Origin of the sequence: Ferrovibrio sp., from assembly GCF_017994015.1 — a bacterium.
Taxonomy (GTDB): domain Bacteria; phylum Pseudomonadota; class Alphaproteobacteria; order Ferrovibrionales; family Ferrovibrionaceae; genus Ferrovibrio.
Genome location: NZ_JAGOLP010000012.1, coordinates 1 through 55,163 on the forward strand (window position 1 = coordinate 1; position 55,163 = coordinate 55,163).

Annotated in this window: 59 protein-coding genes (1 of these 59 running past the window's edge); 39 read left to right on the plus strand and 20 right to left on the minus strand. The window is 63.0% G+C overall.

The window, feature by feature from the left end; translation table 11 throughout:
• From KBB36_RS08520 to rplQ, 10 genes are all read left to right on the plus strand, one after another.
• Window positions 1-142: 50S ribosomal protein L18 (locus KBB36_RS08520; protein ID WP_290979024.1), on the plus strand; the 142-nt coding region annotated here is incomplete at its 5' end.
• Between the two features lie 15 nt (window positions 143-157).
• Window positions 158-727 carry a 30S ribosomal protein S5 gene (gene rpsE / locus KBB36_RS08525; protein WP_290978752.1) on the plus strand — a complete coding sequence of 190 codons (570 nt, stop codon included), beginning with the start codon at window positions 158-160 and terminating at the stop codon, window positions 725-727.
• A 6-nt stretch (window positions 728-733) separates the two neighbouring features.
• Window positions 734-916 (plus strand): 50S ribosomal protein L30, encoded by a 183-nt coding sequence (gene rpmD, locus KBB36_RS08530; RefSeq protein ID WP_290978755.1) that lies wholly within the window; start codon window positions 734-736, stop codon window positions 914-916.
• A gap of 32 nt (window positions 917-948) precedes the next feature.
• The gene (gene rplO / locus KBB36_RS08535; RefSeq protein WP_290978758.1) at window positions 949-1,482 is read left to right on the plus strand and encodes a 50S ribosomal protein L15; all 534 of its coding nucleotides are present in this window, start codon (window positions 949-951) and stop codon (window positions 1,480-1,482) included.
• A gap of 84 nt (window positions 1,483-1,566) precedes the next feature.
• Entirely contained in the window at window positions 1,567-2,913 is a 1,347-nt protein-coding gene (gene secY, locus KBB36_RS08540) for a preprotein translocase subunit SecY (protein ID WP_290978761.1), read from the plus strand.
• Window positions 2,910-3,560: an adenylate kinase gene (locus KBB36_RS08545; RefSeq protein ID WP_290978764.1), complete on the plus strand. Its 651-nt coding sequence runs from the start codon at window positions 2,910-2,912 to the stop codon at window positions 3,558-3,560. Before secY ends, KBB36_RS08545 begins: the two co-directional genes overlap by 4 nt.
• Window positions 3,561-3,753: 193 nt before the next feature.
• Window positions 3,754-4,131 carry a 30S ribosomal protein S13 gene (rpsM, locus tag KBB36_RS08550; protein ID WP_290978766.1) on the plus strand — a complete coding sequence of 126 codons (378 nt, stop codon included), beginning with the start codon at window positions 3,754-3,756 and terminating at the stop codon, window positions 4,129-4,131.
• Between the two features lie 94 nt (window positions 4,132-4,225).
• Window positions 4,226-4,618 carry a 30S ribosomal protein S11 gene (gene rpsK, locus KBB36_RS08555; protein WP_290978769.1) on the plus strand — a complete coding sequence of 131 codons (393 nt, stop codon included), beginning with the start codon at window positions 4,226-4,228 and terminating at the stop codon, window positions 4,616-4,618.
• A 116-nt stretch (window positions 4,619-4,734) separates the two neighbouring features.
• On the plus strand, window positions 4,735-5,751 hold the full coding sequence (locus KBB36_RS08560) for a DNA-directed RNA polymerase subunit alpha (protein ID WP_290978772.1): 1,017 nt from the start codon (window positions 4,735-4,737) through the stop codon (window positions 5,749-5,751).
• A gap of 35 nt (window positions 5,752-5,786) precedes the next feature.
• Complete coding sequence (gene rplQ / locus KBB36_RS08565) at window positions 5,787-6,206, plus strand: 50S ribosomal protein L17 (RefSeq protein WP_290978775.1); 420 nt, start codon at window positions 5,787-5,789, stop codon at window positions 6,204-6,206.
• An 80-nt stretch (window positions 6,207-6,286) separates the two neighbouring features.
• On the opposite strand, the gene KBB36_RS08570 is transcribed toward rplQ, so the two are convergent.
• On the minus strand, window positions 6,287-6,757 hold the full coding sequence (locus KBB36_RS08570) for a PAS domain-containing protein (protein ID WP_290978778.1): 471 nt from the start codon (window positions 6,755-6,757) through the stop codon (window positions 6,287-6,289).
• A 104-nt stretch (window positions 6,758-6,861) separates the two neighbouring features.
• On the opposite strand from KBB36_RS08570, the gene KBB36_RS08575 reads away from it, so the two are divergent.
• The 6 genes from KBB36_RS08575 to KBB36_RS08600 all read left to right on the plus strand — a co-directional run bounded on the left by KBB36_RS08575 (window position 6,862) and on the right by KBB36_RS08600 (window position 13,205).
• Complete coding sequence (locus KBB36_RS08575) at window positions 6,862-8,304, plus strand: DegQ family serine endoprotease (protein ID WP_290978781.1); 1,443 nt, start codon at window positions 6,862-6,864, stop codon at window positions 8,302-8,304.
• A 29-nt stretch (window positions 8,305-8,333) separates the two neighbouring features.
• Entirely contained in the window at window positions 8,334-9,617 is a 1,284-nt protein-coding gene (locus KBB36_RS08580) for a replication-associated recombination protein A (protein WP_290979027.1), read from the plus strand.
• 68 nt (window positions 9,618-9,685) lie between these two features.
• A complete protein-coding gene (locus KBB36_RS08585; RefSeq protein WP_290978784.1) occupies window positions 9,686-10,087 on the plus strand; it encodes a hypothetical protein in 402 nt (133 codons plus the stop codon).
• Window positions 10,088-10,100: 13 nt separating this feature from the next.
• A complete protein-coding gene (locus KBB36_RS08590; protein WP_290978787.1) occupies window positions 10,101-11,081 on the plus strand; it encodes an RluA family pseudouridine synthase in 981 nt (326 codons plus the stop codon).
• Window positions 11,069-12,367, plus strand: a complete 1,299-nt coding sequence (locus tag KBB36_RS08595; protein ID WP_290978790.1) for a DUF3422 family protein — start codon at window positions 11,069-11,071, stop codon at window positions 12,365-12,367. Before KBB36_RS08590 ends, KBB36_RS08595 begins: the two co-directional genes overlap by 13 nt.
• Window positions 12,368-12,449: 82 nt before the next feature.
• Window positions 12,450-13,205, plus strand: coding sequence for a hypothetical protein (locus tag KBB36_RS08600; protein WP_290978793.1), 756 nt, complete (start codon window positions 12,450-12,452; stop codon window positions 13,203-13,205).
• 210 nt (window positions 13,206-13,415) lie between these two features.
• On the opposite strand, the gene KBB36_RS08605 is transcribed toward KBB36_RS08600, so the two are convergent.
• Window positions 13,416-14,291 (minus strand): LysR family transcriptional regulator, encoded by an 876-nt coding sequence (locus KBB36_RS08605; protein ID WP_290978796.1) that lies wholly within the window; start codon window positions 14,289-14,291, stop codon window positions 13,416-13,418.
• A gap of 79 nt (window positions 14,292-14,370) precedes the next feature.
• Here KBB36_RS08605 and KBB36_RS08610 point away from each other — a divergent pair, with 79 nt between their 5' ends.
• A complete protein-coding gene (locus KBB36_RS08610) occupies window positions 14,371-14,967 on the plus strand; it encodes a cysteine hydrolase family protein (protein ID WP_290978799.1) in 597 nt (198 codons plus the stop codon).
• Window positions 14,968-15,022: 55 nt separating this feature from the next.
• Window positions 15,023-15,568: a histidine phosphatase family protein gene (locus KBB36_RS08615; RefSeq protein WP_290978802.1), complete on the plus strand. Its 546-nt coding sequence runs from the start codon at window positions 15,023-15,025 to the stop codon at window positions 15,566-15,568.
• 6 nt (window positions 15,569-15,574) lie between these two features.
• Here the strand turns inward: KBB36_RS08615 and KBB36_RS08620 are convergent, their stop codons facing one another.
• Both KBB36_RS08620 and queF read right to left on the minus strand, forming a co-directional pair.
• Entirely contained in the window at window positions 15,575-16,318 is a 744-nt protein-coding gene (locus tag KBB36_RS08620; protein ID WP_290978805.1) for a hypothetical protein, read from the minus strand.
• Window positions 16,319-16,325: 7 nt separating this feature from the next.
• The gene (gene queF / locus KBB36_RS08625; RefSeq protein ID WP_290978808.1) at window positions 16,326-16,775 is read right to left on the minus strand and encodes a preQ(1) synthase; all 450 of its coding nucleotides are present in this window, start codon (window positions 16,773-16,775) and stop codon (window positions 16,326-16,328) included.
• 243 nt (window positions 16,776-17,018) lie between these two features.
• Between queF and KBB36_RS08630 the strand changes: the two genes are divergently transcribed.
• From KBB36_RS08630 to KBB36_RS08645, 4 genes are all read left to right on the plus strand, one after another.
• On the plus strand, window positions 17,019-17,300 hold the full coding sequence (locus KBB36_RS08630; RefSeq protein ID WP_290978811.1) for a hypothetical protein: 282 nt from the start codon (window positions 17,019-17,021) through the stop codon (window positions 17,298-17,300).
• A 137-nt stretch (window positions 17,301-17,437) separates the two neighbouring features.
• The gene (locus tag KBB36_RS08635) at window positions 17,438-18,103 is read left to right on the plus strand and encodes an HAD-IA family hydrolase (RefSeq protein ID WP_290978814.1); all 666 of its coding nucleotides are present in this window, start codon (window positions 17,438-17,440) and stop codon (window positions 18,101-18,103) included.
• A complete protein-coding gene (locus tag KBB36_RS08640) occupies window positions 18,091-20,367 on the plus strand; it encodes an AsmA family protein (protein WP_290978817.1) in 2,277 nt (758 codons plus the stop codon). Before KBB36_RS08635 ends, KBB36_RS08640 begins: the two co-directional genes overlap by 13 nt.
• Before the next feature lie 7 nt (window positions 20,368-20,374).
• Window positions 20,375-21,067, plus strand: coding sequence for an ATP12 family chaperone protein (locus tag KBB36_RS08645; protein WP_290978820.1), 693 nt, complete (start codon window positions 20,375-20,377; stop codon window positions 21,065-21,067).
• On the opposite strand, the gene corA is transcribed toward KBB36_RS08645, so the two are convergent.
• From corA to KBB36_RS08660, 3 genes are all read right to left on the minus strand, one after another.
• Complete coding sequence (corA, locus tag KBB36_RS08650) at window positions 21,062-22,030, minus strand: magnesium/cobalt transporter CorA (RefSeq protein WP_290978823.1); 969 nt, start codon at window positions 22,028-22,030, stop codon at window positions 21,062-21,064. The genes KBB36_RS08645 and corA overlap by 6 nt on opposite strands.
• Window positions 22,031-22,099: 69 nt before the next feature.
• Window positions 22,100-22,750: a uracil-DNA glycosylase gene (locus KBB36_RS08655; RefSeq protein ID WP_290978826.1), complete on the minus strand. Its 651-nt coding sequence runs from the start codon at window positions 22,748-22,750 to the stop codon at window positions 22,100-22,102.
• A gap of 17 nt (window positions 22,751-22,767) precedes the next feature.
• Window positions 22,768-23,433 (minus strand): NYN domain-containing protein, encoded by a 666-nt coding sequence (locus KBB36_RS08660; RefSeq protein ID WP_290978830.1) that lies wholly within the window; start codon window positions 23,431-23,433, stop codon window positions 22,768-22,770.
• Window positions 23,434-23,521: 88 nt separating this feature from the next.
• Between KBB36_RS08660 and folK the strand changes: the two genes are divergently transcribed.
• From folK to KBB36_RS08710, 10 genes are all read left to right on the plus strand, one after another.
• Window positions 23,522-24,070, plus strand: coding sequence for a 2-amino-4-hydroxy-6-hydroxymethyldihydropteridine diphosphokinase (gene folK / locus KBB36_RS08665; protein WP_290978832.1), 549 nt, complete (start codon window positions 23,522-23,524; stop codon window positions 24,068-24,070).
• Window positions 24,071-24,138: 68 nt separating this feature from the next.
• Window positions 24,139-24,522, plus strand: a complete 384-nt coding sequence (rpoZ, locus tag KBB36_RS08670) for a DNA-directed RNA polymerase subunit omega (RefSeq protein WP_290978835.1) — start codon at window positions 24,139-24,141, stop codon at window positions 24,520-24,522.
• A 124-nt stretch (window positions 24,523-24,646) separates the two neighbouring features.
• The gene (locus KBB36_RS08675; protein WP_290979030.1) at window positions 24,647-26,818 is read left to right on the plus strand and encodes a bifunctional (p)ppGpp synthetase/guanosine-3',5'-bis(diphosphate) 3'-pyrophosphohydrolase; all 2,172 of its coding nucleotides are present in this window, start codon (window positions 24,647-24,649) and stop codon (window positions 26,816-26,818) included.
• A 25-nt stretch (window positions 26,819-26,843) separates the two neighbouring features.
• Complete coding sequence (pyrE, locus tag KBB36_RS08680; protein WP_290978838.1) at window positions 26,844-27,431, plus strand: orotate phosphoribosyltransferase; 588 nt, start codon at window positions 26,844-26,846, stop codon at window positions 27,429-27,431.
• A 9-nt stretch (window positions 27,432-27,440) separates the two neighbouring features.
• A complete protein-coding gene (locus KBB36_RS08685; RefSeq protein WP_290978840.1) occupies window positions 27,441-28,187 on the plus strand; it encodes a pyridoxine 5'-phosphate synthase in 747 nt (248 codons plus the stop codon).
• A 5-nt stretch (window positions 28,188-28,192) separates the two neighbouring features.
• Window positions 28,193-28,606 carry a holo-ACP synthase gene (acpS, locus tag KBB36_RS08690; protein ID WP_290978844.1) on the plus strand — a complete coding sequence of 138 codons (414 nt, stop codon included), beginning with the start codon at window positions 28,193-28,195 and terminating at the stop codon, window positions 28,604-28,606.
• Window positions 28,607-28,704: 98 nt separating this feature from the next.
• On the plus strand, window positions 28,705-29,472 hold the full coding sequence (gene lepB / locus KBB36_RS08695) for a signal peptidase I (RefSeq protein WP_290979033.1): 768 nt from the start codon (window positions 28,705-28,707) through the stop codon (window positions 29,470-29,472).
• Between the two features lie 3 nt (window positions 29,473-29,475).
• Window positions 29,476-30,225 carry a ribonuclease III gene (gene rnc / locus KBB36_RS08700; protein ID WP_290978847.1) on the plus strand — a complete coding sequence of 250 codons (750 nt, stop codon included), beginning with the start codon at window positions 29,476-29,478 and terminating at the stop codon, window positions 30,223-30,225.
• Window positions 30,222-31,130 (plus strand): GTPase Era, encoded by a 909-nt coding sequence (gene era / locus KBB36_RS08705; protein WP_290978850.1) that lies wholly within the window; start codon window positions 30,222-30,224, stop codon window positions 31,128-31,130. Before rnc ends, era begins: the two co-directional genes overlap by 4 nt.
• Window positions 31,131-31,163: 33 nt before the next feature.
• On the plus strand, window positions 31,164-32,876 hold the full coding sequence (locus tag KBB36_RS08710; protein WP_290978853.1) for an adenylate/guanylate cyclase domain-containing protein: 1,713 nt from the start codon (window positions 31,164-31,166) through the stop codon (window positions 32,874-32,876).
• Between the two features lie 3 nt (window positions 32,877-32,879).
• Here KBB36_RS08710 and KBB36_RS08715 read toward each other — a convergent pair whose 3' ends face one another.
• The 5 genes from KBB36_RS08715 to KBB36_RS08735 are packed head-to-tail and all read right to left on the minus strand — an operon-like array spanning window position 32,880 to window position 37,937.
• Window positions 32,880-33,800, minus strand: coding sequence for an AEC family transporter (locus KBB36_RS08715; RefSeq protein WP_290978856.1), 921 nt, complete (start codon window positions 33,798-33,800; stop codon window positions 32,880-32,882).
• Between the two features lie 9 nt (window positions 33,801-33,809).
• On the minus strand, window positions 33,810-34,289 hold the full coding sequence (locus tag KBB36_RS08720; protein WP_290978859.1) for a hypothetical protein: 480 nt from the start codon (window positions 34,287-34,289) through the stop codon (window positions 33,810-33,812).
• A 54-nt stretch (window positions 34,290-34,343) separates the two neighbouring features.
• On the minus strand, window positions 34,344-35,576 hold the full coding sequence (locus tag KBB36_RS08725) for an ABC transporter permease (protein WP_290978862.1): 1,233 nt from the start codon (window positions 35,574-35,576) through the stop codon (window positions 34,344-34,346).
• On the minus strand, window positions 35,573-36,319 hold the full coding sequence (locus KBB36_RS08730) for an ABC transporter ATP-binding protein (RefSeq protein ID WP_290978865.1): 747 nt from the start codon (window positions 36,317-36,319) through the stop codon (window positions 35,573-35,575). Before KBB36_RS08730 ends, KBB36_RS08725 begins: the two co-directional genes overlap by 4 nt.
• Window positions 36,320-36,332: 13 nt before the next feature.
• Entirely contained in the window at window positions 36,333-37,937 is a 1,605-nt protein-coding gene (locus KBB36_RS08735; RefSeq protein WP_290978868.1) for an efflux RND transporter periplasmic adaptor subunit, read from the minus strand.
• Between the two features lie 171 nt (window positions 37,938-38,108).
• On the opposite strand from KBB36_RS08735, the gene ilvD reads away from it, so the two are divergent.
• Complete coding sequence (ilvD, locus tag KBB36_RS08740; protein ID WP_290978871.1) at window positions 38,109-39,956, plus strand: dihydroxy-acid dehydratase; 1,848 nt, start codon at window positions 38,109-38,111, stop codon at window positions 39,954-39,956.
• Window positions 39,957-40,079: 123 nt separating this feature from the next.
• Entirely contained in the window at window positions 40,080-41,597 is a 1,518-nt protein-coding gene (locus KBB36_RS08745; RefSeq protein ID WP_290978874.1) for a M81 family metallopeptidase, read from the plus strand.
• A gap of 2 nt (window positions 41,598-41,599) precedes the next feature.
• Here the strand turns inward: KBB36_RS08745 and KBB36_RS08750 are convergent, their stop codons facing one another.
• The 7 genes from KBB36_RS08750 to KBB36_RS08780 all read right to left on the minus strand — a co-directional run bounded on the left by KBB36_RS08750 (window position 41,600) and on the right by KBB36_RS08780 (window position 49,689).
• A complete protein-coding gene (locus KBB36_RS08750; protein ID WP_290978877.1) occupies window positions 41,600-42,028 on the minus strand; it encodes a VOC family protein in 429 nt (142 codons plus the stop codon).
• Between the two features lie 2 nt (window positions 42,029-42,030).
• Window positions 42,031-43,233 carry a 3-oxoadipyl-CoA thiolase gene (pcaF, locus tag KBB36_RS08755; RefSeq protein WP_290978880.1) on the minus strand — a complete coding sequence of 401 codons (1,203 nt, stop codon included), beginning with the start codon at window positions 43,231-43,233 and terminating at the stop codon, window positions 42,031-42,033.
• A 45-nt stretch (window positions 43,234-43,278) separates the two neighbouring features.
• On the minus strand, window positions 43,279-44,295 hold the full coding sequence (locus KBB36_RS08760) for a threonine/serine dehydratase (protein ID WP_290978883.1): 1,017 nt from the start codon (window positions 44,293-44,295) through the stop codon (window positions 43,279-43,281).
• A gap of 32 nt (window positions 44,296-44,327) precedes the next feature.
• Entirely contained in the window at window positions 44,328-46,067 is a 1,740-nt protein-coding gene (gene ggt / locus KBB36_RS08765) for a gamma-glutamyltransferase (protein ID WP_290978886.1), read from the minus strand.
• Window positions 46,067-46,738, minus strand: a complete 672-nt coding sequence (locus KBB36_RS08770; RefSeq protein ID WP_290978889.1) for a haloacid dehalogenase type II — start codon at window positions 46,736-46,738, stop codon at window positions 46,067-46,069. Before KBB36_RS08770 ends, ggt begins: the two co-directional genes overlap by 1 nt.
• Window positions 46,739-46,742: 4 nt before the next feature.
• Window positions 46,743-48,974 (minus strand): lytic transglycosylase domain-containing protein, encoded by a 2,232-nt coding sequence (locus tag KBB36_RS08775; RefSeq protein WP_290978892.1) that lies wholly within the window; start codon window positions 48,972-48,974, stop codon window positions 46,743-46,745.
• A gap of 67 nt (window positions 48,975-49,041) precedes the next feature.
• Entirely contained in the window at window positions 49,042-49,689 is a 648-nt protein-coding gene (locus KBB36_RS08780) for a LysE family translocator (protein WP_290978895.1), read from the minus strand.
• 140 nt (window positions 49,690-49,829) lie between these two features.
• Here KBB36_RS08780 and dapA point away from each other — a divergent pair, with 140 nt between their 5' ends.
• From dapA to KBB36_RS08800, 4 genes are all read left to right on the plus strand, one after another.
• On the plus strand, window positions 49,830-50,726 hold the full coding sequence (gene dapA / locus KBB36_RS08785) for a 4-hydroxy-tetrahydrodipicolinate synthase (RefSeq protein ID WP_290978898.1): 897 nt from the start codon (window positions 49,830-49,832) through the stop codon (window positions 50,724-50,726).
• A 6-nt stretch (window positions 50,727-50,732) separates the two neighbouring features.
• Complete coding sequence (gene smpB, locus KBB36_RS08790) at window positions 50,733-51,209, plus strand: SsrA-binding protein SmpB (RefSeq protein WP_290978900.1); 477 nt, start codon at window positions 50,733-50,735, stop codon at window positions 51,207-51,209.
• Between the two features lie 26 nt (window positions 51,210-51,235).
• Window positions 51,236-51,913 carry a sulfite oxidase-like oxidoreductase gene (locus tag KBB36_RS08795; RefSeq protein ID WP_290978902.1) on the plus strand — a complete coding sequence of 226 codons (678 nt, stop codon included), beginning with the start codon at window positions 51,236-51,238 and terminating at the stop codon, window positions 51,911-51,913.
• 73 nt (window positions 51,914-51,986) lie between these two features.
• Complete coding sequence (locus tag KBB36_RS08800) at window positions 51,987-53,384, plus strand: peptidoglycan DD-metalloendopeptidase family protein (RefSeq protein ID WP_290978905.1); 1,398 nt, start codon at window positions 51,987-51,989, stop codon at window positions 53,382-53,384.
• A 7-nt stretch (window positions 53,385-53,391) separates the two neighbouring features.
• On the opposite strand, the gene KBB36_RS08805 is transcribed toward KBB36_RS08800, so the two are convergent.
• A complete protein-coding gene (locus tag KBB36_RS08805; RefSeq protein ID WP_290978908.1) occupies window positions 53,392-54,294 on the minus strand; it encodes an ATP-binding protein in 903 nt (300 codons plus the stop codon).
• A gap of 157 nt (window positions 54,295-54,451) precedes the next feature.
• On the opposite strand from KBB36_RS08805, the gene KBB36_RS08810 reads away from it, so the two are divergent.
• On the plus strand, window positions 54,452-55,163 hold the 5' end (the start) of the coding sequence (locus tag KBB36_RS08810) for an NAD-dependent succinate-semialdehyde dehydrogenase (protein WP_290978911.1). The gene runs 722 nt beyond the window's last position; the window shows 712 of its 1,434 coding nt (coding positions 1-712); the start codon lies at window positions 54,452-54,454; its stop codon lies off the right edge, out of view.

A 55,163-nucleotide genomic window follows, 5' to 3' on the forward strand; every position in this document is an offset into this window, starting at 1 on the left:
TTCCGAGGTGGGCAAGCTGATCGCCGAGCGTGCCAAGGCCGCCGGTATCAACGATGTGATCTTCGACCGCGGCGCGTACCTGTACCATGGGCGCGTCAAGGCGCTCGCCGAGGCGGCCCGCGAAGGCGGTTTGAACTTCTAAGAAAGGTTTTGGCAGATGGCTGGTAATCAACGGGAGCGGGGCGAGCGCGGTGGTGATCGCGATCGTGGCGGCGAGCGCGGCGACAGTGAGTTCGTCGACAAGCTGGTCTCCATCAACCGCGTGGCCAAGGTGGTTAAGGGCGGTAAGCGTTTCGGTTTCGCGGCCCTGGTGGTCGTGGGTGATCAGAAGGGCCGCGTTGGCTATGGTTCGGGTAAGGCCCGCGAGGTGCCGGAAGCCATTCGTAAGGCGACCGAGCATGCCAAGCGCAACCTGATCCGCGTCAACCTGCGCGAAGGTCGTACGCTGCATCACGATATTGAGGCCCGTCATGGCGCCGGCAAGGTCGTGCTGCGTGCGGCTCCGGCCGGTACCGGCATCATCGCCGGCGGCCCGATGCGCGCCGTGTTCGAGACCCTGGGCGTGGCAGACGTGGTGACCAAGTCGGTTGGCAGTTCCAACCCGCATAACATGGTGAAGGCAACTTTCGCGGCTCTCCAGGCCCTGAATGCGCCGCGCCAGATCGCCAACAAGCGCGGCAAGAAGGTGGCTGACATCCTGGGCCGTCGCGGCGAGACCGAGGAGTAAGCTGTCATGTCGAAGAAGACTGTGAAGGTGACCTGGATTCGCTCGGCCAACAAGCGGACCGAGGACCAGCAGGATACCATTCGTGGCCTTGGCCTGCGCCACCTGCATCATACCCGCGAGCTGGAAGATACCCCGGCGGTGCGCGGCATGATTGCCAAGGTGCAGCATCTGGTTCAGGTCGAAGGCTGATAGTAGGATACCCCTAGAGAGGGATTAGGAACATGCGTCTCAATCAGATCGCCGACAATCCGGGCGCCCGCAAGGACCGCATGCGCGTCGGCCGCGGCATCGGCTCCGGCAAGGGCAAGACCTCGGGCCGTGGCGTCAAGGGCCAGAAGGCGCGCACCGGCGTGTCGATCAAGGGCTTCGAAGGCGGCCAGACCCCGATTCATCGTCGTCTGCCGAAGCGCGGTTTCAATCCGCTCAACCCGCAGGATTTTGACGTGGTCAACCTTGGCCGCCTGCAGGCTGCGATTGACGCCGGCAAGCTGGATGCCGGTAAGCCGGTTGATGCCGTTGCGCTGAAGGCTGCCGGCCTGATCGGTGGCAAGGCTGCCGATGGCGTCCGTCTGCTGGCCACGGGTGAGCTGACCGCCAAGATCAGCGTTTCGGTGCAGGGCATTTCGGCCGCTGCGCGTGAAGCGGTGGAAAAGGCCGGCGGTGCCGTCACCATCCTGGAGACCCGCAAGGTCAAGGCCCAGGCCCGCTCCGAGGTGGTGAAAGCCGCCAAGGCCGCGAAGCAGAAGAAGAAGTAATCCAATGATTGCCGGCGTGGGCCTGGGGTTCGCGCCGGTGATCTGGTCGGCAAGTTTTCTCCCCTCTGGGCAGTAGGAGCTACGATGGCGTCGGCGGCAGAACGTATGGCAGCCAGCCTGAATTTCGGTGCCTTCGCCAAGGCCACCGAGCTGAAGAAGCGCATCTGGTTCACCCTGGGTGCGCTGATCGTCTACCGTTTGGGCACCTATATCCCGCTGCCGGGTATCGACCCGACGGTGCTGGCCGATATCTTCAAGCAGCAATCCGGCGGCATTCTCGGCCTGTTCAATGTATTCGCGGGTGGTGCGCTGGAGCGCATGACCATCTTCGCGCTCAATATCATGCCGTATATCTCGGCATCGATCATCATGCAGCTGCTGACCAGCGTGGTGCCATCCTTCGAAGCGATGAAGAAGGAAGGCGAGGCGGGCCGCAAGCGCATCAATCAATACACCCGTTATGGCACCGTGCTGCTCGCCGTGGTGCAGGCTTATGGTATCGCGGTTGGCCTTGAAGGCATGACCGGCGGCCGTGGCGGCGCCGTGATCGAGCCGGGGCTGTTTTTCCGCCTCGTCACCGTCATCACGCTCACCGGCGGCACCATGTTCCTGATGTGGCTGGGCGAGCAGATCACCCAGCGTGGCGTTGGCAACGGCATCTCGCTGATCATCTTCGCCGGCATCATCGCCGAATTGCCGCGCGCCCTGGCCGCCACGCTCGAACTGGGCCGTACTGGCGCCCTGTCGATGGCTGTCATCGTGGTGGTGTTTGTTGGCGCGGTCGCGGTGATCTACGGCATCGTGTTCATGGAGCGCGCCCAGCGCCGCATCCTGATCCAGTATCCCAAGCGCCAGGTTGGTGCGCGCATGTTCGGCGGCGAAAGCTCGCATCTGCCGATGAAGCTGAATACCGCCGGTGTGATTCCGCCGATCTTCGCTTCGTCGCTGCTGCTGATGCCGATCACCATCGCGCAATTCACCGCCGGCTCCGGTGGCCCGGAATGGCTCACCACGGTCACGGCCCTGCTGGGCCATGGCCAGCCGCTCTACATGCTGATGTATGTGGCGCTGATCGTATTCTTCTGCTTCTTCTATACGGCGGTTGTGTTCAATCCGACCGAGACGGCCGATAACCTGAAGAAGAATGGCGGCTTTGTGCCGGGCATCCGCCCGGGCCAGCGCACCGCCGAGTATTTTGATTATGTGCTGACCCGCATCACCGTGGCCGGCGCGGTCTATATCGCCGCCGTCTGCTTGCTGCCGGAAATCCTGATCTCGCGCTTCTCGGTGCCGTTCTACTTCGGCGGCACCTCGCTGCTCATCGTTGTCAGTGTGACGATGGACACCGTGGCGCAGGTCCAGTCGCATCTGTTGGCGCATCAGTATGAGGGCCTCATCAAGAAGGCCAAGCTGAGAGGGGCACGCAAATGAGGCTTATCCTGCTAGGTCCGCCGGGCGCCGGTAAAGGCACCCAGGCCCAGCGTCTGACCCAGAGCCACGGCCTGGTGCAGCTTTCCACCGGCGACATGCTGCGCGCCGCTGTGAAGGCCGGCACCGCCATCGGGCTCAAGGCCAAGGCGATCATGGACCAGGGCGGCCTGGTGTCGGATGACATTGTGGTTGGCATCATTGCTGATCGCATCGACCAGCCGGATTGCCGCAAGGGCTTTATCCTGGATGGTTTCCCGCGCACCACCAAGCAGGCCGAGGCGCTGGACAAGATGTTGTCCGAGCGCAAGCTGAAGCTGGATGCCGTGATCGAGATGCAGGTTAACGATGGTGTGCTGGTTGAGCGTATCACCGGCCGCTTCACCTGCGCCAAATGCGGCGCCGGTTATCATGACAGTTTCCACCCGACCAAGCAGGCCGGCACCTGCGACCGCTGTGGCTCGACCGAATTTACCCGGCGTGCCGACGACAAGGCGGAAACCGTGGTGCCGCGACTCAAGGCCTATCACGAGCAGACTGCACCACTTCTCCCGTATTACGAGGGGCGTGGTATTCTCCGTAAGGTTGACGGGATGGCGGAAATCGATGAAGTGACTCGTCAAATCGAGGGGGTTTTGCAAGCGATTTAAGGCAAAACCCTTTTAGAGTTGACTAGTTACGGAGAGTTTCTATAATCGCGCCCCTTGGGCAGAGGGTGCGATAGACAACTAGGTGGCTGGCTCAGCGTAAATCTTTGTTTACGTTGAGTTTTTCTGTTGGCTACCCAGTCGCCCAATATGACCGACTCACCTTTGGTGAGTCGCTGACGCGAGGAGAGAAGGCGTGGCGCGTATCGCAGGCGTGAACATCCCGACCAATAAGCGGGTCGAGATTGCTCTTACCTACATCTACGGCATTGGCCGGGTGAAGGCGAAGGAGCTTTGTGAAAAGGTCAACATCCCGGCCGAGCGCCGTGTGAACCAGTTGACTGATGCTGAAGTGTTGCAGATCCGCGAGGCCATCGACCGCGATTACAAAGTCGAGGGCGACTTGCGCCGCCAGATTGCCATGGACATCAAGCGTCTCATGGATCTCGGCTGCTATCGTGGCCTGCGCCACCGCAAGGGCCTGCCGGTCCGCGGCCAGCGCACCCATACCAACGCCCGCACCCGCAAGGGTAAGGCCGTGGCGATCGCCGGCAAGAAGAAGGCGCCGCGCTAACAAATTCCGATGGCGGCCGAACCATACAGGTTTGGCCGCCATCAACGATATGCGGCCGCGCCGCTACGCATGATGTAAGGATTGTAGGATCGCCATGGTCAAGGACAAGGCCGCGCGCCCCCGGCGCAAGGAAAAGAAGAACATCACCTCTGCCGTTGCGCATGTGAATGCCTCCTTCAACAACACGATGATCACCATCACCGATGCGCAGGGCAACACCATTGCCTGGTCGTCGTCGGGCAGCCAGGGCTTCAAGGGTTCGCGCAAGTCGACCCCGTATGCCGCTCAGGTTGCTGCTGATGTTGCCGGCCGTCGCGCCGCCGAGCATGGCGTGCGTACGCTTGAGGTGGAAGTGAAGGGCCCGGGTGCCGGCCGTGAATCGGCTCTGCGCGCCTTGCAGGCCGTTGGTTTCACCATCACCAGCATCCGCGACGTGACGCCGATCCCGCATAACGGTTGCCGTCCGCCGAAGCGCCGCCGCATCTGATCCCCTCCGGCGCTGGCTTGCTTAAGCCTGCGCCGGGTTTCCATTCCGGCCGCGTCGCCGGGCATCGGGCTGCTGCCCGGGCTCTTGCGCGATGTGGCAACAGAACGAGGTAGCAGGTGATCCAGAAGAATTGGACCGATCTGATCAAGCCGAACAAGTTGGTGATCGAGCCGGGCGCCGTGCCGGGCCGCACCGCGACGATCGTCGCCGAGCCGCTGGAGCGTGGTTTCGGCTTGACGCTCGGCAATGCGTTGCGCCGCGTGCTGCTGTCGTCTTTGCAGGGTGCCGCCGTCACGTCGATCAAGATCGACGGCGTGCTGCATGAATTCTCGTCGATCCCGGGTGTCCGTGAGGATGTCACCGATATCGTCCTGAATATCAAGTCGATGGCGCTGCGCATGCACGGCGAAGGCCCGAAGCGCATGTATCTCAATGCCAAGGGTCCGTGCGAAGTCACCGCCAAGATGATCGAGACCGGCCATGACATCGAGGTGATGGACCCCGATCATGTGCTGCTGACGCTGGATAACGGCGCCAGCATCCGCATGGAACTGACGGTCGAGACCGGCAAGGGCTATGTGCCGGCTTCCGCCAACCGCCCGGAAGATGCGCCGATTGGCCTGATCCCGGTCGATGCGCTGTACAGCCCGGTGCGCAAGGTCTCCTACAAGGTCGAGAATACCCGCGAGGGCCAGATTCTCGATTATGACAAGCTGACCATGCAGATCGAGACCAACGGTTCGGTCAAGCCGGAAGACGCGGTGGCTTTTGCTGCCCGCATCCTGCAAGACCAGCTTCAGCTCTTCATCAACTTCGAAGAGCCGAAGAACGAAATCCGCGAGAAGACCATTGCCGAGCCGGAATTCAATCCGAACCTGCTCCGCCGTGTCGACGAGCTGGAATTGTCGGTGCGTTCGGCGAATTGCCTGAAGAACGACAACATCGTCTATATCGGCGACCTGATCCAGAAGACCGAGGCGGAAATGCTCCGCACTCCGAATTTCGGCCGCAAGTCGCTGAACGAGATCAAGGAAGTGCTGTCGCAGATGGGCCTCCATCTCGGCATGCATGTTCCGAATTGGCCGCCCGAGAATATCGAGGAAATGGCCAAGAAGTATCAGGATCAGTATTGATCCGGGCCGCCTAAGAAAGATCGAGGAGAGTTTCCATGCGCCATCGTAATGCCGGCCGCAAACTGAACAAGTCCAGCTCGCATCGCCGTGCCATGTTCGGCAACATGGTTGCCGCGCTGATCAAGCACGAGCAGATCACCACCACGCTGCCGAAGGCCAAAGAGCTGAAGCCGCTGATGGACAAGCTCATCACCCTGGGCAAGCGCGGCGATCTGCATGCCCGCCGCCAGGCGCTGGCTTTCATCCCCGAGAAGTCGGCGGTGGACAAGCTGTTCAAGACCCTGAACGCGCGCTATGCCAGCCGCGCCGGCGGTTACACCCGCGTTCTCAAGGCCGGCTTCCGCTACGGCGATGCCGCCCCGATGGCGGTGATCGAACTGGTTGACCGCGACCCCAGCGCCAAGGGCCAGGATTCCGGCCCGGTGCAGGTGACCGAGGAAGCCGCAGCCGCCTGATCGGCGCTGCCGGCTGACGCAGAGATGAACCGGCGGGGCCAGTCCTCGCCGGTTTTTTCGTGTGCGTAATCACCGCTCGGTCAGGTGACTGGATCGGGATTGAAGGCCACACCGACCAGCAGCATGTCGGTCTGATTGTGCTGGCCGAGCGGCAGCAGCAGCGATTGATGCCGGAACGAGCGGCCATCCAGTTCCTGTTGGCGTGAGAATATTTCCGGCTGCCGGCTTTGCACCACGCGGTCGTAACACTGGATGATCTCGCTGGCGAAGGCCGGCCAGGGATGCTGCTCCAGATACTTGCCGGTCAAGTCAAAGCCCTGGCGCTGCACCACATTGCTGCCATAGAGCCGATAGCGGTAGCGCAAGGCGCCCGCCGGGCCAGGTTCCACGTCGATCAGGATCAGATCGCCCAGGATGAAGCCCAGGTCCAGCGGGTCGATATCGGCCCGGCTCGGCATGGCACGGCCGGCGGCACGGACCATCCAATAGGCATGCAGGCGGCGCAGGCTGGGCGAGGCCAGGTCGAGTAGGGTGGTGGAGGTGGTTGTCATTGCCGCAAAAATACCATGCCGCATGGTCAGTTTCAGCAATACTTATTCTTCACCGCCGGCTTAAGGCGGTTGAATTCCGCCCCATAGGCTCCTTATCTAACGGCATGACCCAGCATAGCCCCATCCTGTTCCGATTGGCCCGCAATGGCCTTGCCCTGCTTTGTGGCCTTGCCCTGCTGGCCGGCTTTTCCATGCCTGGCCAGGCCCAGCAGCGCGTACCCCAGAGCCGTGCTGAAATCCAGCTCAGCTTTGCGCCGCTGGTGCGCCAGGCGGCACCGGCGGTGGTCAATGTCTATACCCGCAAGGTCGAGCGTGTGGTGCAGCGTTCGCCGCTGCTGGATGATCCGATCTTCCGCCGTTTTTTCGGCGACCAGCAGATGTTTGGCATCCCGCGCGAGCGGGTGGCGCAGTCGCTCGGCTCCGGCGTGATCGTGGAAGCCGATGGCGTCATCGTCACCAACAACCATGTTATCGATGGCGCCACCGAGATCGTGGTGGCGCTGGCGGATCGTCGCGAATTCGAGGCCAAGGTGATTGCCGCCGATCCCAAGGTGGACCTGGCAATCCTGCGTATCGATCCCAAGGGCGAGTTGTTGCACGCGCTTGAATTCCGCGATTCCGACGATCTGCAAGTTGGCGAGTTGGTGCTGGCCATCGGCAATCCCTTCGGCGTTGGCCAGACCGTGACACAGGGCATCGTTTCGGCGCTTGGGCGCACCGATGTGGGCGATGCCGATGCACAATCCTTCATCCAGACCGATGCGGCGATCAATCCGGGCAATTCCGGCGGCGCGCTGGTGACCATGGACGGCAAGCTGGCCGGCATCAACACGGCGATTTTCTCCAAGACCGGCGGCAGCGTTGGCATCGGCTTCGCCATCCCGTCCAACCTGGTGGCAGCCACCGTAGCCAGTGCGCTTTCCGGCAAGGGCATCCGGCGCCCCTGGCTTGGCGCCAATGGCGGCACCGTCACCACCGAGGTGGCGCAGGGCCTGGGCCTGGAACGCCCCGGCGGCGTGTTGGTGGGGCAGATTTATCCGGGCGGCCCGGCCGACCGTGCCGGCCTGCGCACCGGCGATGTGATCCTGAAGGTGGATGGCCGCGAGGTGAACGATCCGCGCGCGCTGAAATTCCGCATCGCTACACGCAAGCTGGGTGAGGCCGCATCGTTGGAAGTGTTGCGCCAGGGCCGGCCGCGCACGCTTTCAATTCCGCTCACCGAAGCGCCGGAAACCCCGCCGCGTGAAGTGACTCAGATGACCGGCAATCATCCTTTTGCCGGCGCAACCGTGGCCAATCTGTCGCCAGCCTTTGCCGAGGAAATCGGTTTTGATGCCCTGGCCAATGGCGTGATTGTGCTGAACCTCACCGCCGGCTCGCCGGCCAACCGCATCCGGCTGCGCCCGGGCGATCTGGTGGTGAAGGTGAATGGCGCCGATATCAAGGATGTGGGTGATTTGCAGCGCGCCATGCGCGGCAATGCGCAGCAATGGCTGCTGATCCTGAAACGCGGCGACCAGATGCTGCAATTGCAAGTGCGGGCCTGAGCTTGGCCAATCTGTTCCAGCAAGCCGGGATGGAGCCGGTCGGGCCATTGGCCGACCGGCTGCGGCCGGCCAGGCTGGACGAAGTGATCGGCCAGGATCATCTGCTGGCCGGCGAGGGGCCGCTGGCCCGCATGGTGGCGGCGCGCAAACTTTCCAGCCTGATCCTGTGGGGACCGCCGGGCACCGGCAAAACCTCCATCGCCCGGCTGCTGGCCGAGGCCACCGGTTTGTATTTCGCGCCGCTCTCGGCGGTGTTTTCCGGCGTGGCCGATTTGCGCAAGGCATTCGATGCCGCCAAGGCGCGGCGCGAGCAGGGCCAGCGCACATTGTTGTTTGTTGACGAGATCCATCGTTTCAACCGCGCCCAGCAGGATGGTTTCCTGCCCTTTGTGGAAGACGGCACTGTAGTGCTGGTGGGCGCCACCACCGAGAATCCCAGTTTCGCTCTGAACGGCGCGTTGCTGTCGCGCGCCGGCGTGATGGTGCTGCATCGGCTGGATGATGCGGCGTTGGAATTGCTGCTGGCACGGGCCGAGGCGGTGATGGGGCGCGGCCTGCCGCTGACCCCGGAAGCGCGTAATGCGCTGCGTGCCATGGCCGATGGTGATGGCCGCTACCTGCTGAACATGGCCGAACAGATTTTTGAACTGGCCGGCGAGGGGCAGCTCGATCCGGCACGACTGGCGGTGCTGCTGCAACGCCGGGCGCCGCTTTACGACAAGGGCCAGGAGGAGCATTACAATCTGATCAGCGCGCTGCATAAATCGCTGCGTGGCTCGGATTGCGATGCGGCGCTGTACTGGCTGGCGCGTATGCTGGTGGGTGGAGAGGAGCCGCTTTACATCCTCCGCCGCCTGGCGCGTTTTGCCGCCGAGGATATCGGCATGGCCGATCCAAATGCGCTGTTGCAGGCCATGGCGGCCAAGGAGCTTTTTGATTTTCTCGGCAGCCCGGAAGGGGAAATCGGCTTGGCGCAATTGGTGGTCTATCTTGCCACCGCGCCGAAATCCAATGCGGTCTACATGGCGGAAAAGGCGGCCAAGCGCGCCGCCAAGGAGCACGGTTCGCTGATGCCGCCGATGCATATCCTGAACGCGCCCACCAAGCTGATGAAAAACCTCGGCTATGGCGATGGCTATGCGTATGACCATGATGCCGCTGATGGCTTTTCCGGCCAGAATTATTTCCCTGATGGCATGGAGCGTCAGAATTTCTACCGCCCGGTTGAGCGCGGCTTTGAGCGCGAAGTGCTAAAGCGCTTGGAATACTGGCAAAAACTGCGCGCCAAGCGGCAAGCCGACGCAAACGGCTGAGCTGGCACTGGATTCTGCCCAGGAAGCCCCCTAACTATTTGGTAACGCTAGGGAGCTAGGCTCGGATTATGGCTCAACTTGCCAATATCGTGCCCGACAAGAATTCGCCCGTGCTGCGGCTGCTGCTGTGGCTGGGTGGCTTGTTGCTCTTGGCCCTGGTATCGGGCTATATCGGGGTCTCCATCGTGAAGGATGAGGAGAAGCCGTTTTATCAGCCCGGCGTGATCCCTTCGCGCGAGGAATGCTTCATCGAAAAGCTGTCGCGCTACAGCAAGCTCACCAAGCAGATTCTTTTCCAGGCCGGCCAGGAATGCGAACTCGAAATCCAGTCCATCGAGGGACACGAGCAGCGCCGCATCGAATGGCTGCAAGAGCAGGCCGAGAAGCGCCGCTTGCAGAAGGAAGCGCCGCCACCCGAGGCGCCCGCGCCGGCTGCCCCCATCGATACAGTGCGCCGCGTCTGGCGCTGACAGGTACATTCCCATGAACCAGATTGTTTCCCGCGTTGTCGCCGACGACGAAGCTGACCTGCGCCTGGATCGCTGGTTCAAGCGGCATTATCCCTGGCTCGGCCATGGCAAGCTGGAAAAGCTGCTGCGCACCGGCCAGGTGCGCGTGGATGGCAGCCGCGCCAAGGCGGCAACCCGCCTGGAAGCCGGCCAGACCCTGCGTATCCCGCCGCTGGGCGAGCCGCCCAAGCCGGATGCCAAGCCGGCGCCGCGCAGCATGAAGATCGATCCCGACCGCATCGCCGAATTGCAGGCCGCCGTGCTGCATAAGGATGATGCGGTGATCGTGATCAACAAGCCGGCCGGCCTTGCCACCCAGGGCGGCACCGGGCTGAACGAACATCTGGATGGCCTGCTGGATTATCTGCGCTTCGGCAGCACGGAACGGCCGCGCCTGGTGCATCGGCTCGACAAGGATACATCCGGCGTGCTGGTGCTGGCACGCACGGCTTCGGCTGCCGCCAAGCTGACCGCCGCCTTGCGCAAGCGCGAGGCGCATAAACTCTATTGGGCGCTGGTTACCGGCGTGCCCAGCCCGCGCCAGGGCAAGGTGGATATGCCGCTGGCCAAGCTGCCCGGCGCTTTGGGCGAGCGCATGGCCGGCGACCCGGAAGGCGGCAAATCCGCCATCACGCTGTATCGCACTGTCGCCACGGCCGGCCGCCGCGCCGCCTGGCTGGCGATGGCGCCGGTCACCGGTCGCACGCATCAGCTGCGTGTGCATGCCGCCTTCATCGGCACGCCGATTGCCGGCGATGGCAAATATGGCGACCCCGAGCGCCAGTTGACCGGCAGCATCAGCCGCAAGCTGCATCTGCATGCCCGGGCTTTGCGCCTGGATCATCCGGATGGCAGCATTCTACAGGTGCGGGCGCCGCTGCCGCCGCATATGATCGCATCCTGGGATTTTCTGGGTTTCGACCTGGACGAGGATGCCGATTCATGGCTGGAATAGGCCGCGTTTTACCCGCCCATACTCATCCGCTGCGCCAGAGCCTGGCGGATGAACTCCATGCCCGGCCGCCGGTGCCGCTGGCAGCGCCGGCCCGCGTGCTGCATTTTGCCTTGCTAGGCAATCCGGCTGGCGGCAATCCGTTGCGCGATCTGGCCGTGGCTCAGGCGTTGCCCGCGCCGGAAGCCGGGGCCCGCCATGCCGTGCTGCGCCTGGCCGGTTGCAGCGTGATCCAGGAACGGCGCACGGAATTCACCACCTATACGCTGTATCTGCCACGCCAGACCGGCAGCGCACCCGATGCTGAGACTGCTTTGCCGGCGCCGTTGGCGGCCTGGATCCAGGCTTTGCCAGGCGAATTGATTGCCGCCGCCGATCTCACCATCCTGGCTGCCGATGAGGCGGCGCCGGATGCTGTCTTGCTGGCAAGGCTGTTTGACGAGAATGCCCTGGTCGGTTCGCGTGCGGTTTCAGGCCGCGCCGATATCTGGGCCGATTTCAAACTCGATCAGGGCGGTGTGCGGCTGCTGGTACAGGATCGTGGCCTCACCGATGCGCAGCGTGGCCGTTTGGTGCTGCGGCTGCTGGATATCGAAAGTTATCGCATGATGGCTTTGCTGGCGCTGCCGCTGGCGCAGAGGGTGGCGCCGCGCATCACCGCGCTGGAGCAGGGCCTGGCCAAGCTTGCCGGCCGCATGGTGGATGTGGAGCACCAGGAAAGCGAGCAGACCTTGCTGCGCGAGATAGCCGGCGCAGCGGCCGAGGTGGAAACCCTGGCGGTGGACACGCCGTTCCGCTTTGGCGCCGCACGCGCCTATCATGCCCTGGTGGTGCGCCGCATCGAGGAATTGCGCGAACAGCGGATCGAAGGCCTGCCCACGTTGGGCGAGTTCATGGAACGCCGCCTGAGCCCGGCGATGCGCACCTGCGAAACCATGGCCGACCGCATCGAAGGCCTGTCGCGCCGCGCCACCCGCATGGCAAACCTGTTGCGCACCCGGGTTGATGTGGCACTGGAGCGGCAGAATGTGGCGCAGCTGGATGCCATGAACCGGCGGCTGAAAATCCAGCTCCGACTTCAGGAAACCGTCGAGGGCCTGTCGGTGGCTGCCATCACCTATTACGCTGTGGGCCTTGTCGGTTATGCCGCCCAGGCGCTGCATGCCGTGGGTGTGCCAATCCACAAGGAACTCGCCATCGGCATCGCCATTCCGCTGATTGCCGGCGCGGTATGGCTTGGCATCCGCCGGCTGCGCCGGGCGCTGCAAAAGGAAGGCGGCGCACATTAAACTCTGCTTGCATGAATGCAATAAATGGTTGTATTAATAGTATAATTTCAATTTTATAATTTGAGTCGTACTGGGGGCGCTGATGTCCTTGAGTGAGTGGCTCATCACGGTAATCATTCTGTCGGTCCTTGGTGCCGGCTTTTTCCTGTTGCGGAAGGCTGGCGGCGACAAGGATCGCCTTGCCCTGGTCAAGGACCGGCTGGCGGTGCTGCAATCCCTGTCCACCATTGGCGCTTTGGTGATTGGCGGCGTCTGGGCCTATAACGCCTTTGTTGCCGGCAGGGTGGACAAGCACAGGCTGGATATCAACCAGGAGATCGTCTCACGGCGGGTCACGCCGGACTTTCATTGGGTGCATGTCACCGTGTCGATCAAGAATGTCGGCTTACGCCACGTCAAGTCGTTACAGGGAGAAACCAGGGTGCAGGCGGTCGCGCCCTTGCTGGAAAGCACAGCTGTGTTGCTGGGGGCGGGAACCGATCCCATTGGGCAAGAGCCGCCCTACAAGAATCTAAAGCCAGTGGTGATGGGATGGGCGACGCTGTGTTACCGCGAGCATGAAATACCGCTGCGGATTGAGCCGGGTGAAACCCAGACGATCGATTATGAATTCTTCGTGCCGGCCGCTTTGCGCACGATCAAGGTTTACAGCCAGATGAAGAGCCCGCAAGACGAAGACGGCCTGGTATGGGCGCGCACAGCAATTTACGACATTGCACCTGCTGGCGCAGGATCAACGGAAGGAGCACAGCATGCACCGGAAATCGCTCGTGGCTTCAACTATGTATGCTCTGCTTATGAGCAGCAGCGCATTGCAGACGGTGCAGGCCCCAGGTGAGGCGCGGATTGGTGAAGAAAGAGTGGCGCAGGTGAAGTCGGAAGAACGGCGCACTGGCCCGCCGCCGCGTGACACCAAACTGTATGAAGTGTCTCGGCTGGGGCTTGGTGGTGAAATCCAGAATGTCGTGCGCCCGGAGCCTCGCCCTGAGCCGGCGCCACGATCTCAGCCGCCGCCAATCCTGCCGGCACCAAGCCAACCACAATAGACTCAGCCGCGCAGCAGCCGCGTCACGGTTTCGGCAATAGCATCGGCGGCAGCGCGCAGGCGCGGCGCTTGGCGCATATCCTTGTGCCGCACCAGCCATAATTCGCGGCTCAGGGCCACGCTCTTGTCCAAAGCCGTCAGGTCGGGCCAGTGTCGGGCGGCGAAATCCGGCAGCAGGATGGCGCCGAGGCCGTCGCGTGCGGCGCTCAGCAATACCGGCATGCTGTTGCAGCGGAATACCAGATGGAAACGCTCGGGCTGCGCCGCCAGCCAGCGCTGCTCGGGCAGGGCATCCAGGCTTGCATCATAGCCCAGCATCGGCAGCGGCTCGGCAAGGGCAAGCCCGGCACGGGCATAGAGCCGGAATGGCACATCACCCAGCTTGCGAGCATAAAGTTCGCCGCCGCGCGGCCGGCCCCAGCGCAAGGCCAGATCGGCTTCGCGCCGCGCCAGGCTGAGTTTTTTGTGATCGGTCAGCAGGGTGAAACGCAGGCCGGGATGGCGCCGCCGCAATTCGCCCAAAGCCGGCACCAGCAGCAGCATCGCGGCGCCTTCGGTGGCGGTGAGGCGCAGATCGCCCTGCAGGCCGCTATCGCCGCCGCGCCCGGCCAGGCGTTCGATCTGAAGCGCCGGTTCCTCGATGCGGGCGGCAGCAGTTACGGCCTGCTGGCCCAAAGCCGTGAGGCGCCAGAGCCGGCCCTGGCGCTCGGTGAGGCTGGCGCCGAAATGCGCTTCCAGCGCGGCCAGACGGCGGCCCACCGTGGCATGATTGACCCCGAGCGTACGCGCCGCGCCGGACAGGCTGCCCTGGCGCGATAATTCCAGCAGGTAGCGCAGATCGTTCCAGTCGAGCGCATTTGTGCGTTTCTGCACAGTCATGGCGCAAGTTTAGCCTCTTTCGGTTCAAAAATCGATACGTTAGGGTCCGCCGACAGAAACCATTGCAAGAGGAATCACCATGACGATGCCAAAGACTTTGCTGGAAATGGCTGGTGCGCCCAAGCTGCCGCTGACCTGGGCCGCCTCGGCCCTGGTTCTGGTGGATCATCAGCAGGAATACACCATCGGCAAGCTGCCGCTGGTCGGCATCGATGCCGCTGTGGCCGAACTGACCCGGCTGATCCAGGCGGCGCGGGCTGCCGGCGCCCCGGTGGTGCATGTGCGGCATCAGGGCCGCGCTGGTGGCGTGTTCGATCTCGACGCGCCGGGCGGCCAGTATATTCCGGGCCTGGAAGCGCTGCCGGGTGAGGCCGTGGTGAGCAAGGGGCTGCCGAATGGTTTCGCCAACACCAATCTGAAGGATGTGCTGACCGCTAGCGGCCGCAAGGAAATCATCGTCGGCGGTTTCGCCACCCATATGTGCATCTCGGCCACGGTGCGCTCGGCGGTGGATAATGGCTTCCGGGTTGGCCTGGTGGCGAATGCCTGCGCCACCCGCGATCTGCCCGATCCGCTGGGCGGCATCCAGACGGCCCAGCAAGTGCATCGCGCAACGCTTGCGGCGCTGAATGATCGTTTCGCCACCGTGGTGGCCGAAGCTTCTGCAATTCAGTAGATAATTTTTTGACCCGGCGGAGCGGCAGCCTATTTCCAGGTTTATGCCGCTCCGTTTGCTTCTGCCACTGTTCCTGCTGTTATTTGCCACACCGGCCCGGGCCGATGATGCCGTATGGCGCTTGTTGCAGCGTGGCGGCCAGGTGATTGTGCTGCGCCATGCCACCACCGTGCCGGGGGTTGGCGATCCGGCCAATTTCAAGCTGGGTGATTGCAGCACGCAACGGAATCTCTCGGAAGCCGGTCGTGAGGAATCGCGCCGGCTTGGCCAGGCTTTCCGCCAACGTGGCATCAGCGTTGGCGCGGTGCTGAGCAGCGCCTGGTGCCGCTGCGTCGATACGGCGCAACTGGCTTTCGGCAAGGCCGAGATCTGGCCCGGAGCCAATTCGTTTTTTGACAATGCTGCCGAGCGGGGCGACCGCACAGCCGCTTTACGCCAGCGTGTGACACAGCATCGCAGCTCGGAAAACCTGGTGATCGTGACGCATCAGGTGAATATCACCGCGCTGACCGGGGTGTATCCAGCCATGGGCGAGATGGTGGTGCTGAGCCCCGATGCGGCCGGCGGTTTCAGCATTGCCGGGCGGATCAAGCCGCAATAGGCCGGTTCAGCGCCCTGGTGCCGGCAAAGGTGTGGCATCCACGCCGCCGCGCGGCGCCGCCTGCACCTGCGGCACCGGCGCCAGCGCCGGCTGGTTGCCGCCGGCTGGCCGCTGGCGTGGTTTACGATCTGCCGGCAACTGGTTCCACAACCGGTCAGCCTCGGCCACCGCCAACACCTGGTCGCCGGGCCGGCAGCCACGGCTGCGGTAGAGCAGGCGGCGGCCGGCAAAATAGCACCAGGCGGCCTGCTCAAGTGCGGCACGTTGCAGCGCCTCGGCCTCTGGCGTGTCAATCCAGCGGCTGCCGGGCGGGCAGAAATCGGCGCCAAAAATCAGTTGTTTGGCATCGTCATAACACAGCGCCTGGCCGGCCTCGCGCAAGGAGTCTGGCGGCTGGATCGTCGCCACCTGATCCAGCGCCACGCCGGATCTTGGCGCGGCTGCGGCCTGCTGTGCTGGCTGCTGCTGGGCTTCGCGCCGCATGAATTGCTTCTCGGCCTCGGTGGCCGGGATATCGGCATAGCCGGGAGCGCAGCGCCCAGTCTGGCTCAGATACAACAGGCCGGTTTCGGCATTGAAGCAGGCGGTAAGCGGCCCGCTGCCGGCGCTGCTCAGCCGATTTGCGGCGCTGGGGCGTTCACTGCCGCCCATGCCGCGATAGAGGTTGCGGTTTAGATCGCGCAGGCTGTCTTCCATACCGCCGCAGCTGGCAAGCAGCAGCGACAGCAGCGCAATGCCAGCCAGCCGCATGCCGTTTTCAGCCTCGGCCGCGATAAGGCGGCACGCCCTGGTCTGGCAGCCACAGGCCGGCCGGCGGCTTGCCGGTTTGCCAGAACACATCAATCGGGATACCGCCGCGCGGATACCAGTAGCCGCCAATGCGCAGCCAGCGCGGCTGCATCGCGGCCACCAGCCTTTCGCCGATATACACGGTGCAATCCTCATGGAAGGCGCCGTGATTGCGGAAGCTGCCAAGGAACAGCTTGAGCGACTTGCTCTCGACGATGCGCTTGTTCGGCACGTAATCGATCACCAGATGGGCAAAATCCGGCTGCGCCGTCAGCGGGCACAGGCTGGTGAATTCCGGCTGCACCAGACGGATGGCATAAAGCCGGCCTGGCTTCGGATTGGGCACGGTTTCCAGCTTGGCGGCCTCGGGCGAGGTCGGCAGCGGCGCCGCCTGCCCCAGCAGGGTGAGTTCGGACAAGGCCCCGGCCTGGGCCCCAGCCTGGGCGCCGGCCTTGGCCGGGCGTGCGGGAGCGGGACGCGGGGAGACTGATTTACGAGATGCCATGGCAACCTGACCTGCCTTTATTTCGCCGCAACAATACCTCGGCCCGGCCGGTTTTGCACCAAACAGGCGCCACGATCCGGCGCGATAAAAACAACACGCACCGGTTGGGGGCGAACCCGCCCCGCCCAGCGTGAAACACCGCAAGGAGTTACCCAGATGACCATCCGTTTCAAGACCATTGCGACCGCGCTGCTGGTGAGCAGCGGTCTTGTCCTCGGTTCCGTTGGTGCTTTTGCCCAGAGCGCCCCGGTCACCCAGCCGGCCGCTGCGGCTTCGGTGAATGCCACCTCGAACGCGACCAGCGCCAATGCCACCGCTGCCGCCAAGGCTGATGCCAAGCAGGCCGAGAAGAAGGCCGAAGCGAAGAAGCATGAGCTGAAGAAGGCCCATGCCGCCCAGGACAAGAAAGCCAGTGAGGCGAAGAAAGCCGTCAACTGAGCGGCTATCACTGAAGCTTGAATACCAGCCCCCCGTTCCGGCTTTTTGCCCGGGGCGGGGGGCTTCCCATTATCTGCCGCCCATGCTTTCCTCCGGGCATGATTCCCGGGGACGAAACGTATAAACCGCCGTGCTTGGTGCTGTTCGATTGCGATGGCACCCTGGTGGACAGCCAGCATCACATCATTGCCGCCATGCGGCAGGCTTTTGCCGCTTTTGCGCTGCCTGAGCCGCATGCCGATGATGTGCGCCGCCTGGTGGGCCTGCCGCTGGATGTTTCGGTGCGCAAATTGCTGGAAGCCGGCGCCGCCAATGCCGATGCCGTGGTGGCGGCCTATCGTGAAGCGGCTTTTGCCATGCGCCACCAGCCGGATCATCAGGAACCGCTATTTCCCGGCTTGCGCGAGGTGCTGGATACTCTGGAAGCCGATGGCTGCCTGCTGGGCATTGCCACCGGCAAGGCGCGGCGCGGCCTGGATGCCACCTTGCAGATGCATGGCCTGGCGGATCGTTTCATCACGTTGCAGACAGCGGATATTGCACGCGGCAAACCTGATCCCGATATGGTATTAAGGGCGATGCGGGAAACCGGCGCCACGCCGGCCTCGACATTGGTGGTTGGTGACACAACTTTTGACATAATGATGGCCCGTAATGCCGGCACCCGTTCCGTGGGTGTGGCCTGGGGTTATCACGATCCGGACGAATTGCTCCAGGCCGGTGCTCATGCGGTGATCCGGCGCTTTGCCGATTTACCGCAGCTTGTCCGGCAAATCATGGGAGGCCAGTCATGCGCTATGTGAAATGGATTGCTCTAGCCCTGGTGCTGCTGATTGGCGCCGCCGTGGCGGTGGTTCTCACTGTTGATGTGAACCGCTTCAAGCCGCAGATCCTGGCCGCGGCAGAGGAAGCCACTGGGCGCAAGCTGGAAATTGCCGGCGATCTCAAACTGAACCTGTTCCCGAAGCCGGCGATCACGGTGAAGGGCGTCAAGCTGGCCAATGCTGCCTGGGGCAGCCGGACCGACATGGCCAATGTGGGCGAATTCGCCGCCGAACTGGATTTGTTTGCGCTGCTGGGCCGCCAGGTGAAGGTGGACCGGCTGGTGCTGGCCGATGTGGATGTGTTGCTGGAGAAGGACAAGCAGGGCCGCGCCAATTGGGAATTCGGCAGCAAGCCGGCGCAGCCGCAACAGCAGCAACAGGCGGCGAGCCAGCCGGGCGCAGCGATGAGCCTGCCTGCGGTATCCGACGTGACATTGAAGAATATCAAGCTGGCTTATCGCGACGCGACGACCGGCGCGGCCAATGATGTGCTGCTGAGCGAATTGTCGCTCAAGAGTGGTCTTGGCGGGATATTGGCCGCCAAGCTGGTGGCCAAGGTGGATGGCAACGACATTACCGCTGATGGCAGCTTCGGCAGCCTGAGCGAGATGATGGCGCCGAGCAAACCCTGGCCGGTGAAACTGAATCTGGCGATCCCGAATGCCGATCTGAAGGCAACCGTGGAAGGCTCTATCCGCGAGCCGCTGGCTGGCAAGGGCTATGTGCTGAAATTCACCGCCGCCGCGCCGGATATTGCCAAGCTGGCCGCCCTGGCCAAGCAGAAGGCGCCGAGTTATGGCCCGCTGGCGATTGCCGGCAGCCTGAACGATCAGGCCGGCGAGCCGGGCTTGAGCGATCTGAAACTCAGCCTCGGCAGTGAGGAAATTGGCCGTGTGGGCCTGAGCGGCGCGGTGCGCCAATTGCTGCAACAGAAGGGCGTGGCGCTGGATGTGGAATTGACCACACCGAATGCCAAAGCCTTTGCTGCCAAGTTCGGCGCCGAGGTGGCCCAGGCCGTGCCGGTGAAATTTAAGGCCAATGTGAAGGATGCCGGGCCACAGCGTTATGTGCTGAGCGGCATCACTGCCGATATTGCCGGCAGCGATCTGGCCGGCTCGGGTGAGATTGCATTGGCTGGCGCGCGCCCGGCGGTCAAATTTGACCTTGCCTCGAAATCACTCGACCTGACGCCGCTGCTTGGCGATGGCAGTACGGCCGGCGGCAAGCCGGCAACATCGGGCAGCGGCAGCGCGGCGAAGAAAAGCGGCGACAAGCTGTTCAGCAGCGATCCGTTGCCGCTGGATGCGCTGTCGCTGGCCGATGCCGATTTCCGTTTCAAGGCTGAAAAATTCAAGGCGCCCAAGCTTGCAGCGCAGAATGTGAATATTGCGCTGCTGCTGAAGGATGGCGTGCTCAGCCTGAAGCCGTTTGGGCTTGGCTTATCCGGCGGCACTCTGGCCGGCGAGATTGGCCTGAATGGCAAAACCAAGGCGCTGAGAGTGAAGCTGGATGGCAAGAATATCGGCCTCAGCGATTATCTGCGCAGCGAGAAGATCAGCGATGTGATCAGCCGCGATGCACGCACTGATCTTGCCATTGACCTGACCAGCCAAGGCGGCAGCGTGGCCGCTTTGATGGCCGGGTTGAACGGCAAGGCGGTGGTGAAAGTGGGCGAGGGCGAGTTGCGCGACCAATATCTTGATTTCCTGGGCGCCGACATGCTGAGCGTGCTGGGTCGTTTTGGCCAAGCCACGGCCAAGACCAAGCTGGAATGTGTGGTGACCGGCTTTGAGATCAAGAGCGGCGTGGTGACGCCGAAGCCGATTTTTGTTGAAACCGGGCGTATCACCATTGCCGGCGAAGGCGCGATCAATCTGGCCACCGAGCAGCTTGATCTGAAGATTGTGCCATCCTCGCGTGATGCGGCGCTGGCCAGCCTGGCAGTGCCGATCAAGGTGGGCGGCACATTGGCCTCGCCGAGTGCCTTCCCTGATCCGCTGGCTGCCGCCAAGGGTGTGGCCGGCGCATTGGCCGGTGCAGCTTTGCTGGGGCCGGCGGCCATCCTTACGCCGCTGATGAGCAGCGGCAGTGGTGATGCTGATCGCGGCCAGGCGGCCTGCGCCAAGGCGGTGGCGATTGCCGAAGGCAAGCCGGTGCCTGGCAGTCGCCCCGGGCAGGCGGCGCCATCCAGCAACCCGGTGGAAAATCTGGGCCGTGGCCTCAATAATCTGTTCAAGCGCTGAGTAAACCATGAAGCGATTCTACAAGACCGCCACCGCGCAGGCGTCAGCGGATGGCGGCGCTGTTGTGCTGCTTGATGGCCGCGTGCTGAAAACCCCGGCCAAGCAGGACATGCGCCTGCCGACGCTGGCATTGGCGGAAGCCATCGCGGCGGAATGGGCGGCGCAGGGGGCCGAGATCAGGCCGCAGGACATGCCGCTGATGCAGCTAGCCGCCACCGCGCTTGATCGTTTGGCGCTGGATCGCAGCCCGGCCGTGGCCGATGTGGTGCGCTATAGCGGTTCGGATTTGCTGGCCTATCGCGCTGAATTTCCGCCGGAGCTGGTGCTGCGCCAGCAAGCCGAATGGCAGCCTTTGCTGGACTGGTTCCGCGAGCGTTATGACGTGGCGATGAATGTGACGCAGAGCATCACCGCCGTGCCGCAGCCGCCGGAACTGGCTGAGCGGATCAGGCGGGTGTGCGAGACGATTGATCCGCTGCGGCTGACCGCGTTGCAGACCGCCACCAATGTTTGCGGCTCGGTGGTGATTGCGCTGGCTTTGCTGGAGGGCAGGGTGGATGCAATGGGCGCTTTCCGCATCGGCTATCTGGATGAATTGCACCAGGCCGAGCGCTGGGGCGAGGATGAGGAAGCCGTGGCGCGACGCCAGGCATTGCAGGCCGAACTGGCCGCCATCGAGCGCTTTATCAGCCTGCTATAGCCAGCCGGATTTGCGGAAGCGCCAGTAAAGTATGCCGCAGGCCACGGCGATGACGAGCAGAGCGGCGGGATAACCAAACTGCCACTTCAATTCCGGCATCACGTCAAAATTCATGCCCCAGATGCCGGCGAAGGCGGTGGCGACGGCGAAGATGCCGGCCCAGGCGGCCAGCCGCTTGTTCACTTCACCTTCCTCAATGGTAACCATCGACAGGTTAACCTGCATCGCGGTGTTGATCGTGTCGCGGATCGCATCCACCGAGGTGTTGATGCGGTTGAGATGGTCATACACGTCGCGGAAATAAACCTGCATGTCGGCGCAGGGCAGCGGAACGCGGCCACCGCCCTGCAATTTGCCCACTGCATCCAGCAGAGGCGCCACGGCATGTTTCAGCACCTGCACCTTGCGCTTCAGGGCATAGAGCCGTTCGATATTGGAACGTGCCGAGCCCTGCGCAAAAATCTGCTCCTCGATCTGCTCAAGCTCGGTTTCAAGGGCATCGACAATGGGGAAATAACGATCAACGATGGCGTCGATCAGGGCATAGAACACAAAGCCCGAGCCGAGTTTGAGCAGATGCTGTTCCCGTTCGCAGCGTGCCCGCACGCCCAGGAAATTCTGTTGGCTGCGGTTGCGGACTGACAGCACATAATTGCGCCCGACAAAAACATCGACTTCGCCGACCTGGATTTCGCCGTCTAAAATCTCAATCAGTTGAATTACGGCAAAGATGCTGTCGCTGTATTCTTCAATCTTGGGCCGCTGATGGCCGTGATTGGCATCTTCCACTGCCAATTCGTGCAGCCCGAATTCCTCTTTCATCTGCTGCAATTCGGTGCCGTCGGCATCCTTCAGGGCGACCCAGACGAAGGTGCCGGGTTGCGAAACATGGTCGCTGATCTGATGGATCGAGGGTTCGGCGATTTTCTCGCCATTGCGGTAGGCAACACAATTGATCAGCATGGCGCAATCACCCTCATTCGCGTCTCGCTCGGCGGACGATAGAGACTTTGCCTTCAACGCGCCAGTTGGTCAGCCGAGATGGGCGGCTATGCGGTCAAATACCGCGTGGAACATCGCTTCGGTGAGACGGCCGGTATTGGTGTTGTAGCGCGAGCAGTGATAGCTCGAAAACAGCGTGGCGCCATTCGGCATTGGATAGGCGCTGTTATGCCCAAAGGGCGCGGCAGCACGCTTCACTTTCAGGGTATCCAGCACCGCCACATGGGCAATCTGGCCCAGCGCCAGGATGGCGCGCAGCCCTGACATGGCAGCGATTTCGGGTGCCAGGAAAGTGCTGCGGCAGATTTTGGTTTCAGCCGGCGTAGGCTTGTTTTCCGGCGGCACACATTTCACCGCATTGGAAATGCGGGCGCGCAGCAACACCAGGCCGTCATTCGGATCGGCGCGGAATTCTCCCTGGCTGAAGCCGTATTTCTTCAATGTACTGTACAGCAGGTCGCCGGCATAATCGCCGGTGAAAGGCCGACCAGTGCGGTTGGCGCCTTTCAGGCCGGGTGCCAGCCCCACCACCAGCAGGGCTGGGGCGGCATCGCCCCAGGCCGGCACCGGTGCATTGAAAAAGTCGGGATAGGCGCGGCGGTTATCGTCACGAAACTCAGCCAGGCGCGGGCAGAGCCGACAATCCCGTTCCGGCACCGGATAAGGCAAAGCCGCTGCCATGCTGGCCGCCGGCTGGCTTAGCGGTTGTAGCCGCGCGGATTGGCGGTGTCGATTTCGTCTTCTTCCTCATAGGCGCCGGCCGGGCTGCCCGGGGCTACACGCAAGGTGGCATTGAGGCCGGCGGTGCGCTGCGCCTGGAGATGTTCGCGGGCAGCACCTTCGCGCATGATCTTCGGCATCAGATCCTGCAATTCCACAAAGGTATCGGCCTGGCGGCGCAATTCATCGGCCACCATCGGCGGCTGGCTCTTGGTGGTGGCCACCACCGACACGCGCACGCCGCGACGCTGCACGGCATCCACCAGCCGGCGGAAATCGCCATCGCCGGAGAACAGCACGGCATGGTCGATATGCGGCGCCAAGTCCATCATGTCGATGGCAAGCTCGATATCCATGTTGCTCTTGAAGCGACGGCGACCATTAGCGTCGGTATATTCCTTGGCCGGCTTGGTCACCATGGTGTAGCCGTTGTAATCCAGCCAATCGATCAGCGGCCGCAGCGGTGAGTAATCGGCATCTTCAACCAGCGCGGTGTAGTAGAAGGCGCGGATCAGATGCGCTTCCTTGCGGAAGTGTTCCAGCAGACGGCGATAGTCGATTTCAAAACCCAGGCTGCGCGCCGCCGAATAGAGGTTGGCGCCATCAATGAACAATGCGACCCGTTCTTGCGGATAAAATTTCATGAGTTTCACTCCGTATTGGTATGACGTCGATATATTGAGAAGGTACGATGGGTTAGATAAATCATCGCAAAGCCTACACAAGCCTTTCATGCGCGAAAATCCCTCGAACGATCTAGTTTTTGTCGCAATCGGCGGAAACCTGCCCGCAGAGGGTCGGGATGGATTGCGCCCTACACTTGAGGCGGGTGTAGCGGCCTTATCCGAGATCGGCTGCACCATTATCGGGCGCTCTAGCTGGTGGTGTTCGCCGGCCTGGCCGCCGCCTGGACCCGGCGAATCCAGGCAGCCGGATTACCTCAATGCCGTGGTGGCGCTGCATACCAATCTGGGGCCGGATGAATTGCTGCAAGCGCTGCATGGCATCGAGGCGGCTTTTGGCCGCAGTCGGCTGGGGCGCTGGGATGCCCGGCCGCTTGATCTCGACCTGATCGACTATGCCGGCCGGGTGCAGATGGATGGCGAGGCGGGCCGGGCGGTTTTGCCACATCCGCGCATGGCCGGGCGGTTATTTGTGCTGCTGCCGTTGCGGGAATTGGCGCCGGATTGGCACCATCCGCGCTCCGGGCTGGCCATAGAGCGTTTGATTGCCGCCGCAGAACCCATGAAAATCAATAGGTTAGGCGCCGCGTCAAGTTAGCACTTGCAGCATGACGGCGAAGCGGGTATGCACCCGTCTTTGAAGGATTCGCTGCAAGGATTCCCCACATGGCTCGCGTTACCGTCGAAGATTGCGTTCTCAAGGTTCCCAACCGGTTTGAGTTGGTGATGCTCGCCGCCCAGCGTGCCCGCGCCGTTTCGGCTGGCGCGCCGCTGACCGTGGACCGCGACAACGACAAGAATCCGGTGGTGGCTTTGCGCGAAATCGCCGACGAGACGGTGGATATCGAAACCCTGCGCCAGCGCATGATTGGCGGCATGCAGAAGCATGTGGAAGTGGACGAGCCGGAAGAAGACAACATGGCGGCGCTGATGGAATCGGCCGAATGGGCCGGCGTGCATCAGGCGGATGATCTTGCCGAAGGTATGGGCCTGGAAGACGAAGCCGGCGATGACGCGGCCGACGAGTCGGCCGAGGCCGACGAGGAATAATTCTCGTCCTTTTGATCTAGAATCGTTCCAGGGTCTTGCCCTGGGGGGAATTTAGCCCAAAATTCATGGTGTTGTGTAACCGTTGCCTGCAACAGGAGAACGGCACCGTATGGCGCGCGCTCGCATATTGCGACAGGTAGAGTTGGTCGAGAAGGTTCTGGCATATGATCCCAGTGCCAACGAGGACCTGTTGAATCGCGCCTATGTGTTTTCGATGATGGCGCATGGCACGCAGCTGCGTGCCTCAGGCGATCCGTATTTTTCCCATCCGGTGGAAGTGGCCGGCATCCTGGCCGGCATGAAGCTGGACGACAAGACCATCGCCACCGGTCTGTTGCATGACACGCTGGAAGATACGGTCGCCACGCCGGCGGAAATCGAAAAGAATTTTGGCGGCGACGTGCTGCGTCTGGTCGATGGCGTCACCAAGCTATCGCGGATTGAGCAGCAATCCGACCGCATGCGGCAGGCGGAGAATTTCCGCAAGCTGCTGCTGGCGATGTCGAACGATATCCGCGTGCTGCTGGTGAAGCTGGCCGACCGGCTGCACAACATGCGCACGCTGCATTACATCAAGACGCCGGAGAAGCGCGCCCGCATCGCCCGCGAAACGATGGAAATCTATGTGCCGCTGGCGGATCGCATCGGCATGCAGGAACTGAAGGAGGAGTTGGAAGACCTCGCCTTCGGTGAACTAAATGGTGATGCACGCGCTTCTATCCTGACCCGGCTGGAGCAGTTGCGCACCGAAGGCGGCAACCTGGTGGATCGCATTTCCGATCGGGTGAAGCGCACGCTGGCAGAGCAGGGGCTGGATGCCTGGGTTTCCGGACGCGAGAAGCGGCCCTTCTCGATCTGGGAGAAGATGCAGCGCAAGAACATTCCGTTCGAGCAGCTTTCCGACATCATGGCCTTCCGGATCGTGGTGCGGGATATCGGCGCCTGTTATCAGGCGCTCGGCATTGTGCATGGCACCTGGCCCTCAGTGCCGGGCCGCTTCAAGGACTATATCTCAACGCCGAAGCAGAACGGCTATCGCAGCCTGCACACCACGGTGATCGGGCCCGAGAACAAACGTATCGAAATCCAGATCCGCACTCAGGACATGCACGAAGTGGCCGATCTGGGCGTGGCGGCGCATTGGCAATACAAGCAGGACGGCGATAGCAAAACCCCGGCGCCCGATGCCGAGGCCAAGCAATATCGCTGGCTGCGGGAATTGCTGGAAATTCTGGAACAGGCATCCGATCCCGAGGAATTCCTTGAGCATACCAAGCTCAACATGTTTCAGGATCAGGTATTCTGCTTCTCGCCGAAGGGCGACCTGATCGCATTGCCGCGGGATGCCACGGTGGTGGACTTTGCCTATGCGGTGCATTCCGGCATCGGCGATACAGCCGTGGGCGCCAAGGTGAATGGCCGCGTGGTGCCGTTGCGCACCGTGTTGCGCAATGGCGACCAGGTGGAAATCCTGCGCTCCAAGGTGCCGGCGCCAAATTCAAACTGGCTGCATTTTGTCAAATCAGGCCGCGCCAAATCCTGCATCAATCGGTTCATCCGCCAGCAGCAGCGCGGCCAGTATATTGAGCTAGGCAAGGCGATCCTGAAAAAGACCTTCCATGAGCGCGACCACCAGCTTTCCGAAAAGGGCCTGGACGCGGCGGTGAAGGTGCTGAAGCTGCGCAATGTGGACGATGTTTATGTTGGGGTTGGCGATGGCAGTTATACCGGCCGCCAGGTGCTGCATATCGTCTATCCCGGCGAGAAGGAGCAGGATCGCGACGCTGATAAGCCGACATTGCTGGTGCGCCAGCAGAAGCCGGCGGATCAGAAAAACGGCATCCCGATCCGTGGCCTGATCCCGGGCATGGCGATGCATTTCGCCGGCTGCTGCCATCCTTTGCCCGGAGATCGTATCGTCGGCATTGTCACCACCGGCAAGGGCGTCACCATCCACACGATTGATTGCGACGCGCTGGGGCAGTTCACCGACCAGCCGGAACGCTGGCTGGATATTGCCTGGGATTCACCGCCCGAGGGCGACAAGACGGCGCAGGCGCATCTCGGCCGCGTGCTGCTGCTGGTGGCAAACGAACCCGGCTCGCTTTCCGCGCTGTCCACCGTGATCGCCAAGCACAAGGGCAATATCACCAACCTGAAAATCACCAACCGCACCCAGGAATTGTTTGAGATGTTCGTGGACATCGAGGTGCGGGATGTGAAACATCTGTCCAATATCATCGCCGCCTTGCGCGCCACGCCGAATATCAGTTCGGTGGAACGCGCGCGCGGCTAGCCCCGACGGAAGCCCAGACCAGACCATGACCAAAGACGAAGTGTTGCAGCATTACCGCGCCTCCGGCGCCCTTCTCGAAGGGCATTTCCTGCTCACCTCGGGCCTGCATAGCCCGATCTACATGCAGTCGGCCAAGGTGCTGTCGCATCCAGCCCGTGCCGAGGCCTTGTGCAAGGCGCTGGCCGATACCATTCGCGCCAAGCTGGGGCCGAATCCGGTGGATATCGTCTGCTCGCCGGCCATGGGCGGCGTGGTGGTGGGCTATGAACTGGCGCGCCAGCTTGGCGTGCCGGCAATCTTCACCGAGCGCGTGGACGGCAAATTCGCCCTGCGCCGTGGTTTTGAGATCGAACCGGGCGCCCGTGTGCTGATGGCCGAGGATGTGGTCACCACCGGCAAGTCGAGCCGCGAATGTATCGACTGCATCACCGAGCATGGCGGCGTGACCGTGGCGGCTTCCTGCATTGTCGACCGCTCGGATGGCGAGGTTGATCTGGGCGTGCCGCTCTTTGCGCTGTGCGGCTTCAAGGTGCCGGCCTATCGCGCAGATGAATTGCCGCCCGAGATGCAGAAACTGCCGGCAATCAAGCCCGGCTCGCGCGGGCTGAAATAGGAGCGGGGTATGAGCAAGCTGCGCCTCGGCGTCAATATCGACCACGTAGCCACCATCCGTAATGCACGCGGCGGCCGGCATCCCGATCCGATCCGTGCCGCCATCATGGCGGCAGCGGCTGGTGCCGATGGCATCACGGCGCATTTGCGTGAGGATCGCCGCCATATCTCGGATGGTGATATTGACCGTCTGATGGCGGAGATTGATCTGCCGCTTAATCTGGAAATGGCCGCCACCGAGGAAATGCTCGGCATTGCGCTGCGCCACAAACCGCATGCCTGCTGCATCGTGCCGGAGAAGCGCGAGGAGCGCACCACGGAAGGCGGCCTGGATGCAGCCGCCCAGCATAACCATCTGGCGCCGATCATCGCCAAGCTGAATGACGCCGGCATCCGCGTGTCGCTGTTCATCGAGCCGTCGCGGGTGCAGCTTGCCGTGGCCAAGGCGCTGGGTGCGCCGGTGGTGGAATTGCATACCGGCCGCTATTGCGAACTGGAAGGCGCCGCCCGTGAAGTGGAACTCAATCGCCTGCGCTCGGCGGCGGCCTATGCGGCTGAATTGGGCCTGGAATGCCATGCCGGCCATGGCCTGAATTTCGACACGGTGGCGCCGGTGGCGGCGATCCCCAGCATCATGGAATTGAATATCGGGCATTTCCTGATCGGCGAAGCCATCTTCGGCGGCCTGGATGGCGCCATCCGCCGCATGCGCAGCCTGATGGACGCGGCGCGCGGCGACCGCAGCCTGTCGGCCTGATCTGCATGATTCTCGGCATTGGTTCCGACCTGATCGACATCCGGCGGATTGAGAAATCCATTGCCCGCTTTGGCGAGCGTTTTCTCAACCGCATCTTCACCGACAAGGAAAAGGCGCGGTCAGACCGGCGCCAGCGCACCCGGATTGCCTCCTATGCCAAGCGCTTCGCGGCCAAGGAAGCCTGCTCCAAGGCGCTTGGCACCGGTTTTCGCAAGGGTGTGTTCTGGCGCGATATGGGCGTGGTGAACTTGCCCAGCGGCAAGCCATCGATGCTACTGACCGGTGGCGCGCTGGCGCGGCTGCAAAGCCTGCTGCCGGAAGGTTATGAGGCACAGATCGACCTGACCATCACCGACGAACCGCCGATGGCCCAGGCCTTTGTGATAATCTCTGCGGTGCCAAAGAAAAATTCTAATTGATACAACAGGATAGGGCCGGTCACCGGGCGACTTGACAGGAGCCGGGGTGGCGGGCTTCATGGCCGCTTGGCGGCCAGCAGCAGGAGCATGTCGTGGCGATGGGTAAGGTGGATGCGGAGAGTGGTTCGGCGCTGTGGGAAAATCTACGTACCCTGTTCTATGCCCTGCTGATCGCCGGCGGCGTGCGCAGCTTTGCCTTCGAGCCTTTCCATATCCCCTCGGAATCCATGCTGCCCACCTTGCTGGTGGGTGATTACCTGTTCGTTTCCAAATATGCCTACGGCTATTCGCGCTACTCGCTGCCGCTCAGCCCGCCGGTGATGAATGGCCGGGTGCTGGAAAGCGCGCCGGAGCGTGGTGATGTGGCGGTGTTCCGCTATCCGGGCGACACATCGGTGGATTACATCAAGCGGGTGATCGGCCTGCCGGGCGACAAGGTGCAGATGAAGGATGGCGAATTGTGGCTCAACGGCCAGAAGGTGCAGCGCCGCCGCATTGCCGATTTTGAGGAACGCGACCGCTTTGGCAATGTGATCAAGCGTGCCCGCCAGTTTGAGGAAACCATGCCGGGGCCGAATGGCCGCAGCTATCACACGCTTGATCTGCGCGACCGCACCGATGGCGACGATACGCCGCTGTTTGAAGTGCCGGCCGGGCATTATTTTGTGATGGGCGATAACCGAGACAATTCGCAGGACAGCCGCTTCCAGGTGGTGAGTGGTGGCGTTGGTTTCCTGCCTGCGGAAAATCTGGTTGGCCGCGCCAATATCCGTTGGATTTCGGTGGATGGCTCGGCATCATTGCTGCAACCGTGGACCTGGTTTGGCGCCTTGCGCTTCAACCGGATGTTCACAAGCATTCATTAGACCGTGCCGGACGACGCCTATAAACCCGGTCTCGATGCGCTACAGGCGGTGCTCGGCCATCGCTTTTCCGATCCGCGCCTGTTGGAAGAAGCCCTGGTGCATCCTTCCGCCAATCCGCGCCGCAGCCGTGCCAAATCGGCCCGGCGCAGCAGCAGCAAGCCCGATCCGGCAGCGCGCGATTATAACCGGCTGGAATTCATCGGCGACCGGGTGCTGGGCCTGATCGTTGCCACCATGCTGGCGAAGGCTTTTCCCGAGGCGGCGGCCGGTGAACTGGCGTTGCGCTATAATGCCCTGGTGCGGCAGGAAAGCCTGGCGCGCTTTGCCCAGGAACTGGGCCTTGGCGAACATATCAACCTGTCTCGCTCCGAACGCGATTCCGGCGGCGCCGGCAAGCCGGCAATCCTGGCCGATGCGCTGGAAGCCGTGATTGCTGCCTTGTACCTGGATGGTGGCCTCGTGGCCGCCGAGCGTTTTGTTGCCGCCCATATGGAGACAAGGCTCGACGATTCCACTTTCACCGGTGCCGCCAAGGATGCCAAGACCGCCTTGCAGGAATGGGCCGCTGCGCGCGCCCTGGCAGCGCCGATCTATCGTGTGGTGAGCATTGAAGGGCCGCCGCATGAACCACATTTCACCGTTGCCGTCGCCCTGGGCGATGGCGCGCCGGAGCAGGGCCGTGGTGGCTCGAAGCGGGCGGCCGAACAGGAAGCGGCGGGGCATCTGTTGCGCCGCCTGGAGCAAGATACATGAGTGAGTCCCCCACCACCTTCTGCGGCTATGTCGCCATTGTCGGCGCGCCGAATGCCGGCAAGTCGACCTTGCTCAATGCCCTGGTCGGCGCCAAGATTTCCATTGTCTCGTCCAAGGTGCAGACCACGCGGGCGCGCATCACCGGCATCGGTATGGCGGGCGCGGTGCAGCTTGTATTCCTGGATACGCCCGGCATCTTTGTGCCGAAGCGGCGGCTGGATCGTGCCATGGTACAGGCGGCCTGGAGCGGTGTGGAAGATGCCGATACCATCCTGCTGGTGGTGGATGTGGCGCATGGTTATGACGACGAAACCCGCGCCATCCTGCAACGCCTGCGGGATCGCAAGGTGCCGGTGGTGCTGGCGCTGAACAAGGTGGACAAGATCCCGCGTGAAAAGCTGTTGGGCCTGACCCAGGCGCTGAACAACGACTTCCCCTTTGCCGCCACTTTCATGATTGCGGCATCGAGGAATGAAGGCGTCGACGATCTGCGCCGTGACCTGGCCAAGCGCATGCCGGCCGGCCCCTGGCTTTATCCGGAAGATCAGCTGGCCGATGTGCCGATGCGTTTCCTGGCTGCCGAAATCACACGCGAAAAACTGTTCAACGCGCTGCGCCAGGAATTGCCGTATGCCGCCACGGTGGAAACCGAGGATTGGAAGGACCAGAAGGATGGTGCCGCCAAGATCAGCCAGGTGGTTTTTGTTGAGCGTGAGACACAGAAGAAGATCGTGATCGGCGAAGGCGGCGCCATGTTGAAGCGGATCGGCGCCGCTGCACGGCGAGAAATGGAAACTCAATTCGAGCGCCGCGTGCATCTGTTCCTGTTCGTCAAGGTGCGCGGCGATTGGGGTGATGATCCTGAGCGCTACGAAGCTATGGGATTGGATTTCCCGAAAGGCTAAGCTTGGCCCCGGGCCGCATCGGGGGGGCCTGGCATGGCTATGCTGCGCTCGATCGGTTCGAAGATTTTCTCCATCGCTTTGGTGCTGGTGGCGCTAATGCTGGTGGCGTCTGCCGGCACCAGCTGGATGGCACAACGGCTGGATAACGGGCTGGAGCGTATCGAACAGCGCTTTGTGCCGGCCTATGCCAATCTGGCGGAAGCCGCGATGTATTCGCTGGAACAGGCACTGACCCTGCGCCAGCTTGTGCTGCATGCCGAATTTGCGCGTGAACTGGCCGAAGAAAAGCTGCTGCGTGGCCGCGTGGATGAGCTTGAGGAAGCAGCTGTAGATGCCGTTATCAAGGCGCGCGGCCATCTCAAGGCGCTGCTGGCCGAAGCCGATCTGTTCAGCAACATAGCCCGCTTGAGCCGGCTTGATACGCGGCTTGAATTCCTGGTTGAGCAGATGCTCAAACATGAGGATGGCATCGACCAGGTGATAAACGCCCTGGAAGCTGGCGATTGGCCGCGCGTGCGGCTGGCGGTGGCCGAACTGGATCGTGGCCGCAGTGAGATCAACCGCCGCATCAATCTGGACTACACGGAGATGTATGCCGCGTTTAAGGAGGCGAGCGATGGCTTGCAGATACTGCAACGCCAGGTGACGCAGGCCAGCCAGGTGCTGACGGTGATCGCGGTATTGCTGGGCCTGGTGGCGGCGGCCTATCTGACGCGCAATCTGGTGCGGCCGGTGCGGCGCCTGCTGGAAGGTGCGCGCCGGGTAGAGCAGGGCTCGCTGGAAGTGGATGTGCCGGTATTGAGCCGCGATGAAATCGGCCAGCTTACCGCCACCTTCAATGGCATGGTGGATGAATTGCGCAAGAAGGAGCGTATCCGCGATACCTTTGGCCGCTATATGGACCCACGCATTGTGGAAGGCTTGTTGCTGCGCCCGGAACTGGCCCGCGAAGAGGGCGAGCGGCGGGTGATGACGGTGCTGTTCTGCGACATGAAGGGATCAAGTGCGCTTGGCGAGAAGCTGACCCCGACCGCACTGGTGGCGGTGATCAACCGTTATCTGTCGCTGATGTCGGAACCGGTCCGTTCGCATGATGGCGTGATTGACAAATATATCGGCGATGCGGTGATGGCCTATTGGGGGCCGCCCTTCGTGCGCCCGGAATTGCAGGCCGAACTGGCCTGCAAGGCCGCGCTGGGCATGCTGCGCCAGCTCGAAAAATTCCGCACCGAATTGCCAGACCTGCTTGGCTTGCGCAAGGAAGTGCCGCAGATCGCCATCCGCATCGGCATTGCCACCGGTGATGTGATCGTCGGCTCGATTGGTTCGGAATTTTCCCGCAGCTATTCGATGATCGGCGATACGGTGAACCTGGCGTCACGCCTGGAGGGCGTGAACAAGGAATACCGTACCGGCATCATCATCGCCGAAGGCACCCGCCGCATGCTGGGCGAGCGTTTTGTGCTGCGTGAGCTGGATCGCCTGCGGGTTGCCGGCAAGAACGACCCGGAAGTGATCTACGAACTTTATGGCCTGGATGAAAGCGAGCGGCTGCCGGAACGTGATGCCGCCTTTGCCAGGGCGCTGGCGGCCTATCGGCTCGGTGACTGGGCTGTTGCCAAAGCCGGCTTCGACGCCTTGCGCCAGCAAGACCCGGCGGCGCGGGTTTTCCTGCGTCGGATTGAACAGCTTGAGGCGGCACCGCCAGCCGATTGGGATGGCGTGTGGACCATGACTGAGAAATAGCCTTTACAGGCCGAACAGCGTCAGCAGGATCGGCATGGTGATGAAGGCGCCAACCGTGGTGGCCGTCACGATGGCGGCCATCAGCGGTGCGTCGCCACCCATCTGGCGGGCCAGGATGTAACTGGCGCTGGACGTGGGCAGCATGGCCCACAGCACCAATACCTGAGTTTCAAGCAGGGTCAGGTCCCATAGCCGGGCCAGACCGAACATGGCCAGCGGATAAATCAGCAGCTTGAGCAGGCAGGCAACCGCCACCGCGCCGCTGCCGCGCCGCAATGCATCCAGCTGCAAGGCTGCGCCAACAGTGAGCAGGCCAAGCGGCGAGGCGGCATCGCCCAGGGTTTTGAAGATGGCATCAATGCCGCGCGGCAGGCCAAGGCCGCTGACATTGAGCAGGATGCCGATCAGGCAGGCCAGGATCAGCGGGTTTTTCGCCAGGGCCAAAACCTGGTCGCGCCAGGTGGCGCCCTGCGCATTGGCACCATGACGCATCATCACCAGCACGGTGATGAAATTCAGAAACGGGATCGCCACGGCGATCACCACGGCATAAAGCGTGATGCCGGCATTGCCGGCCAAAGCCGCCACGGCGCCAAAGCCGACAAAGGTGTTGAAGCGCACCGAGCCTTGAAACAGGCTGGTGAAGCCTGGGCCATCGATATGCAAGAGCCGGCGAAAGGCAAAAGTCAGCGCCGCGATCAGCAGGATGCTGCCCAGCAGCGTACCGAACAGGCCGGTGGGGTCCAGGTCGCCCAGGTCGCCGCGCGCCAGGTTATGGATCAGCAAGGCCGGGAAAAACAGGAAGTAGACGCTGCGATCAGCCAGCGGCCAAAAGGCGTCGCCGGGAAAGTTCCAGCGCCGCATCGCCAGGCCAAGCAGGATCAGCACAAAGATGGGGAGAATCGACAGTAATACGGTCAGCATGCCGCGAGATTAGGCGGCTTGTATCAGGATGGCGAGATCGATCAGGCGATTGGCGAGCGAATAGGCAAAATACAGCATCAGGGCGCGCAGCAGGGTTTCGCCCCAGCCCAGCGACTTGTCATGCCGGCGGGGTGCTGGCCGGGCCTTTTGCCTGCGCGGCGCGGCGGCCTGGCGCGGCTGCAAGGTATAAGCCGTGTCATTGGCTGGCTCCGGTGTCACATCGATAATGGCCGGGATGATGGCGGGCAGATTTGGCACCGGTTCAGCCACCAGCCGGGTGGGGGGATGCGCTGGTTCGGCGGGTAAGTCGCGGCGTGTTTCGCCCCGGGCGGCGATGCGGGTGCGCTCCGGACCATAGATGCGGCGCCAGCGGAAAGCCTCGGCTTCGGCAGCCTCGGGATCGTCATGCGCAGCACGCAGAATCCAGCTATCGCCCAGACGCGTCAGGACGATATAGCGCGAGTTCGGCATGTCGGCAGCGTAACCCATGGCAACAGTATTACCGGGTAGCGTTAACGCTTGTTAAACAGAGATTAAAATTTTCTACTCGAAGCGCAGTGCTTCCATCGGTTCCAGACGAGACGCCTTTCTTGCCGGATAGAAGCCGAAAAACACGCCTACGGCAGCAGCAAAACCCACTGCCAGCACAATTGCTGCGGGTGCGAAGCGCACCGGCCAGTCGGTGAAATAGGCGATGCCGGTGGCGGCAAGTATGCCAAGCCCAACACCGATCAGGCCGCCAATCGCCGCCAGGGTCACGGCTTCGATCAGGAATTGCGCCAGGATATCGCGTCTGCGGGCGCCCACGGCCATGCGCAAGCCGATCTCGCGGGTCCGCTCGGTCACGCTGACCAGCATGATATTCATGATGCCGATACCGCCCACCACCAGCGATACCGAAGCCACTGCCGCCAGCAGCAGAGCCATCACGCGCTGCGCCGCCTGCTGCGTTTCCAGCACTTCGGAAAGATTGCGCAGCCAGAAATCGTCATCCTGGTTGGGACCGAGGCGATGGCGCTGGCGCAGTAGGTCGCGGATCTGGCTTTCGGCTTCCGCCATATCGGCGCCGTCACGGATCTTGACCGAAATAGCCACCACGGCACGCTGCCGCGCCTGCTGACCGCCGAGCAGTCTTTTGCGCGCGGTGCTGATCGGCACCAGGATCGCATCATCCTGATCCTGGCCCTGCATGCTCTGGCCCTTTTTGGCCAGCACGCCGATCACGGTAAACGGCACCTTGCGTACCCGGATGGTTTGATCCAGCGGATCGGCGTCGCCGAACAGATTGTTGGCCACTGTCTGGCCAATCAGCACCACCTTGGCGGCCGCATCTACATCTTCCTGGGCGATGGCGCGACCTTGCTGCAAATCCCAGTCCCGCACTTCCAGGTAATCCGGGGTGATACCATACAAAACCGTGCCCCAATTTAGATTGCCAAACACGGTCTGCACCGTACCGCGCGTGACCGGCGCGGTAGCCTGCACCAGATCCACTTCGCGGGCGATGGCATAACCATCATCCTCGGTGATGGTGAGTTGCGAGCCAAAGCCGAGGCGTGCGCCGCCCTGGGTGATGGCGCCGGACAGGATGATGATCAGATTCGAGCCCAGGCTGCGGATCTGCTCGCGCACCCGTTCCTGTGCCCCTTCACCCACCGCAACCATGGTAATCACCGCAGCCACGCCGATGACAATCCCCAGCATGGTGAGGCCGCTGCGCAGCATGTTGACGCGCAAGGCGCGCAGGGCCACTGCCAGGCTGGCGAGCGTGTTCATGCCACAGGCTCCGGCAATGCCGCCAGTTCCGCCACAGCATCGCGTGGTCTTTCCACGATGCTATCCTGCACCAGCCGGCCATCACGGAACAGCAGCCGGCGGCGCGCATAGGCGGCGATATCCGGCTCATGCGTCACCACCACGATGGTGATGCCACGGGCATTGAGCGCCTGGAACAGCGCCATGATCTCCACCGAAGTGCGGCTGTCGAGCGCCCCGGTCGGCTCATCGGCCAGCAACAGGGCCGGATTGTTGACCAGGGCGCGAGCGATGGCGACACGCTGTTGCTGGCCGCCAGAAAGCTGCGCCGGCTGATGGTCGGCGCGCTGCGACAAACCAACTTCCGCCAGCCTTTGCGCGGCGAGGGCGTGCCGCTGCGCTGTGGGCAGCGCCACGCGGTGCCGGTAGAGCAGGGGTAAAGCCACATTGTCGAGCGCCGTGGTGCGCGGCAGCAGATTGAAATTCTGGAACACAAAACCAAGCAGACGGTTGCGCAGATCGGCCCGCGCATCGTCGTTCAAACCGGCAACATCCTGGCCGTCCAGCCGGTAGCTGCCGCCGCTTGGTGAATCCAGGCAGCCAATCATGTTCATGAAAGTGGATTTACCCGAGCCGGAAGGCCCCATCACGGCAACAAAATCGCCGCGCGAAATACTGATGTCGATGCCGGCCAGGGCAACCACACGGTTGTCGCCAAGCTGGAACTCCTTGCGCAGGTCGTGGGTTTCGATCAGGGCATTCATGTCTGCGCCGGCCTCAGAACCGCAGCCTAGGTGCGTTGCTGCCGCTGGCGGGCGCTGTGGTTGCGGCACCCTGCAAGCCGACCACCACTTCGTCGCCTTCCTTCAGCGGCCCGCTCAGAATTTCGGTATAGCTGCCATCACTGATGCCAATGCGCAGTGGCAGGGGTAACAGCGCCAAATTTTGGCTGCGATAGGCTCGTGCCTCGCTGCCGCCCGTGGCAATCCCGCCACCGGCCGGCGCCATCGCCTGATAGCGCTGGCGTTGTTCCGGGGTGAGCAGGGCAGCAATACGGGTGCGGTTCTCGGCGCGCAGCCGGTCGATGGCCTGGCGCCGCTGGGCATCGCTCAAATCGCTGCCAAGCGCCGCGATACGGCTGCGCAGATCGGCGAAAGCGGCATCCAGTGCCTGGGCCTGGCTGTCGGAAAGGCTGAGATCGCGCACCAGCCGATCACGCAATGCCTGAATATTGCCGGCTGGGGTTTGAGGTTGCGCGGCTTGTGCCACCGCATTGCTGCCATCGGCATTCTGGATCGCCGCGCCGGAAGGAGCGCGGAAACGGAGGGCGGCATTCGGCAATTTGAGCACGTTGCCGCGTTGCTCCACCACGATCCGCACATTGGCCGTCATACCCGGCAGCAGCTTGAGATCGGGATTGTCGGCAGCGATTACCACGGTGTAGGTCACAACATTCTGCACCACCTGTGGCGACTTCCGAATTTGCCGGATACTACCTTCAAAATTGCGCCCGGGCAGGCTGTCCACGGTGAAACTGGCAGCCATGGTTTCGACCAGGCGGCCAATATCGGCCTCGTCAACGCTGGTTTCGACCTGCATCTTGGTAAGTGTCTCGGCAATGGTGAACAGCACCGGCGCCTGCAGGCTGGCGGCAACGGTCTGTCCGGCATCCACATTGCGCAGGATCACCACGCCATTCACCGGCGAGCGGATGAAACTGCGATCCAGATCAATGCGAGCCTGCCGCAAGGCAGCCTCACGCTGTTTCACTACCGCTATCGCGTTGGCCAGTTGTGCTTCTGCCATGCTGGCCGAGGCACGGGCGCCGAGCAGTTGCGCCTGGGCACCGAGGGCGTTGGCTTCCTGGCGATCCTTGTCGGCGGCTGAGCCGACGCCGCGTTCGGCCAGATCGCGCTTGCGATTATATTCACGTTCGGCATCCAACCGGGTGATATCGGCGCGCTGGGTGTCTGTGCGGGCGCGTTCCAGGCTGGCGCGCTGCATCAGCACAGCGGCCTGGGCCACTTCCAGCTCGGCAGCAGCCTGTGCAACGCGGGCCTCGAAAGACTCGGGGTCGATGCGGGCAATCACCTGGCCGGCGCTTACCTCGGCATTGAAATCCGCCAATACTTCCTTGACCAGTCCGGAAACCTGGCTGCCAACCTGTATCTGCGTGACCGGCGCCAGGGTGCCGGAGGCAGAGACTGTACTGATCAGGGCGCCACGCTCCACCTTGGCGGTGCGATAGCGCGGGCCATCGGCGGGGGCGAGATATTGCCACCACAGCTGGTAACCACCGCCTGCCAAGCCTATCAGCAATACGAGCAGGAATAGCCGGCGCATCAGGCCGGCAGTGGATTTGGTGGCTTGGCGCTCGGACATTTCGGCCCGTTATGCTTGTGATCCCATTCCCTTATAACACGGCTGATTTCCAGAATCCTGCGCCGCCGGTGGGCGTTAAACACTGGCGGGGCGGCCAGCCTCTGGCTATGCTCCGCGCTGAAACAGCTTAATTGCCAGTTGATCCAGTACCCTAAGGGAGAAACCAGCGCCATGAAGGGCAAGTCCAAGAAAGCCGCCGCGCCGAAGCAGGCGGTTGCTAAGAAAGCCGCGTCTGTGAAGCAGGCTGCCGCCAAGCCGGCGAAGAAGGCTGCCGCCAAGCCGGCGAAGAAGGCTGCCGCCAAGGGCGGTTTTGACAAATCCAAGCTGCCCAGCCGCTATGTCAGTGTTGGCCCGGAAAAGGCGCCGCATCGCAGCTTCTACTATGCGATGGGCCTGGAAGAGAAAGAAATCTACCAGCCCCTGGTGGGCGTGGTCACTACCTGGAACGAATCCGCGCCCTGCAACATCTCGCTGTCGCGCCAGGCCCAGAAGGCCAAGCTGGGCGTGAAGCAGGCCGGCGGCACGCCGCGTGAATTCACCACCATCACCGTGACCGATGCCATCGCCATGGGCCACCAGGGCATGAAAGCTTCGCTGGTCAGCCGCGAAGTGATCGCCGATTCCGTGGAACTGAGCGTGCGCGGCCATTGCTACGACGCGCTGGTGGGCTTTGCCGGCTGCGACAAGTCGCTGCCCGGCCTGATGATGTCGATGGTGCGGCTCAATGTGCCGTCGGTTTTTGTCTATGGCGGCTCGATCCTGCCTGGCCGCTTCAAGAACCGCGATGTCACCATCGTCGACGTGTTCGAGGCCGTGGGCCAGGTTGCCGCCGGCTCGATGAGCGAAGCCGAATTGCATGAACTGGAATGCGTTGCCTGCCCCTCGGCCGGCTCCTGCGGCGGCCAGTTCACCGCCAATACCATGGCCTGCGTTTCGGAAGCCATCGGCTTGGCTTTGCCCGGTTCGTCCGGCGCCCCGGCGCCCTATGAAGGCCGCGATGATTACGCCCTGGCCTCGGGCAAGGCGGTGATGGAGCTGATCCGCCTGAACCTGCGCCCGCGTGACATTGTTACCCGCAAGGCGCTGGAAAATGCCGCCATGATCGTTGCTGCCACCGGCGGCAGCACCAATGCCGGCCTGCATCTGCCGGCCATCGCCAATGAATGTGGCATCAAGTTTGATCTTGAGGATGTCGCCAATATCATGAAGCGCACGCCGTATATCGCCGACCTCAAGCCGGGCGGGAAATACGTCGCTAAGGATCTTTACGAGGTTGGTGGTGTGCAGGTGATCATGAAGCAGCTGCTGGATGGCGGCTATCTGCATGGTGACTGCATCACCGTGACCGGCAAGACCATTGCCGAGAATCTCAAGAACATAAAATTCCCGAAGAACCAGGATGTGATCCGCCCAATCACCAATCCGCTCAGCCCGACCGGCGGCGTGGTTGGCCTCAAGGGCAACCTGGCGCCGGAAGCCGCCATCGTGAAGGTGGCCGGCCTGAAGAAGCTGAAGCATGTCGGCCCGGCCCGCGTGTTCGATTGCGAAGAAGATGCCTTCGCGGCGGTGCAGGCCAAGAAGTACAAGGAAGGCGATGTCATCGTCATCCGCTATGAAGGCCCCAAGGGCGGTCCCGGCATGCGCGAAATGCTCGCCACCACCGGCGCCATTTATGGCCAGGGCATGGGCGAGAAGGTGGCCCTGATCACCGATGGCCGTTTCTCCGGTGGCACCCGCGGCTTCTGCGTCGGCCATGTCGGCCCGGAAGCGGCGGTTGGCGGCCCGATCGCGCTGATCAAGAATGGTGACATCATCACCATCGATGCCGAAAAGGGCATTCTCAGCGTCAACGTCTCGGCCAAGGAATTCGCCGAGCGGCGCAAGAAGTGGAAGCCGCGCAAGCATGAATTCCAGTCCGGCACGATCTGGAAATATGCCCAGACCGTTTCCACCGCTGCCCATGGTGCGGTGACGCATCCGGGCGCCGCTAAGGAAACGCACGTCTACGCCGATATCTGAGCCGTTACCGGCTTTTTAGCGAAAAGGGCGCCCATAAGGCGCCCTTTTTTTGTTGCAACCTGCGGGCGCGGCTTCGCATAATCGTTTGTCTGCCAACGATCCGATAACAGGACGCGCCGCCCCATGACCAAGCTGCCCTACACGGTTGCCATTGCCGGCTTTCAGCATGAGACCAACACTTTCGCGCCGCAGAAGGCCGAGTTGCACAAATTTGTTGAAGGCGAGGGCTGGCCGGCGCTGACCCTGGGCAAGGATATCCTTGACGTGTTCCCGCCAGCCAATATTCCGATTGGCGGCTTCATCAATGCTGCCACCAATCTGGGCATGATGCTGGAACCGATTGCCTGGGCGGCGGCGCAGCCATCCTCCTATGTCACGGTGGAAGCCTTTGAATATGTCGCCAAGCTGATCTGCGATGGTATCGCGGCGTTGCGCGGCCGCATCGATGCGGTCTATCTCGACCTGCATGGCGCCATGGTGACCGAGCATTTTGAAGATGGCGAGGGCGAATTGCTGCGCCGGGTGCGCGCGCTGGTCGGGCCGGACATGCCCATCGTCGCCAGCCTGGACCTGCATTGCAACATGACCGAGCAGATGCTGGCTCAGGCCGATGTGCTGATCGCTTATCGCACCTATCCGCATCTTGATATGGCCGTCACCGGCGGCCGGGTGGCGAAGCATCTGGCCAAGCTGCTGAACCGCGAACGGCCGCGCCAGGCCAAGGCGATGCGCCGGCTGCCTTTCCTGATCCCGCTAACCGCGCAATGCACTTTCATCGAACCCTGCAAGAGCATTTACGAGCGCATTGAGGAAATGGAGTTCGGCGGCGTGTCGTCGATGAGTTTCACGCCCGGCTTCCACCCCGCTGATATCCGCGAATGCGGTCCGGCGGTATTTGCCTATGCCGATAGCCAGGAAGCTGCAGACAAGGCCGCCGACAGCCTGGCGCGCCACATTTCCGAACGCGAGAATGAATTTGCCACCCGGCTGCTGAAGCCAACGGAAGCCATCGAGGAAGCGCGCAAGCTGATTACCGGCGGCGCCAAGAAACCCATCGTGCTGGCCGATGTGCAGGACAATCCCGGCGCTGGTGCCACCTGTGACACCACCGGGCTGTTGCAGGCGATGGTGGAAGCCGGCGTGCCGGATGCTGCTTTGTGCTTGATGTTTGATCCGGAAGCGGCACTGATCGCGCATCAGGCCGGAGAGGGCAGTGAAATTGAGATTCCGCTCGGCGGCAAGCTGTTCGCCGGCTCGCCGCCCTATCGCCAGCGTTTCACCGTGGCCAAGACCGGCGATGGCCGCTTTCTCTGCACCGGGCCATTTTATGGCGGCACGCGGATGAATCTGGGGCCGATGGCTTTGCTGCGCTGCAATGGTGTGGATACCGTGGTGTCATCCACCCGGGTGCAGGCGGCCGACAAGGAAATGTATCGCCATCTCGGCATCGAGCCGGTCAAGCGCCAGATTCTCGGCCTGAAAAGCACCGTGCATTTCCGCGGCGATTTCACCGATATCGCGCATGAAATCCTGATCGTGGAAAGCCCCGGCGCCTTCATCGAACGCGCCGAGACACTGCCCTACAAGCGTTTGCGCAGCGGCATCCGGCTCAAGCCGCTCGGGCCGGTGCATAAGGGCTGAGATTATTGCGGCTGGCGCAGCTCGATCAGCGTGCCATGGCTGCGGCTGGCATCCAGCACCAGCACGTGATGGCCGTCGCCTTCCACACGCGGCTCGCGTGAGCCGATGATGCTGGCGCCCTGGGCTTCCAGCGCCGTGGCGGCGGCCAGCACATCGGCCACTTCATAGGCGATGTGGTAAACCCCGCCAGCGGGGTGCTGCTCCAGGTAACGCGCTGCCGTGCTGGTGGTCGTGGTGGGCTGCACCAGCTCCAGCCGGGCGCCGCCCAGTTCCACATAAGCCAGCCGGTAGGCGAGGCCCGGAATGGTGAATTCCGGGCCGACGCTGGCGCCGGGCAGCCTGGCATATTGCGCCATCGCGGCATCGAGATCGGGTATTGCCAAGCCGATATGGTGCAGCCTGCCGATTGCCGTATCCGATGCCGCGCCCATGGTCACACCCGTTCGATGATGGTGGCGATTCCCTGGCCCACGCCGATGCACATGGTGCACAGCGCATAGCGCCCACCGGTGCGCTCAAGCTGGTTCAGCGCCGTGGTGATCAGGCGGGCGCCGCTCATGCCGAGCGGATGGCCAAGCGCGATGGCGCCGCCATTCGGGTTCACATAGATGGCGTCATCGGGCAGGTTGAGACCGCGCAGCACGGCCAGGGCCTGGGCGGCAAAAGCCTCGTTCAACTCGATCACATCCATGTCGCGGATGCTGAGGCCGGCAATTGCCAGCGCCTTCTCGGTTGCCGGCACCGGGCCATAGCCCATGATGCGCGGCGCCACGCCGGCCACCGCCGTGGCGATGATGCGGCCACGCGGGGTCAGGCCATGGCGGCGGGCGGCATTGTCGGAAGCCAGCAGGATGGCGCAGGCGCCGTCATTCACGCCGGAAGCATTGCCGGCGGTGACCGTGCCGCCCTGGCGGAACGGCGTCGGCAGCTTGGCCAGCGCCTCGATCGTGGTGTCGCGCGGATGTTCGTCGCGGTCCACCACCACCGGATCGCCCTTGCGGCTCGGGATCGTCACCGGGGTGATCTCGGCTTCGAACAGGCCCAGCCGCTGGGCATTCAGGGCGCGCTGCTGGCTGCGCAGCGCAAAGGCATCCTGATCGGCGCGGTTGATCTGGAACTGCTCGGCCACGTTCTCGGCGGTTTCCGGCATTGAATCAACGCCATATTTCTGCTTCATCAGCTTGTTGACGAAGCGCCAGCCGATGGTGGTGTCGTAGATTTCCGTGGTGCGCGAGAAGGCACTTTCGGCCTTGGCCATCACGAAGGGGGCGCGGCTCATGCTTTCCACGCCGCCGGCAATGCACAGATCGGCCTCGCCAGTGCGGATGGCGCGGGCGGCGGCCGAGGTGGCCTCGATGCCCGAACCGCAGAGCCGGTTCACCGTGGCGCCAGGAATGCTCTCAGGCAGGCCCGACAGCAAGGCCGACATGCGCGCCACGTTGCGATTATCCTCGCCGGCCTGATTGGCGCAGCCATAGATCACATCGTCAATCTGGCTCCAATCCACACTCGGATTGCGCTGCATCAGCGCCTTGATCGGAATGGCGCCAAGATCGTCAGCCCGCACCGGGCTGAGCGCGCCGCCATAGCGGCCGATGGGCGTACGGATCGCGTCGCAGATAAAAGCTTCTGTCATTTTTCTCTCCCTAAGGTCTGGTTGACAGTTGCGGAAATGAATCGTTCAGGCAGCAAGCGGCGGCGTGCGCGCCAGCACGGCCGAGAACAGCGCGGCATCAACATTGCCGCCCGAGGCCACCGCCACCACGGTCTTGCCGCGGATCAACTCGCGCCGATGCAGCAGGGCGGCCAGGGCGGCAGCGCCCCCCGGCTCGATCACCAGCTTGAGATAATGGAAGGCGGTGGCCATCGCCACTTCCACCTCGGCATCGGTGGCGGTGATGCCGCCCTTGAGCAGGCGGCGCATAACGGCAAAGGTGATGTCGCCCGGGGTCGGCGCCATCAGCGCGTCGCAGAAGCTGGGCGGCGCATCAGCGGCTACTTTCTGCTTGCTGCCGCTGGCCAGCGAACGGGTGATGTCGTCAAAATCCGCCGGCTCGCCGGCAAAGACCTGACAGTTCGGATGGCGGGTTGCCATCACCAGGGCGATGCCGGAAATCAGCCCGCCGCCGGAGGAGCCGGCAGTGATGATATCCGGCTTCAGGCCACGCTCGGCCAGTTGCGCATCCACTTCCAGGCCCACAGTGCCCTGGCCGCAAATGATATGTGGATCATCAAAGGGCGGCACCAGGATCATGCCGCGCTCCTGCTGGTATTTCACCGCAATGGCCTCGCGGCTTTCTTTCCAGCGATCATACAGCACAACCTCGGCGCCATAAGCGCGGGTATTCGCCACCTTGATCTCAGGTGCATCCGAAGGCATCACGATCACCGCCGGGGTGCCGCACAGCTTGGCGGCATAGGCGACGCCCTGAGCATGATTGCCGGAGGAAAACGCCACCACGCCGCGCTGGCGTTGTTCGGAATTCAGGCGGCTGAGCCGGTTATAGGCGCCACGAAACTTGAACGAGCCGGTCAGTTGCAGCGGCTCGGCCTTAACCAGCAGGCGGCAGCCGAGAATGTCGTTGAGCAGGGGGCTTTCGCAAAGCGGGGTGGGCAGGGCCACGCCACGCAATTGCTTCGCCGCATCCTCCACATCCGCAAGGGTGGGCAGCGGCGGCAGGTTGGCGGGCGCGTTCATGGCTTCCTCTTTTTTTGCTCTAAAATCTGTATTCAGTCGCCCAGCGCCACGCCTTCGCGGCGTGGATCGGCGCCTCCGGCCCATTGCCCGGCGCCGGCCCCGGTGCGGCGCCAGATTACATGCAGGCCGCTGGTCATTTCCAGGCTTTGGCTGCGATGACCAAGCCGCCCCAAGCCCTCGGCCCAGGCCGGATCGGCGCCGTGTTCGATCTCGGTCGGGCCGTTGCGACTGCCGATATGCGGCAGCGCCACTGCTGCCTGCGGCCCCAGGCCCTTATCGAGCAGCAGCAGCAGGCTTTGCGCCACATAGCCGATGATCTGGCTGCCACCGGGCGAGCCGAGCACACCTAGCAACGCGCCTTGCGGGTCAAAGACCAGGAACGGCGCCATCGAGGAACGCGGCCGTTTGCCGGCCTCGACCCGATTGGCCACCGGCCGGCCATCCTGGCTGGGCAGGAAGGAAAAATCGGTAAGCTGATTATTGAGCAGGAAACCGCCCACCAGCAGGCGGGCGCCGAAGGCATCCTCGATGGTGGTGGTCATGCTTACGGCATTACCCCAGGCATCAACGATGGAAACATGGCTGGTGCCGGGGGGGCCGTCATGCGGCCATAAGCCTGGGCGCTGGCCGCGCCGGCCGGGTGGCTCGCCGGGCTGGGCGATGCCCAAACTGGCATCCATACGCACCAGCTTGGCGCGGTCCGTCAGATAGCCGGGATCAAGCAGGCCGGCCAGTGGCACCGGCACGAAGTCGCTATCCGCGAGATAGAGATTGCGATCAGCAAAGGCCAGCCGGCTGGCTTCCACCAGCCGATGCAGGTCGGCGATTGCAAGCCCGGGCGCCGGGCTGGGATCAAGCTGTTCGATCAGCTTGAGGATTTGCAGCACTGCCACGCCGCCCGAGCTGGGTGGCCCGAAGCCGCAGAGTTTAAAAAGCCGGAAGCTGCCGCAGAGCGGCGCACGTGGCTTGGCTTGATAATTGGCCAGGTCGGCGGCGGTCATGTCGCTGCCGCGTGCCGCCAGCGCCGCCAGCATGGCTTCCGCCAGCGGGCCATGTTGCAAGGCGGCGGCGCCATCATTTGCCAAATGACGCAGGCTGGCCGCCAGGGCCGGGTTACGCAACACGGTGCCGGCTTTCAGCGGCTCACCGCCGGGATAATAGAGCGCGGCGGCTGCCGGTTCCTGGCGTAGACGCTGCTCACGCGCCAGCAGGCCGGCCAGGCGAGGTGTTACGGTGAAGCCCTGTTCCGCAGCGGTTATGGCAGGCGCCGGCAGGCTGGCCCAGGGCAGTTTGCCATGCGCCTGATGCGCCAGATGCAGCGCGGCAACCGCGCCCGGCACACCAGTGGATAATCCGCTTGGTACCGCCTCGCGGAACGGCAACGGCGTGCCATCCGGTTTCAGGAAACGCTCCGGTCTGGCGGCGGCCGGCGCCATCTCGCGCCCGTCATAGGCGTGGATTTGTTTATTTGCATTGTCCCAATAGAGCAACAATGCGCCGCCGCCGATGCCGGAGGATTGCGGCTCCACCAGGGTCAGCATCATCTGCACTGCCACGGCGGCGTCCAAAGCCGTGCCGCCCTGGCGCAGCATCGCCAGCCCGGCTTCGGCGGCCAGCGGATGCGCCGCCACCACCATCTGGCGCGTCGCCAGGGCTTCGGCCTTATCCTGCCTGCCGGTGCTCGCTTCCGGCGCCGGCTGCGCCCAGGTTGGCAGAACCCTGGCTGGCAACACCAGGATCAGCAGCAGGAAAGCCGGCAGCCAGCGCGGCATTACAGGCCGAGCAAAGCCGGCACCTCGGCCAGCGAGCGCAGTTCATGATCCGGCGGGCAGGGCAGGCCTTCGGCCGGCTGGCCGGCACGATTGATCCATAATACGCGGAAGCCGGCGAGCTTGGCGCCATGGGCATCCCAGCCATTCGAGGAATGGAATGCCACTTCCTCGGGGCGCAGGCCCAGACTGTCAGTCACCAGCCGGTAGACGCGTGGATCGGGCTTGTAAATGCCGGCCTGTTCCACCGACAACACACAATCCAGCAGGTCGGTTATGCCAGCGCTGGCGCAGGCGGCCTGCAACATGGCCGGTGAGCCATTTGACAGAATCCCCGTGGTCAGCCCGCCAGCTTTCAGCCGACGCAGCAGATCCGGTGCTTCCGGATAGGCTTCCAGATGCAGATAAAGCTGCATCAGGCGGTCGCGCAGCCCGTCGCGGTTGGCAACACCATGGGCGGCCATGGCAAAATCCAGCGCCGCGCCGGTCACCTGCCAGAAATCAGCATGCTGGCCCATCAGGCTGCGCAGCCAGGTGTAGCTGAGCTGCTTGCTGCGCCAGCTATCGGAGAAAGATGCCCAGCCGGGGCCAATTTCGGCACTGAGCCTGCGCGCGGCGGCATTCACATCGAACAGGGTGCCATAAGCATCAAAGATGCAGGCCCGGATCGCCATCGGTTCAGCAGCTTGTGCTGGCGCAAGCCTTGCGCGGCATGCCACGCAGATCGGCTTGCAGGCGGTCGGCCGTGGGCGAGGCGCCTTTCAGCAGGGCGCGGTAGACCTGGGCTGATTCCAGCACGCGCTGCACATAATTGCGCGTTTCGGAAAACGGGATCAGCTCGATCCAGTCCACAGCATCAACGCTTTCATAACGCGGATCGCCCCAATCCTTGATCCATTTGCGTGCCCGCGCTTCGCCGGCATTGTAGCTGGCCAGGGCCAGGATGTAATTGTGGTCCCAGTTGCGCAGCAGGCCATCCAGGTAATGGCTGCCCAGGCGCACATTGTAATGCGCGTCATCGGTCAGCTTGGCCGGGGAATAGGCCTGCTTCACTTCCTTCGCCACGCCCTTGGCGGTGGCCGGCATCAGTTGCATCAGGCCGCGCGCCCCCACTGGCGAAACGGCATATTGATTAAATTCGCTTTCCTGCCGCGCCACGGCCAGCACCAGGGCGGTTTCCGGCGTATTGGTCTGCGCCATCGGCTCCACCAGCGGGAAAGCTTCACGCACCAGGCTGATACCAGCGTAGCGCGCTGAGCGTTTGGTGGCGGCCACGGCAAGATCGACCCGGTTCAGCATGCGCGCCAGCCGGGCGGCAAGCTGGTGATCGGCCGGGGTTTCAGCGGTGTGGGCCAGCCGCAGGATGAACGGCCTCAGCCGGGCTTCCTGGCCCAGTTCCATCAGGATTTTGGCGGCGCGCACCACTTCGCGCTTGTCGAACGCGGCAATGGCAGCCGCGCTCGGCTCGGTTTCTTCAGGCAATTGCAGCCGCGCGTTCGGATCAAGCGCAAAGGCGGCAAGCTGGCCATAGAAGCTGGTGGAATGCCTGGCGGCCTGGGCATACCACAGCTTGGCCTGGGGCTTGTCGTCCAGCACTTCGTGACTGCGGCCGAGCCAGTAGCCGGCCCGCGCCTGGCTCACCGGGGTGCGCACATTGGCCTGCAAGGCAGTGAAGTGTTTCAGCGCAATCCTGGGCTCCTGCAACAGCCGCAGGGCGATCCAGCCGGCCAGCCATTCGGCTTCGGCGAAGCTGGAACCGCCGCTCAGCCCATGATTGGCGGCCAGCCGGTAGGCTTCCGAGATGCGGCCCTCGATCATTGCCTTGCGGGCGCGGTAATGCCGCTCAACCCACCATTTTTCGGCCCGGCCAAGTTCGTCAGGTGCGTTGTAGAGCAGGCTTTCAACGATATCGTCCTTGCCCTCGCGGCGATTCCAGCGCATGCGGTCATAGCTCAGGCCGCCATCCTCACGCAGATGCTGCGGCAGGCCAGCGGCAAGGCGCTCGGCGCCCGGGCTGCGCAAAGCCAGCGCCAGCCGTGCCTCGCCCAGCATACGGGTTTCGGCATCCACGCGCGGCAGCATGCGGCGGGCGGCATCATATTGGCCGTCCCAGAGCAGGCGGTCGAGCCGCAGTGCATTCTCGGCCGAGGTCAGCCGGCTGCCGAATTCACGCCACATCTCGTTTTCATCGCGTAAAGCCAGATTGCCTTCGGTCCAGGCCTTGCGCACCGCTGCCAAGGCTTCGGTGCCACGGCCCTGGCGGTCATAGGCTTCGGCCAGCCGCAGCCAGCCCAGGCCGCTTTCGGGCGGTCGGGCGGCATACCACTGGATAATGCGGGCATCGCCCACGGCTTCGGTGATGACCTCATCAGCGCGGCGCAACAAAGCCTCGCGTGCCGGCCAGTCAGGCGATTTCTCGATGAATTCGGCAATCGCTTCAAACGGCGCGCCGGAATTGGGGGTTTGCAGCCACAGCCAATGCACCAGCCGGCCCACCAGCGGCTCACGGGCGCGGGCGGCAAGTTCACGCGCCTTGTCAAAACGCCCGGCAGCAGCTTCGCGCATCGCCTCGCGGCCCAGCGCCTGGTCATTCTGGCTCAGCAGGATGGCCGGCGCCAAGGCCAGTGCCGGGGCCACAGCCGTGGCGGCTTTTTTTGCGGTTTCGCCGGCAGGCTTTTTGGCTGGCGCTTTGGCCGCTGCCTTTTTGCCCGGCGCGGCGGGCTTGGCGGTGGCCGGCTTCGGCACCGGTTTTGGCACGCTGGCAGTGGCTGGCTTGGGCTTTGCCTTACTGGCGGCCGGGATCGTGGCGGCATGCGCCTCGGCTGCCAGAACCGGGCGATGAGCAACAGCCACAGCGCCCGCAGCAAGCAGGGCGATCAGCAGCAGAGAACGGTTCAATCGACTAAGCATCTTGAGCAGCCTAACATTTTTGGCCGCCCAGAGCAAAATCCGATACACGGCGTCGGTGGCAATTATTTCAGGGCAGGCGCAGCGCCATTTCGCGCCGCACTTCATCGCCAAGGCGCAGGCCCAGCGCCAGCATCACCGCACCCGCGGTTGCATCCAGCCAGCGGGCGCAGGTGGCGTAGCTGCGCCGGGCCATCCCAGTGGAAAGCAGCAGAGCGATCAAGCCGTACCAGAGCATCGATTGCAGCCCGATCAACCCTAGTATGGCAGTATAAAACCAGGTCGGCGGCTGGGCCGGCAGCGCTACGGCGAAAACGCTGGTCCAGAACACCGCCGATTTCGGATTGCTCAATGTGGTGAGCAAGCCGGCCATGAATGGCTGCTGGCCGAGCCGCCCCAGCGCCGGAGCGCCACCCTGCTGCGCCGGCCGCCAAGCATTGCGCAGCAGGCGGAAGCCGACGTAAAGCAGGTAAAGCGTGCCGATCAGACGCAAGAGTCGGTAGAAATCCCCGGCCTGTTGCAGCAGCAATCCGATACCGGCCAGGCTGAGCGCTACCCAAAGCAGCGAAGCCAGCACCACGCCCGCCATGGCCGTAAGCCCGGCGCGGCGAGAAACGGCGGCGGAAAAGTGGCTGACCACCACGGTATTCGGCCCCGGCACCATCGCCATCAGGATATGCATGCCGGCAAGGGCAAGCAGGCTGGGCAGTAAATCCATGGCCGACTCCGAAATATGTTGGGGGCTGCCCTTAGTATCAGCCGGCCGCCATGTGCGGCGCAACATCGGCGCTGGTGGCTTGCCGTTCCCGGCTGCGCCCTCTATGGTGCCGGAAACTATGGAATCTTGAGGACACGCTCATGTTCAAGGGCTCTTTTGTTGCGCTGATCACCCCGTTCAAGAACGGCAAGGTGGATGAGCGCGCCTTCGGCGATCTGGTGGAATGGCAGATTGCGGAAGGTACCCATGGCCTGGTGCCGTGCGGCACCACTGGTGAATCGCCCACCCTGAGCCATGACGAGCATAAGCGCGTGGTGGAATTGTGCATCGAAGTGGCGCGTGGCCGCGTGCCGGTGATGGCTGGCGCGGGCTCGAATTCCACCGCCGAAGCCATTGAACTGACCAAGCATGCCAAGAAGGCCGGCGCCGATGCCGTGCTGGTGGTGACGCCGTATTACAACAAGCCGAACCAGGCCGGCCTGTTTGCGCATTACAAGGCGCTGCACGATGCCACCCGCATTCCGATCTTCATCTATAATATACCGCCGCGCTGCGTGATCGACATGAGCGTGGAAACCATGGCGGCCTTGGCCAAGTTGCCGCGTATTGCCGGCGTGAAGGATGCCACGGGCGATATCCTGCGCCCGCTGCGTATGCGTGCTGCGGCCGGCGAAGCTTTCTGCCAGTTGGATGGCGATGATGCCACCGCGCTGGCTTTCAATGCTCATGGCGGCGTTGGCTGCATTTCCGTCACCGCCAATATCGCCCCGGGTCCGGTGGCGCAGATGCAGGAAGCCAGCCTGGCCGGCGATCATGCCAAGGCGCTGGCGATCATGGAAAAGCTGTTGCCGCTGCATACCACGTTGTTTGTCGAGCCCAATCCGGCGCCGGTGAAATATGCCGCCTCGCTGCTCGGGATTTGCCAGGCGGATGTGCGGCTGCCTCTGGTTGGGGTCAGCAAGGACACCCAGGCCAAGGTGAAGGCTGCGCTCAAGGCTGCCGGCCTCGCCAAGCCGCGCAAGACCAAAAAGAAGTAATCCAGCATGGCAGCCGCAACGCGCGCCGGCCAGTCCAAGACGGTGGCCGACAACCGGCGCGCGCGCTACGATTATGCCCTGGACGAGACTTTTGACGCCGGCATTGTGTTGCTCGGCTCGGAGGTCAAAAGCCTGCGCAACGGCCGGGCCAATATTCAGGATTCCTATGCCGAGGAAAAAAACGGCGAAATCCTGCTGGTGAATGCCTATATCCCGGAATATGCCGGTGCCAACCGCTTCAACCACGAGCCGCGCCGCCCGCGCAAGCTGCTGCTGAAGAAGAAGGAAATCGGTAAACTTATCGGGAGCCTGAAACGCGGCGGGGTGACGCTGGTGCCGCTCTCCCTATATTTCAACGAGCGTGGTCTGGCCAAGGTGAAGATCGCCCTGGCGCGCGGCAAAAAGCTGCATGACAAACGCGCGAGCGAAAAAGAGCGCGACTGGAATCGCGAAAAGCAGAGGCTGCTGCGCACCAGAGACTAAGCGGTGGCGGATGAAAGAGGCGAGCGATGAGCGGTGACGATTACAAGCCGGGCCTGCTCGGCCAGATCAAGGACAAGCTGATCAGCAGCAAGCAGCAATGGGCCAAGGATGGCCGTTTGCTGACCGGCGAGGCGGCCAGCGCGCCACAAGCCCGCCGCCTGCCGCCCGGCCAGCGTCTGGTGCGGGACTGGCCGGTGCTCGATCTGGGCGTGCAGCCGAATATCCTGCTCGACAAGTGGCAGCTCAGCGTCGGCGGCCTGGTGGCTAATCCGGTGAAGCTGGGCTGGAATGATTTTCTCGACCTGCCGCAAACCGACACGGTTTCCGATATTCACTGTGTCACCGCCTGGTCGCGGTATGACAATCGCTGGGCCGGCGTGCTGGCGCGTGATCTGCTCAAGCTGGTGAAGCCGCGCCCGGAAGCCCGCCATGTGGTGTTCCAGAGTTATGACGGCTATGCCACCAATGTGACGCTGGAGCATTTCAGCGCACCGGATGTGCTGCTGGCGCATTCCTGGGAAGGCGACCCCTTGAAGCGTGAGCATGGCGGCCCGGTGCGGGTGGTGATGCCGCGCTGGTATTTCTGGAAATCGGCGAAATGGGTGAAGCATATCGCCTTTCTGGATCGCGATGCGCCGGGCTATTGGGAAGTGCGCGGCTATCATAATGAAGGCGATCCCTGGAAAGAGGACCGCTACGGTTAGAGCAAAATTAAGCCTTTGCTAACCATGCCAATGGTATCGATTCGAGTCGCTTGCTGTTTATGAGGATGTTCGGGTGAGCACCGGCCGAGAAATCAGACCGCGCCTGTCCGGACGCATGATGCCGCTTGTGCTGCTCTGGCTGGCGGCTTGCGGCCAGCAGGCGCCAGCGCCGGTCAGTTTTCATCATCGCACCGAGCCAACGATGGAGGCGGCGCAGCCTGCCGGCCAATCCATCATGCAGCAGGCAGCCCAGCAACAGGCAGCCATGCCGGCCCAGGCGGTGCAACAGGCACCCGAGCCGCATGGCGGCGATATCGTGGTGCAGCGCGGCGACACGCTTTATGGCTTGGCGCGGCAGCATAATCTGCCGCCGCGCGCCCTGATCGACGCCAACAATCTGCAAGCGCCCTATATCCTGCAACCCGGCCAGCGCCTGCGCCTGCCGGGCGAACGGCTGCATATGGTGCAGCGCGGAGAAACGCTTTACGCCATCTCACGCGCCTATGGCGTGGACGTTTACAGCATGGCCAGTGCCAATCAGTTGCAGGCGCCCTATGCCATCGCCATCGGCCAGGCTTTGCGTGTGCCTGGCAGCAGCGGCGCTGTGGCGGTGGCTGCCGCCAGCCCGGTTGAGCCGGCCGCGACCGCCCCAGCGACACGCCAGGCCAGTGCCTTTCCGGTTTCACCGACCTCGACTATGCCGGCTCCGACGGCGCCGGCCCTTACCGGCACCGGCGTTGCGGTGCAGGAATTGCCGCCGCCCGGCACCTCCGGCCCAGTGCCGGCCCCTGCCGTGGCACCAGCACCAGCAGCAATGCCAGCCCCGCCACCTGCCAAGCCGGCGCCGTTGCCGGAGGTGAGCATTCCGGCCTCGCCGGCTCAAGCTGCGCAGATTGAGCCACAGCCCGCGATGCAGCCTGAGCCACAGGTGGCCGCCGCGCCGCCAGTTCCTGTACCAGCCCCGACACCAACGCCGGTGGCTGCGCCGGCAGCACCGCCTGCCATTGCCAAGCCGCAGGTGGATGAGGAGCCGCCGCCGCGCTCAGGCCGCACTTTTGCCTGGCCGGTGCGGGGCCGCATCCTGTCCACTTTTGGCCCCAAGCCGGATGGCCTGCATAACGATGGCATCAATATCGCCGCGCGTAATGGCGCACCGGTGATTGCCGCCGAAAATGGCGTGGTGGTTTACGCGGGCAGTGAATTGCGCGGCTTTGGCAATCTGCTGCTGGTGCGCCATGCCGATGGCTGGATCACGGCCTATGCGCATCTGGATCGTGTGCTGGTGCAGAAGGGCCAGCAGGTGAAGCGTGGCCAGGCCATTGCCACTGTGGGCAGCAGTGGCGCGGTTGACCAGCCGCAGCTGCATTTTGAAATCCGCCGCGGCACCCAGGCGGTCGACCCGGCAAAATTCCTCACCGTGGCGATGCTGGAGCTGTTTCAGCCCGCCACAACCGAGGTGATGGCGGGCTGATTAAGGCTTAACTAAGTGGCTTCTGTGTCAGCCTCACACCAAGGCGACCGGCCAGATCCTGGATGAACTGCCAGGCGACGCGGCCCGAGCGCGAGCCGCGTGTCATTGACCATTCGACGGCTTCGGCGCGCAGTTTTTCCGGTTCGATCTTGAGGTCGTAGGCGGCGACATAGGCATCCAGCATGGCGAAATAATCATCCTGACTACAGGAATGGAAGCCAAGCCAGAGGCCAAAACGATCCGAGAGCGAGACTTTTTCTTCCACCGCCTCGCCGGGATTGATCGCGGTCGAACGCTCATTATCCACCATGTCGCGCGGCAGCAGGTGGCGGCGGTTCGAGGTGGCGTAGAAGATCACATTTTCCGGCCGCCCTTCGATGCCGCCTTCCAGCACCGCCTTGAGCGATTTGTAATGCTGATCCTCGGCATCAAAGGAAAGATCGTCGCAGAACAGGATGTAGCGCCGCTGCGAGTCGCGCAGCTGCTTGAGCAGTTCGGGCAGGGTGGGGATATCCTCGCGGTGGATTTCGACCAGCGCCATGGCGCCCGGCTTGTCGGCATTCACGGCACCCAAAGCCGCCTTCACCAGCGAGCTTTTGCCCATGCCGCGCGCGCCCCAGAGCAGCGCATTATTGGCCGGCAGGCCACGGGCGAAACGCTCGGTGTTATCCAGCAGGATATCGCGCACACGATCAACGCCGCGCAGCAGCTTGATCGGCACCGCGTTGATCTGCGGCACTGGCTCCAGCCAGCCCGGCAGCGGCAGGGCATGCCACACATAAGCATCGGCGGCCTTGTCATCAAAAACCGGCGCAGGCGGCGGCGCCAGGCGCTCAAGGGCGGCGGCGATTTGCGCCAGACTGGCGGCAATGGCGGTGGTGGGGTCGGTGGGAAGCTCGACTTTTTTCACGGTTTTGATCTGCTTTTTTCTCTCGGACGGAGCGCCATATTGCTGAGCCGGCAAGCCCGGCGCAAGCCGTAGCGGAGCCATGCCGTTTCGGCCATACTCCGGTCCGAAACGATCCCCCCAGGATATGAATCAGGGCACGAAGCAGGAGGAAAAAAGCATGTACCCGAATACGCAATTGCATATTGGCGGCACCTGGAGCGGCGGTGCCGCCGGCGCCACCATTCCGGTGCTGAACCCGGCCACCGGCGAAGTGATCGGCACGGTCGCCAAGGCCGAGAAGGCCGATCTGGATCGCGCTCTGGCCGCCGCCGATAAGGGCTTCCAGGTGTGGAAGAAGGTTTCGGGCTACGACCGCTACAAGATTCTGCGCAAGGCGGCCGATATCATCCGCAGCCGCGCTGATGAAATCGGCAAGATCATGACCCTGGAGCAGGGCAAGCCGTTCATCGAAGCCAAGGGTGAAACCGCCCTGGCCGGCGACATTATGGACTGGTTTGCCGAGGAAGCGCGCCGCACCTATGGCCGCGTGATTCCGCCGCGCGCCGAAGGTGTGTATCAGCTTGTGGTGAAGGAACCGGTGGGTCCGGTGGCGGCATTCACGCCGTGGAATTTCCCGATCAACCAGGCGGTGCGCAAGGTTTCGGCGGCTTTGGCCGCCGGCTGCTCGATCATCCTGAAGGGCCCGGAAGAAACCCCGGCTGCCTGCGCTGCTTTGGTGCAAGCCTATCTCGATGCCGGCGTGCCGGAAGGTGTGGTGCAGCTGGTCTACGGCATTCCGTCGGAAATCTCGGAATACCTGATCCCGCATCCGGTGATCCGCAAGATCACCTTCACTGGCTCCACCCCGGTGGGCAAGCATCTCTCGATGC

What these genes read in the sequence shown, in the direction of transcription:
- rpsE (WP_290978752.1), top strand. Translation starts at nt 158, where the DNA reads ATGGCTGGTAATCAACGGGAGCGGGGCGAGCGCGGTGGTGATCGCGAT.
- rpmD (WP_290978755.1), top strand. Translation starts at nt 734, where the DNA reads ATGTCGAAGAAGACTGTGAAGGTGACCTGGATTCGCTCGGCCAACAAG.
- rplO (WP_290978758.1), top strand. Translation starts at nt 949, where the DNA reads ATGCGTCTCAATCAGATCGCCGACAATCCGGGCGCCCGCAAGGACCGC.
- secY (WP_290978761.1), top strand. Translation starts at nt 1,567, where the DNA reads ATGGCGTCGGCGGCAGAACGTATGGCAGCCAGCCTGAATTTCGGTGCC.
- KBB36_RS08545 (WP_290978764.1), top strand. Translation starts at nt 2,910, where the DNA reads ATGAGGCTTATCCTGCTAGGTCCGCCGGGCGCCGGTAAAGGCACCCAG.
- rpsK (WP_290978769.1), top strand. Translation starts at nt 4,226, where the DNA reads ATGGTCAAGGACAAGGCCGCGCGCCCCCGGCGCAAGGAAAAGAAGAAC.
- rplQ (WP_290978775.1), top strand. Translation starts at nt 5,787, where the DNA reads ATGCGCCATCGTAATGCCGGCCGCAAACTGAACAAGTCCAGCTCGCAT.
- KBB36_RS08570 (WP_290978778.1), bottom strand. Translation starts at nt 6,757, where the DNA reads ATGACAACCACCTCCACCACCCTACTCGACCTGGCCTCGCCCAGCCTG.
- KBB36_RS08575 (WP_290978781.1), top strand. Translation starts at nt 6,862, where the DNA reads ATGACCCAGCATAGCCCCATCCTGTTCCGATTGGCCCGCAATGGCCTT.
- KBB36_RS08580 (WP_290979027.1), top strand. Translation starts at nt 8,334, where the DNA reads ATGGAGCCGGTCGGGCCATTGGCCGACCGGCTGCGGCCGGCCAGGCTG.
- KBB36_RS08585 (WP_290978784.1), top strand. Translation starts at nt 9,686, where the DNA reads ATGGCTCAACTTGCCAATATCGTGCCCGACAAGAATTCGCCCGTGCTG.
- KBB36_RS08590 (WP_290978787.1), top strand. Translation starts at nt 10,101, where the DNA reads ATGAACCAGATTGTTTCCCGCGTTGTCGCCGACGACGAAGCTGACCTG.
- KBB36_RS08595 (WP_290978790.1), top strand. Translation starts at nt 11,069, where the DNA reads ATGGCTGGAATAGGCCGCGTTTTACCCGCCCATACTCATCCGCTGCGC.
- KBB36_RS08600 (WP_290978793.1), top strand. Translation starts at nt 12,450, where the DNA reads ATGTCCTTGAGTGAGTGGCTCATCACGGTAATCATTCTGTCGGTCCTT.
- KBB36_RS08605 (WP_290978796.1), bottom strand. Translation starts at nt 14,291, where the DNA reads ATGACTGTGCAGAAACGCACAAATGCGCTCGACTGGAACGATCTGCGC.
- KBB36_RS08610 (WP_290978799.1), top strand. Translation starts at nt 14,371, where the DNA reads ATGACGATGCCAAAGACTTTGCTGGAAATGGCTGGTGCGCCCAAGCTG.
- KBB36_RS08620 (WP_290978805.1), bottom strand. Translation starts at nt 16,318, where the DNA reads ATGCGGCTGGCTGGCATTGCGCTGCTGTCGCTGCTGCTTGCCAGCTGC.
- KBB36_RS08630 (WP_290978811.1), top strand. Translation starts at nt 17,019, where the DNA reads ATGACCATCCGTTTCAAGACCATTGCGACCGCGCTGCTGGTGAGCAGC.
- KBB36_RS08640 (WP_290978817.1), top strand. Translation starts at nt 18,091, where the DNA reads ATGCGCTATGTGAAATGGATTGCTCTAGCCCTGGTGCTGCTGATTGGC.
- KBB36_RS08645 (WP_290978820.1), top strand. Translation starts at nt 20,375, where the DNA reads ATGAAGCGATTCTACAAGACCGCCACCGCGCAGGCGTCAGCGGATGGC.
- corA (WP_290978823.1), bottom strand. Translation starts at nt 22,030, where the DNA reads ATGCTGATCAATTGTGTTGCCTACCGCAATGGCGAGAAAATCGCCGAA.
- KBB36_RS08655 (WP_290978826.1), bottom strand. Translation starts at nt 22,750, where the DNA reads ATGGCAGCGGCTTTGCCTTATCCGGTGCCGGAACGGGATTGTCGGCTC.
- KBB36_RS08660 (WP_290978830.1), bottom strand. Translation starts at nt 23,433, where the DNA reads ATGAAATTTTATCCGCAAGAACGGGTCGCATTGTTCATTGATGGCGCC.
- folK (WP_290978832.1), top strand. Translation starts at nt 23,522, where the DNA reads ATGCGCGAAAATCCCTCGAACGATCTAGTTTTTGTCGCAATCGGCGGA.
- rpoZ (WP_290978835.1), top strand. Translation starts at nt 24,139, where the DNA reads ATGGCTCGCGTTACCGTCGAAGATTGCGTTCTCAAGGTTCCCAACCGG.
- pyrE (WP_290978838.1), top strand. Translation starts at nt 26,844, where the DNA reads ATGACCAAAGACGAAGTGTTGCAGCATTACCGCGCCTCCGGCGCCCTT.
- KBB36_RS08685 (WP_290978840.1), top strand. Translation starts at nt 27,441, where the DNA reads ATGAGCAAGCTGCGCCTCGGCGTCAATATCGACCACGTAGCCACCATC.
- acpS (WP_290978844.1), top strand. Translation starts at nt 28,193, where the DNA reads ATGATTCTCGGCATTGGTTCCGACCTGATCGACATCCGGCGGATTGAG.
- lepB (WP_290979033.1), top strand. Translation starts at nt 28,705, where the DNA reads ATGGGTAAGGTGGATGCGGAGAGTGGTTCGGCGCTGTGGGAAAATCTA.
- era (WP_290978850.1), top strand. Translation starts at nt 30,222, where the DNA reads ATGAGTGAGTCCCCCACCACCTTCTGCGGCTATGTCGCCATTGTCGGC.
- KBB36_RS08710 (WP_290978853.1), top strand. Translation starts at nt 31,164, where the DNA reads ATGGCTATGCTGCGCTCGATCGGTTCGAAGATTTTCTCCATCGCTTTG.
- KBB36_RS08715 (WP_290978856.1), bottom strand. Translation starts at nt 33,800, where the DNA reads ATGCTGACCGTATTACTGTCGATTCTCCCCATCTTTGTGCTGATCCTG.
- KBB36_RS08720 (WP_290978859.1), bottom strand. Translation starts at nt 34,289, where the DNA reads ATGGGTTACGCTGCCGACATGCCGAACTCGCGCTATATCGTCCTGACG.
- KBB36_RS08725 (WP_290978862.1), bottom strand. Translation starts at nt 35,576, where the DNA reads ATGAACACGCTCGCCAGCCTGGCAGTGGCCCTGCGCGCCTTGCGCGTC.
- KBB36_RS08730 (WP_290978865.1), bottom strand. Translation starts at nt 36,319, where the DNA reads ATGAATGCCCTGATCGAAACCCACGACCTGCGCAAGGAGTTCCAGCTT.
- KBB36_RS08735 (WP_290978868.1), bottom strand. Translation starts at nt 37,937, where the DNA reads ATGTCCGAGCGCCAAGCCACCAAATCCACTGCCGGCCTGATGCGCCGG.
- ilvD (WP_290978871.1), top strand. Translation starts at nt 38,109, where the DNA reads ATGAAGGGCAAGTCCAAGAAAGCCGCCGCGCCGAAGCAGGCGGTTGCT.
- KBB36_RS08745 (WP_290978874.1), top strand. Translation starts at nt 40,080, where the DNA reads ATGACCAAGCTGCCCTACACGGTTGCCATTGCCGGCTTTCAGCATGAG.
- KBB36_RS08750 (WP_290978877.1), bottom strand. Translation starts at nt 42,028, where the DNA reads ATGGGCGCGGCATCGGATACGGCAATCGGCAGGCTGCACCATATCGGC.
- pcaF (WP_290978880.1), bottom strand. Translation starts at nt 43,233, where the DNA reads ATGACAGAAGCTTTTATCTGCGACGCGATCCGTACGCCCATCGGCCGC.
- KBB36_RS08760 (WP_290978883.1), bottom strand. Translation starts at nt 44,295, where the DNA reads ATGAACGCGCCCGCCAACCTGCCGCCGCTGCCCACCCTTGCGGATGTG.
- ggt (WP_290978886.1), bottom strand. Translation starts at nt 46,067, where the DNA reads ATGCCGCGCTGGCTGCCGGCTTTCCTGCTGCTGATCCTGGTGTTGCCA.
- KBB36_RS08770 (WP_290978889.1), bottom strand. Translation starts at nt 46,738, where the DNA reads ATGGCGATCCGGGCCTGCATCTTTGATGCTTATGGCACCCTGTTCGAT.
- KBB36_RS08775 (WP_290978892.1), bottom strand. Translation starts at nt 48,974, where the DNA reads ATGCTTAGTCGATTGAACCGTTCTCTGCTGCTGATCGCCCTGCTTGCT.
- KBB36_RS08780 (WP_290978895.1), bottom strand. Translation starts at nt 49,689, where the DNA reads ATGGATTTACTGCCCAGCCTGCTTGCCCTTGCCGGCATGCATATCCTG.
- dapA (WP_290978898.1), top strand. Translation starts at nt 49,830, where the DNA reads ATGTTCAAGGGCTCTTTTGTTGCGCTGATCACCCCGTTCAAGAACGGC.
- smpB (WP_290978900.1), top strand. Translation starts at nt 50,733, where the DNA reads ATGGCAGCCGCAACGCGCGCCGGCCAGTCCAAGACGGTGGCCGACAAC.
- KBB36_RS08795 (WP_290978902.1), top strand. Translation starts at nt 51,236, where the DNA reads ATGAGCGGTGACGATTACAAGCCGGGCCTGCTCGGCCAGATCAAGGAC.